Annotated in this window: 42 protein-coding genes (1 of these 42 running past the window's edge); 20 read left to right on the plus strand and 22 right to left on the minus strand. The window is 62.0% G+C overall.

Going from position 1 to position 57,671, the window contains the following annotated elements; genetic code table 11:
* Positions 1 to 266: 266 nt before the first annotated feature.
* Positions 267 to 860: a hypothetical protein gene (locus J5N58_RS24030; protein ID WP_244713654.1), complete on the plus strand. Its 594-nt coding sequence runs from the start codon at positions 267 to 269 to the stop codon at positions 858 to 860.
* Positions 861 to 884: 24 nt separating this feature from the next.
* Here J5N58_RS24030 and J5N58_RS24035 read toward each other — a convergent pair whose 3' ends face one another.
* Positions 885 to 1,949: a quinoprotein relay system zinc metallohydrolase 2 gene (locus J5N58_RS24035; RefSeq protein WP_244713656.1), complete on the minus strand. Its 1,065-nt coding sequence runs from the start codon at positions 1,947 to 1,949 to the stop codon at positions 885 to 887.
* Between the two features lie 166 nt (positions 1,950 to 2,115).
* On the opposite strand from J5N58_RS24035, the gene J5N58_RS24040 reads away from it, so the two are divergent.
* Positions 2,116 to 2,928: a quinoprotein dehydrogenase-associated SoxYZ-like carrier gene (locus J5N58_RS24040; protein WP_244713659.1), complete on the plus strand. Its 813-nt coding sequence runs from the start codon at positions 2,116 to 2,118 to the stop codon at positions 2,926 to 2,928.
* Between the two features lie 27 nt (positions 2,929 to 2,955).
* On the opposite strand, the gene J5N58_RS24045 is transcribed toward J5N58_RS24040, so the two are convergent.
* The 5 genes from J5N58_RS24045 to J5N58_RS24065 all read right to left on the minus strand — a co-directional run bounded on the left by J5N58_RS24045 (position 2,956) and on the right by J5N58_RS24065 (position 8,237).
* Positions 2,956 to 3,309: a hypothetical protein gene (locus J5N58_RS24045; RefSeq protein WP_244713662.1), complete on the minus strand. Its 354-nt coding sequence runs from the start codon at positions 3,307 to 3,309 to the stop codon at positions 2,956 to 2,958.
* Positions 3,306 to 3,983 carry a hypothetical protein gene (locus tag J5N58_RS24050; RefSeq protein WP_244713665.1) on the minus strand — a complete coding sequence of 226 codons (678 nt, stop codon included), beginning with the start codon at positions 3,981 to 3,983 and terminating at the stop codon, positions 3,306 to 3,308. The genes J5N58_RS24045 and J5N58_RS24050 overlap by 4 nt, the downstream gene beginning before the upstream one ends.
* A 96-nt stretch (positions 3,984 to 4,079) precedes the next feature.
* On the minus strand, positions 4,080 to 6,329 hold the full coding sequence (locus tag J5N58_RS24055; RefSeq protein WP_244713668.1) for a hybrid sensor histidine kinase/response regulator: 2,250 nt from the start codon (positions 6,327 to 6,329) through the stop codon (positions 4,080 to 4,082).
* On the minus strand, positions 6,326 to 7,498 hold the full coding sequence (locus J5N58_RS24060) for an FIST N-terminal domain-containing protein (RefSeq protein WP_113426586.1): 1,173 nt from the start codon (positions 7,496 to 7,498) through the stop codon (positions 6,326 to 6,328). The genes J5N58_RS24055 and J5N58_RS24060 overlap by 4 nt, the downstream gene beginning before the upstream one ends.
* A gap of 49 nt (positions 7,499 to 7,547) precedes the next feature.
* Complete coding sequence (locus J5N58_RS24065) at positions 7,548 to 8,237, minus strand: response regulator (RefSeq protein WP_244713671.1); 690 nt, start codon at positions 8,235 to 8,237, stop codon at positions 7,548 to 7,550.
* Between the two features lie 369 nt (positions 8,238 to 8,606).
* Here J5N58_RS24065 and J5N58_RS24070 point away from each other — a divergent pair, with 369 nt between their 5' ends.
* The 7 genes from J5N58_RS24070 (at position 8,607) to J5N58_RS24100 (ending at position 16,297) form a co-directional block, all read left to right on the plus strand.
* Positions 8,607 to 9,329 carry a GntR family transcriptional regulator gene (locus tag J5N58_RS24070; RefSeq protein ID WP_113340984.1) on the plus strand — a complete coding sequence of 241 codons (723 nt, stop codon included), beginning with the start codon at positions 8,607 to 8,609 and terminating at the stop codon, positions 9,327 to 9,329.
* Between the two features lie 50 nt (positions 9,330 to 9,379).
* Entirely contained in the window at positions 9,380 to 10,633 is a 1,254-nt protein-coding gene (locus J5N58_RS24075; protein WP_244713674.1) for an NAD(P)/FAD-dependent oxidoreductase, read from the plus strand.
* Positions 10,634 to 10,722: 89 nt separating this feature from the next.
* A complete protein-coding gene (locus J5N58_RS24080; protein ID WP_244713677.1) occupies positions 10,723 to 11,865 on the plus strand; it encodes a M24 family metallopeptidase in 1,143 nt (380 codons plus the stop codon).
* A 133-nt stretch (positions 11,866 to 11,998) separates the two neighbouring features.
* Positions 11,999 to 12,901, plus strand: a complete 903-nt coding sequence (locus J5N58_RS24085; RefSeq protein WP_112828469.1) for a dihydrodipicolinate synthase family protein — start codon at positions 11,999 to 12,001, stop codon at positions 12,899 to 12,901.
* 142 nt (positions 12,902 to 13,043) lie between these two features.
* Entirely contained in the window at positions 13,044 to 14,072 is a 1,029-nt protein-coding gene (locus tag J5N58_RS24090) for an Ldh family oxidoreductase (protein WP_280520093.1), read from the plus strand.
* Between the two features lie 310 nt (positions 14,073 to 14,382).
* Positions 14,383 to 15,573, plus strand: coding sequence for a DegT/DnrJ/EryC1/StrS family aminotransferase (locus J5N58_RS24095; protein ID WP_113340987.1), 1,191 nt, complete (start codon positions 14,383 to 14,385; stop codon positions 15,571 to 15,573).
* A gap of 1 nt (position 15,574) precedes the next feature.
* On the plus strand, positions 15,575 to 16,297 hold the full coding sequence (locus tag J5N58_RS24100) for a 4'-phosphopantetheinyl transferase family protein (protein WP_244713680.1): 723 nt from the start codon (positions 15,575 to 15,577) through the stop codon (positions 16,295 to 16,297).
* Between the two features lie 41 nt (positions 16,298 to 16,338).
* Here the strand turns inward: J5N58_RS24100 and J5N58_RS24105 are convergent, their stop codons facing one another.
* From J5N58_RS24105 to J5N58_RS24125, 5 genes are all read right to left on the minus strand, one after another.
* Positions 16,339 to 17,976: a glucosamine inositolphosphorylceramide transferase family protein gene (locus tag J5N58_RS24105; protein WP_244713683.1), complete on the minus strand. Its 1,638-nt coding sequence runs from the start codon at positions 17,974 to 17,976 to the stop codon at positions 16,339 to 16,341.
* A gap of 1 nt (position 17,977) precedes the next feature.
* The gene (locus J5N58_RS24110) at positions 17,978 to 20,518 is read right to left on the minus strand and encodes a condensation domain-containing protein (protein ID WP_244713687.1); all 2,541 of its coding nucleotides are present in this window, start codon (positions 20,516 to 20,518) and stop codon (positions 17,978 to 17,980) included.
* A complete protein-coding gene (locus J5N58_RS24115) occupies positions 20,515 to 28,623 on the minus strand; it encodes a hybrid non-ribosomal peptide synthetase/type I polyketide synthase (RefSeq protein ID WP_244713690.1) in 8,109 nt (2,702 codons plus the stop codon). Before J5N58_RS24115 ends, J5N58_RS24110 begins: the two co-directional genes overlap by 4 nt.
* A complete protein-coding gene (locus tag J5N58_RS24120) occupies positions 28,620 to 30,545 on the minus strand; it encodes a non-ribosomal peptide synthetase (protein ID WP_244713693.1) in 1,926 nt (641 codons plus the stop codon). The genes J5N58_RS24115 and J5N58_RS24120 overlap by 4 nt, the downstream gene beginning before the upstream one ends.
* Positions 30,546 to 30,937: 392 nt before the next feature.
* Positions 30,938 to 31,744 (minus strand): glycoside hydrolase family 16 protein, encoded by an 807-nt coding sequence (locus J5N58_RS24125; protein ID WP_244713697.1) that lies wholly within the window; start codon positions 31,742 to 31,744, stop codon positions 30,938 to 30,940.
* 314 nt (positions 31,745 to 32,058) lie between these two features.
* On the opposite strand from J5N58_RS24125, the gene J5N58_RS24130 reads away from it, so the two are divergent.
* The 4 genes from J5N58_RS24130 to J5N58_RS24145 all read left to right on the plus strand — a co-directional run bounded on the left by J5N58_RS24130 (position 32,059) and on the right by J5N58_RS24145 (position 36,748).
* Entirely contained in the window at positions 32,059 to 33,507 is a 1,449-nt protein-coding gene (locus J5N58_RS24130) for a hypothetical protein (RefSeq protein WP_244713700.1), read from the plus strand.
* Positions 33,504 to 34,730 (plus strand): polysaccharide pyruvyl transferase family protein, encoded by a 1,227-nt coding sequence (locus tag J5N58_RS24135; protein ID WP_244713703.1) that lies wholly within the window; start codon positions 33,504 to 33,506, stop codon positions 34,728 to 34,730. Before J5N58_RS24130 ends, J5N58_RS24135 begins: the two co-directional genes overlap by 4 nt.
* 211 nt (positions 34,731 to 34,941) lie before the next feature.
* Positions 34,942 to 35,646, plus strand: coding sequence for a Crp/Fnr family transcriptional regulator (locus J5N58_RS24140; RefSeq protein WP_112828479.1), 705 nt, complete (start codon positions 34,942 to 34,944; stop codon positions 35,644 to 35,646).
* A 370-nt stretch (positions 35,647 to 36,016) separates the two neighbouring features.
* On the plus strand, positions 36,017 to 36,748 hold the full coding sequence (locus tag J5N58_RS24145) for a response regulator transcription factor (RefSeq protein ID WP_113340996.1): 732 nt from the start codon (positions 36,017 to 36,019) through the stop codon (positions 36,746 to 36,748).
* A gap of 226 nt (positions 36,749 to 36,974) precedes the next feature.
* Here the strand turns inward: J5N58_RS24145 and J5N58_RS24150 are convergent, their stop codons facing one another.
* Both J5N58_RS24150 and J5N58_RS24155 read right to left on the minus strand, forming a co-directional pair.
* The gene (locus J5N58_RS24150) at positions 36,975 to 37,172 is read right to left on the minus strand and encodes a hypothetical protein (RefSeq protein ID WP_113340997.1); all 198 of its coding nucleotides are present in this window, start codon (positions 37,170 to 37,172) and stop codon (positions 36,975 to 36,977) included.
* Positions 37,173 to 37,204: 32 nt separating this feature from the next.
* The gene (locus tag J5N58_RS24155) at positions 37,205 to 38,380 is read right to left on the minus strand and encodes a glycosyltransferase (RefSeq protein WP_113426574.1); all 1,176 of its coding nucleotides are present in this window, start codon (positions 38,378 to 38,380) and stop codon (positions 37,205 to 37,207) included.
* A gap of 407 nt (positions 38,381 to 38,787) precedes the next feature.
* Here J5N58_RS24155 and J5N58_RS24160 point away from each other — a divergent pair, with 407 nt between their 5' ends.
* From J5N58_RS24160 to J5N58_RS24175, 4 genes are all read left to right on the plus strand, one after another.
* Positions 38,788 to 40,041 carry a polysaccharide biosynthesis/export family protein gene (locus J5N58_RS24160; protein WP_244713706.1) on the plus strand — a complete coding sequence of 418 codons (1,254 nt, stop codon included), beginning with the start codon at positions 38,788 to 38,790 and terminating at the stop codon, positions 40,039 to 40,041.
* A gap of 42 nt (positions 40,042 to 40,083) precedes the next feature.
* Positions 40,084 to 42,390, plus strand: a complete 2,307-nt coding sequence (locus J5N58_RS24165) for a GumC family protein (protein ID WP_113439276.1) — start codon at positions 40,084 to 40,086, stop codon at positions 42,388 to 42,390.
* A gap of 114 nt (positions 42,391 to 42,504) precedes the next feature.
* Positions 42,505 to 43,449, plus strand: a complete 945-nt coding sequence (locus tag J5N58_RS24170) for a glycosyltransferase family 2 protein (RefSeq protein ID WP_113439277.1) — start codon at positions 42,505 to 42,507, stop codon at positions 43,447 to 43,449.
* Between the two features lie 5 nt (positions 43,450 to 43,454).
* Complete coding sequence (locus J5N58_RS24175) at positions 43,455 to 44,753, plus strand: glycosyltransferase family 4 protein (RefSeq protein WP_244713710.1); 1,299 nt, start codon at positions 43,455 to 43,457, stop codon at positions 44,751 to 44,753.
* On the opposite strand, the gene J5N58_RS24180 is transcribed toward J5N58_RS24175, so the two are convergent.
* The 5 genes from J5N58_RS24180 to J5N58_RS24200 form a co-directional block, all read right to left on the minus strand.
* Entirely contained in the window at positions 44,739 to 45,590 is an 852-nt protein-coding gene (locus tag J5N58_RS24180) for a methyltransferase, TIGR04325 family (protein ID WP_244713713.1), read from the minus strand. The two genes, J5N58_RS24175 and J5N58_RS24180, sit on opposite strands and share 15 nt — an antisense overlap.
* Positions 45,591 to 45,626: 36 nt before the next feature.
* Positions 45,627 to 47,129, minus strand: coding sequence for an oligosaccharide flippase family protein (locus J5N58_RS24185; RefSeq protein WP_244713717.1), 1,503 nt, complete (start codon positions 47,127 to 47,129; stop codon positions 45,627 to 45,629).
* A gap of 340 nt (positions 47,130 to 47,469) precedes the next feature.
* Positions 47,470 to 48,144 (minus strand): sugar transferase, encoded by a 675-nt coding sequence (locus J5N58_RS24190; protein ID WP_112828488.1) that lies wholly within the window; start codon positions 48,142 to 48,144, stop codon positions 47,470 to 47,472.
* Between the two features lie 255 nt (positions 48,145 to 48,399).
* Complete coding sequence (locus J5N58_RS24195) at positions 48,400 to 48,588, minus strand: hypothetical protein (protein WP_113426570.1); 189 nt, start codon at positions 48,586 to 48,588, stop codon at positions 48,400 to 48,402.
* A 216-nt stretch (positions 48,589 to 48,804) separates the two neighbouring features.
* On the minus strand, positions 48,805 to 49,704 hold the full coding sequence (locus J5N58_RS24200) for a LysR family transcriptional regulator (protein WP_112828490.1): 900 nt from the start codon (positions 49,702 to 49,704) through the stop codon (positions 48,805 to 48,807).
* Between the two features lie 126 nt (positions 49,705 to 49,830).
* Here J5N58_RS24200 and J5N58_RS24205 point away from each other — a divergent pair, with 126 nt between their 5' ends.
* The 3 genes from J5N58_RS24205 to J5N58_RS24215 all read left to right on the plus strand — a co-directional run bounded on the left by J5N58_RS24205 (position 49,831) and on the right by J5N58_RS24215 (position 52,213).
* Positions 49,831 to 50,763, plus strand: coding sequence for a VOC family protein (locus J5N58_RS24205; protein WP_113426591.1), 933 nt, complete (start codon positions 49,831 to 49,833; stop codon positions 50,761 to 50,763).
* A 62-nt stretch (positions 50,764 to 50,825) separates the two neighbouring features.
* On the plus strand, positions 50,826 to 51,437 hold the full coding sequence (locus J5N58_RS24210) for an alpha/beta hydrolase (protein WP_244713720.1): 612 nt from the start codon (positions 50,826 to 50,828) through the stop codon (positions 51,435 to 51,437).
* A gap of 74 nt (positions 51,438 to 51,511) precedes the next feature.
* The gene (locus J5N58_RS24215) at positions 51,512 to 52,213 is read left to right on the plus strand and encodes a pirin family protein (protein ID WP_112828492.1); all 702 of its coding nucleotides are present in this window, start codon (positions 51,512 to 51,514) and stop codon (positions 52,211 to 52,213) included.
* Between the two features lie 274 nt (positions 52,214 to 52,487).
* Here J5N58_RS24215 and J5N58_RS24220 read toward each other — a convergent pair whose 3' ends face one another.
* From J5N58_RS24220 to J5N58_RS24235, 4 genes are all read right to left on the minus strand, one after another.
* The gene (locus J5N58_RS24220; RefSeq protein ID WP_162708208.1) at positions 52,488 to 53,693 is read right to left on the minus strand and encodes an adenylate/guanylate cyclase domain-containing protein; all 1,206 of its coding nucleotides are present in this window, start codon (positions 53,691 to 53,693) and stop codon (positions 52,488 to 52,490) included.
* A 363-nt stretch (positions 53,694 to 54,056) separates the two neighbouring features.
* Entirely contained in the window at positions 54,057 to 54,962 is a 906-nt protein-coding gene (locus J5N58_RS24225) for a dihydrodipicolinate synthase family protein (protein WP_112828494.1), read from the minus strand.
* Positions 54,963 to 55,125: 163 nt separating this feature from the next.
* Positions 55,126 to 56,352, minus strand: a complete 1,227-nt coding sequence (locus tag J5N58_RS24230) for an amidohydrolase family protein (RefSeq protein ID WP_112828495.1) — start codon at positions 56,350 to 56,352, stop codon at positions 55,126 to 55,128.
* Positions 56,353 to 56,376: 24 nt separating this feature from the next.
* Positions 56,377 to 57,671: the 3' portion of a gamma-glutamyltransferase family protein gene (locus J5N58_RS24235; RefSeq protein ID WP_244713723.1), read on the minus strand. Its footprint extends 274 nt past the window's final position; only the last 1,295 of its 1,569 coding nucleotides appear in the window; its start codon lies off the right edge, out of view — the gene reads right to left on this strand; the stop codon is at positions 56,377 to 56,379.

A 57,671-nucleotide genomic window follows, 5' to 3' on the forward strand; every position in this document is an offset into this window, starting at 1 on the left:
CACCTCGATCAAAACTTCGCCGGCACGCGGGCCGTCGAGCTCAACTTCAGTCACGACAAGGGGTTTTCCGGCCTCAACGGCCAGAGCAGCGCGTGTGCGCATGGATCGCCTCCCGAATGCTTGTATGATACCGGCCTTCTCCGGCCTTGGGTGCAGATTACAAACGGGCAAAGCGCAGTGACAATTGCGACCTTAGTGTGTGTATCGGCCCTTTTGGCATTCCGGTCGGTAGGCCTATACTGACGCTTGTCAGGGAGGACATCGTCATGAAAATCGCAAGCTTTGCGCTGTTTCTAGCGCTTATTCCGGCTGTTGCCGGAGCCGCCGATTTTTCCGATCCGGACTGGCCCTGCATCCAGCGCAAGGTCGAAAACCTGTCGCCGGGACTGATGTGGCCGAAGCCCGTGACGAGGACGGCCCTGCCTCCGGAAGCCGCCGACCTCGCCGCCAGGCTTGCATTGCGCCGGGTGAGCCTCGAAGAGGCCGAAACGCAAGTCGGAGACTTCCTCAAAAAGACCGCGGGAGCCGATGCGCAACTTCTGGGCAACATCTTCTACGACGTCTTCGACAAGCTCGCCGAAGACCGCCATCGTCTCATCAGCGGCATAGCGCGCTATTCCCGCAACCAGATCGCCCTGTCGAAGAAGATCGAAGACAGCCGCAACGAGATGGCAAGGCTGACCGCCGAGAAGAGCCAGGATTTCGATCGGATCGACAAACTGGAAGAGCAGATCGACTGGGATGAACGCATCTACAAGGATCGCACGCAGGCGCTGACCTATGTCTGCGAGACGCCGGTGATTATCGAGAAACGCGCCTATGCGATCGCCCAGCTCCTGTTGAAGCACGTTCCCGATTGACATTTCCGGCTTGCCGGATCGGGTTCATTCCCATTCGAGTTCGGTATAGGCCGCCGTCGCGTTGCGCGGATTGTAGAGGTCGAACAGGGCCCAGTTGCGCGCCTCGCCGGCGCCGATGCTGCGGGAGGCCTCGGCAAGTGGCACCCCCGCCTTCACGGCCGACCGCGTGTCGGTTTCCAGCACCTCCAGATAATGCGCCAGGGCCGACATGCCGGATGGCCAGTCGAGCGCCGGGCGGCCATGCCCCGGCACGGCGCGGGCAGCCTTCATCCCCGAAAGGTCATCCAGCACCGAACGCCAGCCCTTCAACGAACCGTCGAGCGCCGGCGCATGCTCGTCGAAAAGCAGGTCGCCCGCGATCAGTGTCGCGGTCTGCCTGTCGAAGACGGTGAGATCAGAGAATGTGTGCGCTGTCGGCCATGCCTTGAGGTCGATCGGCCTGTCGCCGAGATCGATCGTCTCCGTACCGGCAACCACGCGATCCGGCGCGACGATGCGGCTCCCGAGAAAGGCCTTTTCGCCGATCAGACGACCGAAACTGGCCTGATAGCTTTCCGCCCGATCGGCAAGAGCCCTTGGCAGGTTCTGCTGGCCTACGATCGCCGCCCCGGCCTCGCGTAGGGGTTCGGCGCCGAACACATGGTCGGGATGCATATGGGTCAGAACGAGATGGGAGATCGGCAGCGCGGTCCGCTCGCGAACGGCGAGATAGACCTCCTCGCCAATCTGGCGGGAACCGCCGGCATCGACAACCGCAACGCTTTCCTTTCCCACCACGAGGACAATGTTGGAGACGTCGCCGGCATTCCCGGCATCCGGCTCCGCCACTTCTCCGCGATGCACGAACAATCCCGGCGCTATCTCCGTAAACGCGAGCCTCGATAACGGACGTGTCCGGCAGAACGGTTCAGCCGGGGCAAAGCCGGAAAGCCAGGAGGGCGGGCGATGCCGCACGCGCCCCTCGCATTCCGCTTTTGTGACAGCCCCATAGCCCGGCAGCAGCGCCAGCCGGCACGGCCCGCCGGCGGGCGAAGCATCCGACGCTTCGACGGCCGAAAGCAGGCACAGGGACACGAAAGCCTCGAACATCGGCCCATTCCTGTTGAGTGACACATGCGGGCCAGCCTGCGTCCGTGACGGCGACGCCTCAACACATCCGAAAGGCTCGGTTCTGTGTGCGTCCGACATGGCGTATGATGTTCGGCATGAGCGCCCCGGAACTTGCAACTTCAACGGCAAAGGGGACATGGCCCCCATGAGATACCTACTTGCAGCACTGTCGGTCCTGCTTTCGGCAGGTTTTGCCTTGAGTGGCGAGCCGCGCCTCGATAATCCGATGGTCGAGAGCCCGACATGGAACGACATCAGGGGCGACATCTCGGGCGACGCCACGCTGCTGGATGGCTCGAACCTTCTCACCCTGACTGCCCCCTATCGCGCCGATGACGCCGCCACCGTGCCGATCACCATCGAGCAGACGGATAAAACAGCGGGGCCCATCTCGTCGATCAAGCTGGTGATCGATGAAAACCCCTCGCCGCTCGCCGCCGAGATCCGGTTCGGTCCGGCCATGATGCCCCTGAAATTCGAGACGCGGGTAAGGGTGAACCAGTATTCCAACGTCCGGGTGATCGCGAACACGCCCAAGGGCAGCTACATGATCGGCCGTTTCGTCAAAGCGTCCGGCGGCTGCTCCGCGCCGGCGACGAAAGATCCGGCCGCCGCGCTGAAAGGCATGGGCGAGATGCGTCTGCGAAGCTTCGACACGGCAACGGCTGCACAGAACGTCCGGCGGGAGGCGCAGATCATGATAAGGCATCCGAATTATTCGGGGCTGCAGCGCGATCAGGTCACACAGCTCTTCATCGGCGCCCATTTCATCAACGAGCTGGAGGTGCGTCAGGGCAATGAGCTGCTCTTCGCGCTGGAGGGCGGCATATCGATCAGCGAAAACCCGACCTTCCGCTTTGCCTACATCGACGATGGTTCGCCGGAACTTACCGTGCATGCGGTCGATACCGAGGGCAACGTCTTCGATCAGGCCTTGCCCAAACGCCCGCCCGCCTGACGGTTAAACAGCAGACGGTTCAATGGTTCAAAAGCAAAGCATCTCCGCCTCGGCCTGAGCCCGTCTGAGTTCTGTCACCATGGCGCGCGGCATGACTGCGCTCTTGAACATCGAAAGCTGCTCGCCGGTGCCCTGCTGCAATGTCAGCACGGTCTCCGCCTCGACATATTTCTCATAAGGGAGGATGGAGGCGATCACATCTATCGAACAGGCGCACTGCCGCAGAACCGTACGGTTCTCGCCATTTGCCGCCATGCAGCCGAAGACATAATCGGCGCGCGCTTCCGTCGGATAGTCGTTCAACCGTTCCGGCAAGCTTTGCCCGATGGCGGGCGCACCGAAAGCCGAAGCCAGCAGAAGGCAGACGACCAGCCGTTTCATGGCTTTGCCTCGGCCTTGTCCGTCAGCGTGATGACATTGCGATAACCGGCATCCTCCGTCCCCTGCCCTTCCGGCACGGTGGCTTCCAGAGAGTAGAGCCAGCCGGGCACCTCCTCCGACACGGTGACGGACAACGCAAGCTCGGCAAATCGCCCCATCTTGTCGCGCGCCTTGTCCTTTTCCAGCGGCCGCAGCGTTACTTTCCGGGCGGCAATGTCGCGATCACCGAGATGCACGGAAACCGGCACCACTTCGGCATCCTTCAGCAGCGCCTCCTTGATCCGGTTGCGGATGTAGAACGGGCTGCCGCCGGATTGCGCGGCGACATCCGTCAGCGTGCTTTCAAGAAAGTACATGATGAGCGGATTGCCGACCGAAGCCGGGAAATTGCCGAGAGACCGCATCCGGGGGCCCTGCCGCAGGATCAGCGCGACATTGTCGTCTCCGGTCAGTTGCAGACCGATATTGTCGCTATCCGGAGCCTCCCCTTTTTTCCCGGCGGAAAGCACCCGATCGTAAAGCAGGGTATCCGGCGGTTCCTTTCCGGCCTTTGCCGGCGGCGAGGCCTCGAGTCCGGAAAGGGAACCCTTGTGGAAAAGAAGATCGTAGGTTCCGGCAGCCGATGCGATCCCGGCAGAGCCGAGAATCGCGAGAAGAAGCACGAACAGACGCATTGCCAACCTCCCTTTTTACCTGAAGCCTAACGCCGTCTTCATCGGCCCGTCACCGCAGACATTGGTCTGTGTTTGGACCGTACTCGACGCTCCGCCTCAGGCGACCCGCGCCCGGGTTTTCCAGTCGATCAGCGCCCTGAGACGCACGAGCTGGACCGGCTTGGTCAGGACGGCAAAGGACATCTCGTTCGCCTGCGCCTGGAAATCGCGGTGCCGGTTGGCGGAAATGATGATGGCGGGAATGTCGGAACCGGCAAGCGCGCGCAGCGTGCGGATCGTCTCGATGCCGTTGTCCTCGTCGTCAAGCTGGTAATCCGCAAGCACGATGTCGGGCGCGGTTCCGATCTCCTGCATCAAGGAGATGGCCTCGCGCGTCGAACCGGCCGCCAGCACGCTCGCACCCCATCCCTCCAATTTCTGCGTCATCGCATGCAGTTCGTCCGCATCGTTCTCGACCACCATGACGATCAGGTCGAGATCGCCCTCCGGCGCCGCCTCGACCACCGGGTTTTCGTAGAGGGCGACGGCACCCGGCGCCGTCAGCGGCACTTCGATCGAGAACATCGACCCCACGCCCGGCCGGGAAACGAGGCGCACGGGATGGTCGAGATGGCGGCAGGCCCTCTCGACGATCGAAAGCCCCAGCCCCATGCCCGTCCCCCGGCCTCCGCCACCGCGGGTGAACTCCTTGAACACCCGCGCCTGGTCGGCCTCCGATATGCCGATCCCCGTATCCCAGACCTCGATGCGCAGCCGCGAGCCGGCGAGCCGGCAACCGACCAGCACCCGGCCGCTTTCGGTATACTGGATCGCATTGACGACGAGATTCTGCACGGAACGCAGGAGATAACGCTGATCGCTCGTCACCCATCGGCTCGACGGCACGATCCTGAGTTCGATCCCCTTTTCAGCGGCAAAGGGAGCGAGGTCTTCGCTGAGCCCCTGCAACATATTGCCGACAGAGAAGGAGGTGATGCTGAATTCGGCGCCGGAACTGTCAAGCCTCGAGATGTCGAGGAGCGCCTGGAGAAGGGTCTCGATCGAGGTGAAGGAACGGTTGAGGCGGCTCACCACTTCCTTTGCACCGGCCTCTCCGACCGTCTCCGTCAGCATCGAAAGGTAGAGCTTGGCGGCGTTGATCGGTTGCAAAAGGTCATGGCTCGCGGCTGCGAGAAAACGGGTCTTGGAAATATGCGCCGCCTCCGCCGCCTCCTTGGCGAGACGCAACGCCCCCTCGATCTTGGTCTGCTCCGCGGCATGGACCTGCAATTGCCGATTGGCTTCAGTCAGTTCCGCGGTGCGCTCCGTGACCCTCTGCTCAAGCAGGGCGGCCGCTTCCGTTTCCGCCGTCACATCCATGAGCGAGACGATGAAACCATCGTCGGGCAGGCCATGCAGGCGCATATCGAGGCGCATGCCGTCTCGCCGGCGAAAATGCTGCTGCACGGTTTCCCCCCGCCGCAACGCCTTGAACCAGCGCGCAAGCTCCGGCCGGCGGGATTTCCGGTCGACGATTTCGTGACGCTCGACATGTTCTATGATCCGCTGAAACGGCGTGCCCTTCTTCAACAGCGACAAAGGCACGCCGAGCAATGCGCCGAAGCGCTCGTTATGCACGAGCAGCGCGCCTTCGGAGGAAAACGTGCAGACACCGAGCGACATGTGATCGAAGGCCGCCTGCAGAAGATGGGCCTGCTGGTCGATCAGCCGGTCCTTTTCCCGCCGGTTCTCCCGCACGAGATCGGTGATTTCCGTCTGCAGCACCGCGATATTGCCGGAACTGGTCTGGCGGCAGGAGATCTGGAACCAGCGGTCGTTGCGCAAGGCGATGACGAAAGAAGAAAAGCCGTGGCCGGATGTCTCCGGCAAACCGTTCCCCGGCGGCCGGCGAACGACCTTCACGCCATCGGTCTCCTCGCTTGCGAGATATTTGCTGGCCTCGACGGCCCGCAGATAATCATCGAAGGCGAGCCCCGGTTTGATGATCGGCTCGACATCGGGAAGGAGCCGCCGGAACTGCGTGTTGCAGACCTGTAGCCGGTCCTCGGAGAAAAGGGCAAAGCCGCCCTCCATGGCAACCATGGCGTCGGCGAGATTGCGCTGCATGCGCTCCTGGGTCTGGTAGGCGATTTCAAGCTCGCTCGAAGCCCTTCCCAGCGTGTCGAGCGCCTTTTCCAGATCCTTTGTCTTTTCCCAGACCTTGGCCTGGAGCGTGATGGCGGACTGGAACAGCGAATAAGCCGTGCCGCCCACCTCATGCCCGCGTTCCGCGCGGTTAATCAGCGCCTCGATGATTTTCGCCTGCTTGGCGATCTGGACTTCGGCAGGATCGCTCGGATCGATCATAAAGCCGCCTCCCTCTTCGGCCGGAAGAAGGCGACACCCACGAAGGTCTGGTTCACATGAACGCCGAGATGCTGCTCGCCATAGGTGCTGAAGCCCACAACACGATGCTGGCGAAAGCGTTCCGATGCCTCGTCTGCCAGCCCCTTCCGCTCGATTTCCAGCTTGCGCAGATAGCAGTCGAAACCGAGGATGAAATCGGGATCGGCGCCATTCTCGTCGGTCACGGTCAGCCCGCTGTCCAGCGTGCGGATGATCTCCTTGCCTCGCCCCAGCGTCAGAAGCAGGCCGTCGTCGATCGCCGACAGGAAGGTCAGCCCGTGTTCTCCATGGATCTGCTGGATGGCGCGCACATGATAGAGATCGCGGTTGCGCACCAGCACCGGATTTTCGGCAAAGATGGTCGGTGAAAGTTCGTCGGTAGGAACGCCGACGAGACGGGCATATTCCTCCGCGGCGGGCGAGCCGTTGATCTCCAGCACCAGCCGCTCCTCGGGAACCGCACGGGTGACGACCATGCGGCGCTCCGTCGGCTGGAAATGGTCGAAACCCAGGCCCTGGAAATCCAGATCCGTTTCCAGCAACAGGAGGAGCGCGGCGTTGCTGTGGAACTGACCGTCGCGCAGAACCTGCGTCTGCTGAAAGCGCAGGCCGTCACCGGCGGAGCCGCCAAATACCGGTATGTCGCCGAGCCCCGCTTCCAGCGCCGCGACAAGGATATCCTCCTGCTTGGACAGCCCATCGGCAAAAATCAGCGCCAGACGGCGGCGTCCCGGCGTGCTGCCGAACTGGACGGAAAGCCGCTCCGCCTGTGACACCACGTCGGCGATGGAAAGCGGCGAGATCGGCGAAAACAGGGCCGAGGCGACCCGGAAATGGCTGCGCTCGAAAGCGAGCGCGACCAGTCCGTCATTGTCGTAGCCGAGCGGCGTAATCTGGCCCGCCGTCGTGCAGCCGAACACGACGGTATGCGGCATGGCATCGGCGAGCGCGGCCGGCAGCGCTTCGCTCGCCAGCCGACAGGGCACGAACAGCAGGATGAAGCTCGCTCGGGCATTTGCCAGCTGGCGGCGGATATCGGCGATGGCTTCCCTCGTGTCGCCTGCATGAGACACGGCGATCCGCACCGCTTTCGCGGGCTTCCTGTCAAGAGCTTCCCTTTGCGCCGTCACCCTCCTGCCATCCTCCCGTGAAGGCAAGCCACCGCGGCCATCGTCCCTTCTATTGAAGGTTGTGGCGGATGGAGACCTCCCTCACCAGCATCGCCGCCTGCGTGCGATTGTGCACGCCCAGCCGCCGCAGAAGCGCTGTGATATGCGCCTTCACGGTCGCTTCCGCGAGCTGCATCTCGTAGGCGATCAGCTTGTTTGGCATGCCCTCGCAGATCAGGCTCAGGATGCGCGTTTGCTGCTGCGAAAGATGAGCGATCTTGCGCGAAATCGTCTCGACGGACCGCTCGTTCTCCTTGGCCCGGGCCGGCATGGCATAACCCGGCGGGACATAGGTCTTGCCGTTCCAGATGTCCGTCATCGCCTCCTGGAACACCTGACGGCCCGTTTCCTTGGGGATGAAACCCGCCGCGCCGGCGGAAATGACGGATTGCACCACACCTTCCGTCGTGATCGCCGAAATGACGATCACCGGAACATCGGGCATCTTTTCCTTTATCTTCAAGAAACCGCTCAGCCCCGACGCATCGGGCAGGTTGAGGTCGAGAATGACGAGATCCGGCGAAAACCGCATGCGCAACTGATGCAGTGCCTCGCCTAGCGTAGTCGCTGTTCGAATCCGGCGGGTATTGAAGATGCTCTCCATCGTCGTCGCAAGAGCATCGCAATAAAGCGGATGATCGTCGATCACCAGCGCCGACTTGATCGAAAGCGACGATACGGACAGTTCTGCCCGCGACATGGCTTTCCTCCCAAAAATATCCCTTGTCTGGATCACGGAGTGTCTTCACCCCGGTCCGCCTATCACTGGATTATTTCTGCTCCCAATTGTGGCCGGCTCTCCCCAGCGCAACCACTCCCATTTTGTTACACAGTTTTGCCATGCATGCAATTGCTGAATTCCCAGGCAGAAGCTGGCGTCAAATAAGGCAAATTTTCGAATTTGCTTATAATTCATCGCCCCCGGTGGCTATCGTCCCGGCAACTCCGCACAGCCCGCGGGCAATGCGGTGTATCGCAGAAAGGTGAAAGCGCCAGAAACGCCTTGCGCCTTTGGCCTGTCGACAGTATGTCTACAAATTATCCCGCTCCAACGAACCGGTGCGTCACGATGCTTGAACCCACTCCCACGGACGACACCGCCGAAGCGCCACGCTCCCGCGGTTCCGGCACGCAGACCGTATATGCGACCCTGCGCCAGGAAATCCTGGCCATGACCCTGCCGCCGGGAAGCCCGCTCGACGAAGTCCGGCTTTCCGACCGCTTCGGCATGTCGCGCACGCCCATCCGCGAAGCCCTGTTGCGGCTTGCTTCCGACGGCCTCGTGACGACACTGCCGAACCGCAACACCATCGTCGCGACCATCGATTTCGCCACGCTGCCGACCTATTTCGACGCGCTGTCCCTGATGTACCGCGTGACGACCCGCGCAGCGGCCGCTCGCAAGAACCCGGCGATCATGGCAACCGTCCGCAAGCGCCAGAACGAATTCGAGGCCGCCGTGAGGGCACAGGACGCCTATGCGATGATCGAGGCGAACCGCGAATTCCACGTCGCCATCGCCGAACTGGGAGGCAACCCCTATTACACGACCTTCTTCGGCCGTCTGCTGGATGAAGGCCGACGTATTCTGAGGCTTTATTACTCGACCTTCGACGACCGCCTGCCACTGCAATATGTGCAGGAACACGAGGACATGATCGCCGCCATCGAGGCCGGAGACGTCGAGCATGCCGATCGTCTGGCCATCGCCCATGCGGAACAGATCGTGCGTCAGATCCAGGAATACATCGCGCGCGACATGAACAGCGCCCTGTCGATCAACAATCTCTGACACCCTCCCCCGCCGCCGATCGGATCAACATGTCCAGCGAGAACTCTTCCATGCCTGCTCAAAAGAAAGCCGATGTCGTCGTCATCGGCGCCGGAATCGTTGGCGCCATGTCGGCCTACCATCTTCAACAGCAGGGCCGGAGCGTCCTGCTCCTCGACCGCACCGGACCTGCGGCGGGAGCAAGCGCGGGAAACGCCGGTATTCTCGCCTATCCGGAGATCATCCCGATCCCCTCGCCCGGCATCATGTTCAAGGCTCCGAAGTGGCTCCTCGACCCGCTCGGGCCGCTCAGCATCCGGCCGGCCTATGCATTGAAGATCGCCCCCTGGCTCTGGCATTTCTGGCGCGCCAGTTCCCGCAAGGCTTTCGAACAGGGCATTGCGGCCCAGACCGCAATGATGGAACTCGCCGCCACCGAAATGGCGCGCATCAGGGCCATTCCCGGGCTTTCGTCCTTCATCGACAATACCGGTACGCTCGATCTCTATGACAGCGAGGCGAGTTTCAACGCCGCCGCGCACGACTGGCTGGTGAAGGAAAAGGCCGGCTTCGAATTCAAGCGGGTCGGCCGCGCGGAAATCGAGGAACTGCAGCCGGGACTGGCTCCCCAGTTCCGTCACGCCATGTATTCGGTCTCCGGCCTCCAGGTCAACGATCCCAAGGAGTTCACGCGGGCAGTCTGCGCCGAGGCGGAAGCGGTCGGCGCAGTTTTGAAAACGGCCGAAGTCGTCGATATCGCCGCGACTGGAGAGGGCGCCGTCGTAACGCTTGCAAACGGCGAGCGTTTGGATGCCGGCACAATCGTACTTGCCGGCGGCGCATGGTCCAGGAAACTCGCGGCGCGTCTGGGCGACAAGGTGCCGCTTGAAACCGAACGCGGGTACAACACCACCTTGCCCGCCCAGTCCTTCGCCCTGAAGCGGCAGCTTTATTTCAACGATCACGCCTTCGTCGTGACGCCGCTCGCCAATGGCATCCGTGTCGGCGGTGCCGTGGAACTCGGCGGCCTCGACCTGCCTCCGAATTACGCCCGCTCCAAGAACCTGCTGGCCAAGGCCGCCCGCTTCCTGCCTGAACTCGACACGCGCGGCGGCACGGAATGGATGGGCTTCCGTCCGTCGCTGCCCGATTGCCTTCCGGTGATCGGTTATTCGACGGCCAGCCGTTCGGTCATCTACGCCTTTGGCCATGGCCATCTGGGGCTGACGCAATCGGCAGCCACCGGCAAACTCGTCTCCGATCTCGCCGCCGGACGGGCGACCGGCATATCGCTCGCCGCTTTCCGTCCGGACCGCTTCCGCTGAGGCATCGCCTTCCGGCGCGCTGCCTTGCGGTCCGACCGGCCCGGTCCCGCTTGTCCCGGCATCGCCACCATGCTGCAAAGGAATACAAGATGACGTCGATCACCCCCACGCTCAGGATTTCCGACGAGGAAAGGCAGGCAAGGCTCATCCGCCTCCGGTCGGCCATCGAAGAGGCCGGTCTCGGCGGCATGCTGCTCGGCCCGACCGAAAGCCTGCGTTATTTCACCGGCCTCGTCTGGCATGCAAGCGAGCGTCTTCTCGGCGCGCTGGTGACGCCGAAGGGGCTCTACTACATCGTCCCGGGCTTCGAGCAGAGCCGGGTGGAAAGCCTGCCGCACCTGCCGGGCGAAATCTGCGTCTGGCAGGAAGAGGAAAGCAGCGCGGCTCTCGTCGCCTCCCTGCTCGGCGCCGGCGAAACCCTTGCCGTGGACGATGCCGTCGCGCTTTTCGTCTATCATGCGCTCGCCCGCACCCTCGGTGCCGGCCGGCTGGTCGATGGCGGCCCGATGATCCGTAGCCAGCGCCTTCGAAAGTCGCCCGCCGAAATCGCGATCATCCAGTACGCGATGAACCTCACCCTCGACGTGCACAAGCGCGCCCACAGCATCCTGAAACCGGGCATTCGCGCTTCCGAAGTCGTCCGCTTCATCGATGACGAACATCGCGCGCGCGGCGCAGAGGGCGGCTCCACCTTCTGCATCGTCTCCTTCGGCCAAGCGACCTCCCTGCCGCACGGCGCCGATGGCGATCAGGTGTTGAAATCGGGCGACGTCGTTCTGGTCGATACCGGCTGCCGCATCGACGGCTATCATTCCGATCTCACCCGCACCTACATGCTCGATGAGCCGACGGAGGAATTCACCCGGATCTGGACGATGGAACGGGAGGCGCAGCAGGCGGTCTTCGATGCCGCAAAGATCGGCGCGCCCTGCGAGAGCCTGGATGACGCGGCACGCGCGGTCCTCACCCGCCACGGCCTCGGGCCAGACTATCGCCTGCCCGGACTGCCGCATCGCGCAGGTCACGGCCTCGGCCTCGAAATCCACGAGGAGCCCTTCATCGTGCGCGGCAACCGTACCCTTCTCGCCGAAGGCATGTGCTTTTCCAACGAGCCGATGATCGTCGTTCCCGACAGGTTCGGCGTGCGGCTGGAAGATCACATCCACATGACCGCCTCCGGGCCAGAATGGTTCACCCTCCCGGCCAGGGGGCCGGCCGAGCCCTTTGCCTGACGGCGGCAAAGGCCTGTGCCTCCGGCTCCTTTGAACCCCGCATCCAGGACCCTTGAAAGAGATGCAGCCACACCTCTTGTCTTCTGTCGACAAATTGTATACTGATATATCAGACAAACCCAAGGAGTTTCCAATGACCACTGGCTGGCGCGGCGTCATCCCTGCCGTAACGACCCAATTCAACGAAGATCTCTCGATCGATTTCGAGAGCACCCGTCGCGTGCAGGACGCGCTCGTCAATGACGGCGTGCACGGCCTGATCGTCATGGGCACCTGCGGCGAGAACAACTCGCTCGATCCGGAAGAAAAGCGCGCCATCCTGAAGGGTGCCGTCGAAGTGGTGAACGGCCGCGTGCCGGTTATCACAGGCGTTTCGGAATTCGACACCCGTCGCGCCGTCGCCTATGCGCAGGACGCGGAAAAGATCGGTGCCACCGGCCTCATGGTCCTGCCGGCCATGGTCTATGTACCGAAGCCGGAAGAGCTGGTCGCCCATTTCAAGGCCGTCGCCGCAGCCACCTCGCTGCCGATCATGCTCTACAACAACCCGCCGGCCTATCGCGTCAACATCGGCATCGAAGTGCTGAAGCAGCTTGAAGACGTTCCGAACATCAAGGCCGTCAAGGAAAGTGCGCCCGACACCCGCCGCTTCACCGACCTCCTGAACGCCTTTGGCGATCGCTTCGACATCTTCGCCGGCCTCGACGACGTGGCGCTCGAAGGCATGATGCTCGGCGCCAAGGGCTGGGTCTCCGGCCTCACCAGCGCCTTCCCGCAGGAATCCGTTGCCCTCGTCGCCGCTATCGACCGTGGCGATTGGGAAGAGGCCCGCCGCATCTATCGCTGGTTCATGCCGCTTCTGCATCTCGACGCCGAGCACGACCTCGTCCAGACGATCAAGCTCGCCGAACAGATCATGGGCCGCGGTTCCGAGCGCGTTCGCATGCCGCGCATGATCCTGCAGGGCGCCCGCCGCGCCGAAATCACCGCAATGGTCGAAAAGGCCGCAGCGACCCGCCCGACCAGGAAGGTCTGAGGCAGGGAACCGACAACACCGTTAAGGGGCCGCCGTGTGTTTTGCACCGGCGGCCCGTTCTCGTTTTCACCATCGCCCGACATCGGGCCAATCCGCCCCGGTCATGGGGCAAAGCACAGACTGACCGACAGGAATGCCAGCAATGTCCGCAGATATCGAATATATTCCCGTTGAAGACGCAATGAAGCTCGCGACCGGGATTCTTCTCGGTCTTGGCCTCTCCGCCGGTCATGCCGAGGCGAACGCCAGATCGGTGGTCACAGCCCAGCGGGACGAATGTTATTCACACGGCCTCTGGCGCCTGCTCGGCTTCGTTTCGACCATCCGCAAAGGAAAGGTCAATCCGGATGCCACACCGGCAGTGGACGCCTCCGCCCCCGGCATCGTCAAGGTCGACGCCCGCTACGGCTTTTCCCTGCTCGCCTTTCGCGAAGGCCTGCCGCATCTTATCGAAAAGGCGGGCAAGCTCGGCATCGCCGCCATGGCCATCAACAACTGCTATCACTTCTCCGCGCTCTGGCCGGAGGTGGAGGACATCGCCAGCGCCGGGCTGGTGTCGCTGGCCATGACCCCGAGCCATAGCTGGGTCGCCCCCGCAGGCGGCAGAAAGCCGGTCTTCGGCACCAATCCGCTTGCCTTCGGCTGGCCGCGCCCGGCCGGCAATCCTTTCGTGTTCGATTTCGCCACCAGTGCTGCAGCCCGCGGCGAGATCGAACTGCACCGTCGCGCCGGCAAGACCATTCCGCGTGGCTGGGGCATCGACGGCGAGGGCAAGGACACCACCGACCCGGCTGACGTCCTGAAAGGTGCCATGCTCACCTTCGGCGGCCACAAGGGCTCCGCCCTCTCGGCCATGATCGAACTGATGGCGGGGCCGCTGATCGCCGATATGACCAGTGCTGAATCCATGGCCTTCGACGATGGCGCCGGCGTCACGCCATGCCATGGCGAGCTGATTATCGCCCTCGACCCGAAAATGTTCCTCGGCGGAGCAATGAACGAGCAGATGCAGCGGGCGGAAAAGATGTTCGACGCCATCACCGGCCAGGGCGCCCGACTGCCGTCCCAGCGCCGCTACGAGGCGCGCGCCCGCAACAACGGCCTCGGCGTTCCCGTGCAAAAAAGCCTGCTCACCGAACTGCGGGAAACGCTGGCTTCGCTACGCCCGTAACGATCTCCGGCCACGCCTCCGAGGACGGCGGCACCGCTCAGGTGCCACCTCCCTTTGCACCGTCATGCCGATTTGCCACTGTGTCCCCTCGCGAATGTCGAGATGATCGGCAACCGATCCGGAGACGGGCCTGCCGACGGCAAATGAAACCTGACCAATGTGCTTAGCCACGGTCCCGAGCATACCCATTCCGTTGGAACCGGGGCGTAACCAGCCGCACGATCCTAAGCCGGATGTCCGTTTTGAAACCCCGTGGAAGAATGCTTAGGCTTGACGGTCTGGGATGGTCGGGACGGCAACGGAGGGGGTTATGGCACGTGTTGGCTTGCGGGAATGGCTGGCGATCGCACCGGTCATCGCTTCCGGACGCCTCTCCCGTTACGGCAACGGCGATGGCGGCCCTCTGACACGCTTCGAAACGGCCTTTTCCGAAAGCTTCGGCGTCAGACATGTGCTGACGACGAGCAGCGGAACCGGCGCGCTGATCGCTGCACTCGTTGCCGCCGGCATCGGTCCGGGCGACGAGGTGCTGGTACCGGCCTATACCTGGATCGCCACCGCCGCCGCCGCCCTTGCCGTCGGCGCGGTGCCCGTTCTTGTCGAGATCGACCAGACGCTCACCATCGACCCCTCCGATATCCTGCGCAAGATCACGCCCAACACACGCGCCATCATCCCGGTTCACATGGCCAACATGGTCTGCGACATGGACAGCATCATGCGCATTGCCCGCGAACACGGCCTTCTGGTGATCGAGGATGCCTGCCAGGCGGTCGGCCTCAGCTACAAGGGCAGGCGCGCCGGCACCATCGGCGATATCGGCGCCTTCAGCTTCAACCAGTTCAAGAACATCAGCATTGGCGAAGGCGGCGCGATCGTCACCAATGACGACCACTTCTTCGCCCGTGCCCGCATGTATCACGACATCGGCTCGGTCTTTCGCGGCCATCTCGACAACGCCAACGAACCGCTCCTTCCGGGCATCAACCTCAAGGCCAGCCAGATCCAGGGCGCCATGCTCAATGTCCAGCTCAAGAAACTCGACCCAATGGTGCGTCGGATGCGCAGGCGTTACGATGCCCTGTCCCGGATATTGGAAGAAGGCGGCGAACTGCATGTCGGCCCGCATAACGACCGGCCCAATGCCGCCGGCCTGCACGTCATCTTCGACAGCGAAGATCAGGCGAAAGCCTTCGCCGCCCGCAACAAGCGCGGCGTCTACCGCCTGCACGACTCCAGCCGCCACGTCTACACCTTCTGGCAACCGATCCTCGAACAACGGCCCGTCCACCCCAGGATGAACCCGTTTGCCTGGGCGGAAAGAAAGATCGACTATTCGCCGAACGCCTGCCCCCGCTCCCTCGATATCCTGAAGCGCACCTGCCGCATCGGTCTTGGGGAGAATTATCCTCTCCCGCTCATGCAGTATTTCGCCCGCAAGATGGCACGCCAGAGTGCGGCGCCGGACCGCAACCTTGTCGCCTCACCGGGAATTTCGTGACATGTCCGCACAGACAGCATCGCCTGAACCCGACCCGAACCTCGCGACGGTCGATATCTGGAGCTGGTCGCTCGACCAGCCGGAAGACAAGATCGACCAGCTCACGGCTCTTCTCTCGACGGACGAGGCTATGCGTGCCGCCCGTTTCGTGAAGGAGCAAGACGCCATGCGCTACGTCGCCGGCAGGGGGCGGCTGCGCCTTATCCTCGGGGAATATCTCGGCATCGCACCGCAGCGCCTGACCTTTGCGTATAACGACTTCGGCAAACCCTATCTCACCTCGGCCGGCCGTGGAGACCTGCACTTCAATCTCAGCCACAGCGCCGACCGCGCGGTGCTGGCGATCTCGGACCGCTTCCCGCTCGGCATCGACATCGAGCAGGCAAAGCCGATGAAGGAAGACATTGCCGGGCATTTCTTCTCGCCGAAGGAATGTGCGATCCTGCGCGCCATGCCGGCCCACCTTTACCTGCCGGCCTTCTATCGTTGCTGGACACGCAAGGAGGCCTTCGTGAAGGCCCATGGCGCCGGCCTGTCGCTGGCCCTCGATGCCTTTGACGTACCCCTCGGAAACGAGCCGACACTCCGGCTGGAACGCCTCGACGATACGATCGGTGCGCCCGATGACTGGAGCCTGCTCGATCTCGATGTCCCCGAAGGTTTCTTCGGAGCACTCGCGGCCCTGACCGCTGGCACACCCGTCGGACTGCGCTACCGGTCGTGAACCGACAAGCCCAACGCAGGCAACCTCGACAAAAGATACGGTTAGAGCGTCAACCGTGCGTCGATGACATATCGCCCGCCGCCGGCATCGAAATGATGGCATCCCATCAGGCCCGGCTTGAAATCCGGGGTTATCGTGCGGATACACCGCTCCCGGTAGGTCTCGAGATCCAATTGCTCGATTTCCATGATGTTGAGCCCGTAGCCGTAAATGCCGTTCTCGTTGCGCTGGGAGGGTCGATAGAGCGTGCCGCCGCGCTCGAACATGCGACCGGCATTGCGGGCGAGCGTGCTGTCGATGACGACCGGATTCCGCTTGTGCGGCACGATCCGCGAGAGCGCCGGCCCATCCACCTCGAAGACATGCAATTCGCTGCAATGGTCCTCATAGGCATGGAAATCGGAGAGGTTGGTGAAAAGCCACCATCTGCCCTGGAAGAAGGTCAATGTGCTGTCGGCCGCCGACAGGCCCTCCAGCGCGGTCGAATACAGCTCCCATCGGAGCGGAAAGTCGATGCAGCGCCAGACCTCCAGCCGCCGAGCCTGATTGGTTTCCGGCATCATGAAAAGATCACCGCCATGCCGGAAGATGAAGGGGTAGGAAAGATGATGGTCGCATTCGAGCGCCACCCCCAGGCGCTCCAGTCGATCGCCGACAAAACGGCTGACCGCGATATGGGCCTTGTGCTGGCCTTGCGCATAGGCCTCGTAGAAGAGATAGCATTCCCCCTCATGCTCCAGAATGAAGGGGTCCGCACGGATCTCGTCATCCTCGGGGACGATCTCGACGGCCTGGCGGGGATCGAAATCGTCGATCGCGCCGCGACCGGTGTAAAGCGTCCAGACGGCGGAACCACCCCCCACTCTCGACATCAACGCCTTGCCGGCCCGACCGAGCAACGCGCTCGACAATGAATAGCCGTAGCGCAGCAGGTCGACGTCGGACGGCACCGTTTCCGGATAATCCTCGACATCCCCCGCCACCGCATCCCCAAGACGCCCGGTATCGACGATACGGCCGAGTTCCCGCATGACCAGCGTCACCGCCCGCTCCTTGACGAAATCGCCGTTTCGGACAGCACTGAACTTCGTGTTGAAGGCGGAAGACGCAATACACAACGTCCCGGCAGGATCTCCGCGCCGGACGAGTAGCCGCAGCCCCGTGGATGGCTGTTTCTCGATGACGCTTTGATAACCGGACCAATCGACATCTCCCGAACTCTGTGTGGAGAAGGAAAGATGCCATTCGCCGAAAGGTAACAGATGCAGCGCTTCGGCAGGCAACCCCTCGGCACAGAGGCAGAGAACCAGATCGGTATCCTTAAGAAGGGCAGTCAAACGTTCCGTACCTCCCCGAACGGCCCCGCCTCCGAAATGCTCGAAGCGCTGGGCTCCAGGGTCGAAGTGCTGAGGGACGAAGACCGGCTGGCGGCCTAACGCTGCCCGTTCCAGCCGCGACGCCAGGCTGAGCAGCGATGACACCTTCCGTTCCGCCGGCTGCTCCGGAGTGAGCAGGAAAACATCGAGCCTAAAACGGTAATCGGCGGCAATGCGGTCCAGCACCCGCAATTGCCAGTTTTCAAAACCGTCCGTCCTGTCCGTCACCACGCCGATCCTCACCGGCTGTGCGACGGGTTGGGGCGAAACCTCCTCCAGTTGGACGGCGACGGTGTCGGGCATGTCAGGCTCGCTCCGCCAGCAGCTTGTTTTCGACGGAGGACGCGAGCGTTCGAATACCGTCCATGGTCAGGGAATCCTCGTGCCACCCGTCGAGATCGACGACCTCGGCATTCTCACCGACGGCCTCGCCCCATCCGAACCGCAGCCGGCCGGCGCGCGGATGATTGGCCTGGCTGCGGAAGAGCAGCGTCGCTCCGCCCTTCTCGGGCCGGTAATCGCGCGCAGCCTGCACCAGAAGATCGGTCACCACCGCGTTGGAGGTCTCCTCGGGCGTATAACTTGCGCCACCGATCCCGAGCTTCTGCATCAGGTTCAGGGTGAGGTTGAATTCCTTCAGATAGACCATGAGGCGCATGCGGCCGGACAGGAGCTTGCCGGTAAAGTAACCGAGGCGTTTGATACGTCGTTCGGTATTCCACCAGCGCTGGCTCGATTTCGGCAGAGACCGGAAATAGCCCGGCGCCCAGGAATCGATAATGGCGGAGAAGGCGACGTCAGCCCCGGCTTCCCGCAACTGACGGGCAACCTCGATCGCCAGCACGCCGTTCACGCACAGTCCGACAATGACGATCGGTCCGCGCCGCTCGCCGATCTGCATAACCTCGATTGCCTGCCCCGCAATATCCTTGAGCGAAGCCCCGGCCGACGATTGATCCTGCGCCGCGCTGAACATGTTCACGTTATAGACCGAGATCGAGTCGTCCAGTTCGTTCGCGAGCCGATAGTAGAGGAAGGGATGATTGAGCGTATAGACCGAACACGGTCCCGTTCCGGTCTTGTAGACGCTCATCTCCCAGGGCGACCGCCTCGGGCTCTCACCCTTCTCGTCTTCGTCCTCGCCGAAAAGCGCCTGCGCAAACCCCTTGAGCTTCGGCTCCTTGAAGAGCAGGGCGAGATCCGCCTTGACCCCGAAGCGCTCGCGAACCGCCGAAAGCATCCTGAGTGCGAGCAGGGAATGCCCGCCAAGCGCGAAGAAATCGCTTTCCGGCTCAACCGTCTTGAGGTTGAGCACCTCAGCCCAGATCCCGGAAAGCGCCTTCATGCGCTGCGCCGCCGACATGGTCGAGCTGTCTCCGGGCAAAGACACATCCCCGAGATCCCCCTCGTCCGGACGGAACCGCGACAGTTCGATGACCGGGGTGTCATCCGCGCTTCCGGCGGTTTCCGCGTTGCGCCCCGACACCCGCAAGGCAGAAAGAGGCGCCTCCGGATGTGCAAGCGCCAGTTCGTAGATGTCCTGCCAGAGCTGCAGCAGGCTCTCGATGGTGCTGCGATCGAAGAGATCGGTGTTGTATTCGATCGACATGCGCCAGCCGGAGGGCCGCCCGATCATGATGAAGCTCAGGTCGTAGATGACCCCAGGCGATTGCGACGGGGCGCTGATGAGCTCGAAATCTCCGTAACGTCTGTCCTCCAGAAACGCCTTCTGCAGATTGAAATTGACGGAGATCAACGGGTTTCGCGAGGGATCGCGGACCGGGTTGAGCGCTTCGACCAGCTTGTTGAACGGCATCCGCTGATGATTGAGGGCAGCGGTGACGGTTCCGCTCGTCGCCTGAATATGTTCGGAAAAGGAGGCCTCGGGCGCAACAGGAAAACGCAGCACCAGATTGTTGATGAAGACGCCGATCATGTCCTCCAGGTCGGAATGGTCCCGGCCGGCAATCTGCGTCCCGAACAGGACGTCCCGCTCTCCCGTGAAGCGATGCAGCATCGCGCTCATGAGGGCGGCGCCATAGCTGTAAAGCGAAACGCGATGCTCGCGCGCCGCCTTCTCGATCCGCTCGCTGAATTCCGGCGGCATCACCACGGACAGGATATTGCCGTTATTGGTCTTGATCGCCTGGCGGGGATGATCCGTCGGCACTTCGAAATAGGGAGCGCCGCCCAATTGCTCCTTCCAGAAGGTCTTTTCCGTCTCGAAGCCGTAACTCCCCAGATACTCGTCTTGCCAAAGGGCAAAATCGCCGTATTGCAGCGGAAGTTCCGGCAATACGGGCTGGCGGCCCGCATCGATCGCAGCGGCGATTTCCCCGACCTCGCGCCCCAGGACGCGGATCGACCAGCCATCGAAGCAGCTCTGGTGCGCCGTGATAAGGATGAAGGCGCGGTCGTTTTCCACCATCAGCAGGGTGACCCGGAACAGGCAGGGTTTTCCGAGGTCGAAGGGCGCCGAAGCCGTCTCCTCCCCGATCGAGAGGATGCGCTGCTCCCGCTGCGCCGCCGGCATGTTCCTGAGGTCGATGACCGACATGCGGAAATCGACCGCTTCCACCACCTGCTGGTAAGGCTGGCCGGCCCGCTCGACGAAACGGGTCCGCAGCACTTCGTGGCGCTGGATGATCCTGCGGAACGCCGCCTCGATGGTGGAAGCCTTGAACGTACCCCTGATTTCCCAACGGACGGCGACATTCAGCGCCGGGTTGCCCGGCTTGAGCTGGTCCAAGACCCAGCAGCGCAATTGCGTCTGCGTGCAGGGGAATTCACCGATAAGGCCGGGCTCGGAACCCGATGCGACTGTCGTATTTTCCATCTGACTCATGACACACTCTCAACTCGGCGACGCGCACCGTTGCGGAAATCCTTCAGCGACGGGATGTGATAGGTGATGCCGGCGGGCTCCGCTTCCTTCTGCTCCTCGGCATAGGCCGCAAGTTCCGCGATCGAAGGATGGCGAAGCAGATGCTTGGCCTCGAGCGGCAGGCCGGCATCCAGCATGCGGGCGGCTATGCGAAAGATGGTGAGCGAGTCGGCGCCGAGTGCATAGAGATTGTCCTCGACGCCGATATTCTCGACATCCAGCACGCTCTTCCAGATGGTCCAGAGCTTGGTCTCCATCTCGGTCCGCGGTTTGACCTTGGTTGCGGCAGCCGCAGCCTCCTGCTGGCGGATATCCCGCTTTTCCAGCGCCTTGCGGTCGAGCTTGCCGTTGGCGGTCTGCGGCAATGCGGTTTCGAGCACCCATGCCGACGGCACCATATAGGCCGGCAGGTTGGCGCGCGCCAAAGCCGCGAGCCCCGCGGCATCCGGAAGCGATGTGCCCGGTTCGGTGACATAGTAGCAGGCCAGCGAGACATCGCCCTTGCTGTTGCGGACGCCGACGACCGCGCATTGGCGTACGCCCTCGACCTTGGAGATTACCGCTTCGATATCGCCCAGTTCGATGCGGAAGCCGCGCAGCTTGATCTGGTTGTCCCGACGGCCGAGCAATTGCAGGGAACCGTCGGTGAGACGCCGTCCCACGTCGCCGGTCTTGTAGAGACGCTGCATTTCACCCGTGCCGATATCACGCTGGACAAAAGCGGCGTCGGTCAGGTCCGGCCGGTCGAAATAGCCCTGGGCCAGGCCATCGCCGCCGATATGCAGCTCGCCCGTCACACCGACCGGCGCAATACGGCCGTCCTGATCGAGAATGTAAAGCTGCGTGTTGGCGATCGGATGCCCGATGGTGATGGGAGTGTCATTGTCGAGAACCCGCTCCACGGAAGACCAGATGGTCGTTTCCGTCGGGCCGTACATGTTCCAGAGCTCACCCTCCATCCGGACGAGCGTGCGGGCGAGATCCTTCGGCAGCGGTTCGCCGCCGCAGAGCTTCTTCAGCCGCATCGTCTTGCCCATACCGGCCTCGACCAGCATCTGCCAGAGCGTCGGCGTGGCCTGCAGCACCGTGGCATTGCTTTCCTCGACCAGCCGGACCAGGGCGAACCCGTCCTGAACCTGCGTGCGATCGGCGATCACCACCTTGGCGCCGGCGATCAAAGGCAGGTAAAGCTCCAGCCCCGCGATATCGAAGGAGATCGTGGTTACCGCAACGAGCGTGTCGTCGGCGGCAAGCCCCGGTTCCTTCTCCATCGACAGCATGAAGTTGGTCAGCGCGCGATGGGAAATGGCGACACCCTTCGGCGTGCCGGTCGATCCCGAGGTGAAGATGACATAGGCCGTCGTTTCGGTATCGCTCGGCAAGGTCTCCAGCGCATCGCCAGAAAGGCTGGCGAACGCCTGCGCATCCCTGTCCGTCCGGATGATGGCGACGCCATCGCCGGCCAGTGCCGCCCCGGCTTCGCTGTCGCAGATCATCGCAACGGGACGGGCTGCTTCCAGCGTCTGGCGCAGGCGCGGCTCGGGATGTCCCGGATCGAGCGGAATATAGGCATGACCCGACTTCATGATGGCGAGCAGGGCCACCAGCATGTCGAGCGACCGGTCGACCAGAAGCGCGATGCGCTGCCCTTCGCCGGAAACCACCGAGCGGATGTGACGGGCAAGCCTGTTCGAGCGCGCATCGAGGTCGCCATAGGTGATCGTCTTGCCGCGATGAACGGCCGCCACCTTGTCCGGATGCTCCGCAGCCTTGCGGGAAAACAGCGAGAACACGAAGGCATCCCGGTCATAATCGACCGTGCTCTGGTTCAGCCCGTGAACCAGCCATTCGGTTTCCTGGGGAGACAAGAGCGACAGCGCGGCGATGGGCTGTTCCATATCCTTCGCCAGCGCGGTGACCAGCGACACGAAATGGCCGACCCAGCGTTCGACGGTCTCGCGATCGAGCACGTCGGCATTGTAGTCGACATCGATGCGGATGCCGTCAGTTCCCTCGATCATGTTGAGGAACATGTCGAAGTTGGAGAATGCCTTCGGATTGGGCTCCATCCTCGCCGTCAGCCCGGAGAATTCCGCATTGCCGGCGACCCGTTCGAGATTGAACTGGATGCCCGTCAGCGGCAGGCGGCGCGGATCGCGCTTGACGCCAAGCGTCTTCACCAGCGTGCCGTAGGTATAATCCTGGTGCTCGAACGCCTTCAGCACGAGCTGCTGGGTCGCCTTCAGATGGGTTTCGAAGGACTTGGAGGCTTCCACCATCTGGCGAAGCGGCAGGAGGTTGACGCAGTGACCGACAAGCGTCTGGCCGTCGAGCAGGCTCTGGCCGGCGGACGGCACGGCGATCACCACGTCGGGCTGTCCCGACAGCCGGGCGACCATCACCTGCAAAGCTGCAAGCAGGGTGGAAAACAGCGTGGCGCCGCTGCGCGCACCGCGCTTTTTCAGGTCCTTGTATACATCGGCCCCGATCTTCACCGTGCAGGTTCCGCCGGCAAAGGTCCTCTGTTCCGGGTAGGCCCGGTCGAACGGCATCTCCGCCGGTTCCGGGATGTCCCTGAACTGGTCGAGCCAGAACTTCTGGGTGTCGGGGTTGACCTCTGCATCCGGCGCGAGATCTGTCGCATAGGTTGCGAAGGAAAGGGCCGGATCGAACTGCAGGTTCTCGCCGCGCACCAGGGCGGAATAGGCCGCTGACAACTCTTCCACCAGCACATTCATCGACCATCCGTCGCAGACTATGTGATGGGCGGTGAAGACGAAAGCATGGCGATCCGTACCAAGCTTGACGAGCTTTGCCCGCGCCAGCGGCCCCTTAACCAGGTCGAAGGGCATATGCGCTTCATCGTCGATGATCGCCCGAAGCTCTTCCTCGCCATCGCCTTCCTGCGCAAGATCGACGATATCGACGCCAAGATCGAAGTCGGGAATGAAGCTGAAGCGCTCGCCGTTGCGGTCGAAGCGAATGTGGAGGGCATCATGCCGGTCGATGACCGACTTCAGCGCCTGGAGAAAGGCCGCCTGGTCGAGAGAACCGTCAAGCGTCAACGTGAAGGACTCATTGAAGGAGCAGGACGCTTCCTCACCGAGCTGGGCGGCAAGCCAGATCTCCGACTGGGCCTCCGTCAGCGGCGCCGACTGTGGGCGTTCGGTAGCGATGGCGATCTGCCGGACCGGCGCCTCAACCACGGTCGCAGGCGCACTGACGCCCTTCGGTGCCAGAATGCCCACGGATTGCAGCGCGTCGACCGCATCGCGATAGGCCTGGGCAATCGCCTGGAAATCCGCTTCGCTATGCTCCGTCGTCAGGAAGCAGGGATAGCCATCCTGTGTGTGGATGCCATTCATCCTCATGAGAGGATAGATCAGCCCGCCAAGCGGATCGAGACTGCTGAAATCCGTATAGAACCAGCTCTTGTAGCCATTGACGACCGGCCCGATGCCACGCTTTTCGAGATCGGAGTTGATCTCCGCGACGAGCGCTTCCGTGCGGTTTGCGACACGGTCGTAAAGTGCAGCGCCCTCGCCCTTGATATGTTCGAGCACGGCCTTGACGGCCGAAAGCACCACCGGATGACGAACGAAGGTGCCGGCAAAGAAGGTCGGCGCAACCATCGGAACGGAATCGTCGCCATAGTTCCAGTAGCCGCCGTCGAGCGCATCCATGAAGCGGCTGTCGCCCGTCAGGACACCGATCGGCATGCCGCCGCCGACCACCTTGCCATAGGTGGCCATGTCGCCCCTGATACCCCACACGGCCTGCATGCCACCCGAGTGAACGCGGAAGCCGGTCACGACCTCGTCGAATACCAGGGCGAATTCCGATGCTGTCGCGATATCCCTGAGGCTGCGGACGAATTCCTGCGGCCGAAGCTCGGGATGACGGCTCTGCACCGGCTCGATGATGACGGCAGCGACGTCGTCGGCGTTTGCACGGATCCAGTCGAGGCTTTCCGGCGCGCCGTAGCGCAGAACCACCATGTTGGAGACGGAACCGTTAGGGATGCCGGCGGCAATCGGCAGCGCGACGGGATTGCCGCCGCGATTGCGGCCCTTCACCAGAACCTCGTCGAACTGGCCGTGATAGTCGTTGGCGAAGATCACGATCCGCTCGCGACCGGTGACGGCGCGCGCCACACGCATCGCCGCCATGACGGCTTCAGAGCCGGTATTGCAGAAGGTCACACGCTCATGGCCAGTGAGTTCGCAGATCAGTTCGGCAGCCTCACCCGCAAGCGGCGTTTGCGGACCGATGGCAAAACCGGCATCCATCTGCTTCTTCATGGCTTCGACCACGAAATCCGGCGCATGCCCGAAGGCCGTCTGGCCGAACCCGTTGACCAGATCGATATATTCGTGGCCATCGACGTCCCAGATGCGTGACCCTTTGGAGCGGTTGGAGACGATCGGGAAAATCATCTCCTTCCAGTCCGCACGGAAACCGGAGGCAGTCCGCGGATCGGCGAGACGCGCGCGGTTCTTCTCGGTGAACGCCTTCGATCCTTTGTTTCGCTCGGCGTAGGTCGCGACGATGTCGTCGACGAAGGCCTTCTTTTCCGGCGTCAGTTCTGGACCGGCTTTCTTTGCATCCGGACGATAGAGCCGGATGCGTTCAGAACCGATTTCGCCCTGATCTTCGCTCAGGGCCGCCGGCACCGGTGCGGGGGCCGATACGGCCACAGTCGGCGGCGGCGCGGACTGGGAAAAGGCCGGCTGGACGGCAGGCAGTGCGGCAGGAACGCTCGAAGCGGCCCCTGCCGCCTGCAGAACCTGGAACTGCTGCGCAAACAGCGTCTGCGCCAAGCTGAGCTGCGACTGAAGAACCGCTTCGAGGCTGGCGTCGAGACCGCTGCCGCGCTGCCCCGAGATGGCCGGGACAGAAGTGGCGGGCATGACCATCGTTGCCGGCATTGCCGAAGCCGCAGCGACAGGCTGGGGTGCGGGAGCGGAAGCAGCGACCGGTGCGGGTTGCGGCGCGGGTTCCGGCGGCAGCGCGCCATCCAGGTAGCGCGCGAGATCGGCCACCGTCGGAATGTTGCTCAGGAGCTCGCGGAAGGAAATCTTGATGCCGTACTGCTTGTCGATCTTCTGGGCGAATTGCCCGATGAAGAGGGAATCGAAACCCAGCTCGAGGAAACTGCTGGCCCTGCATTCGCCGTCGAGCGTTTCTCCGGACATGTCGCTGAGCAGGGCAAGGAGCGACGTTTCCAGTTCGGGAATACGGGCTGCGACTGCAGCCGGAGAAGAGCTGATAGTACTCATGATTTCTATCTCGCCGTTGGGTTCTACTAGAAGCATCGAAGGTTGAGGTGCGCTGGCCGCCCGACGGGCCGAAGGCGGCGCATCGATCCAGTGGCGCTGGCGCTGGAACGGATAGGTGGGCAGCGGCAGCGCACGCTCGCCGGTGTCGGGCAGGGCCGGCCATGCAAGGCTCCGACCGGCCATCCAGAGCTTGCCCTGCGCTTCCGCCAGCACCTCTGCCCCCGCATGGGCGCGGTCATGTTCGGGCATCGATTGAATGATCGCGGCGACACCGTCACGACTGATGGTCTGTGACGCGAAGACCGAGAGCGTCCGGCCGGGGCCGACCTCGATGAGGATCGGCTTCCGGTCCCGGCAGAGCGAGAGCAGACCGTCGGAAAAACGCACGGCCTCCCTGCAATGCCGCGCCCAGTAGTCGGGAGACCGGCCGAGTTCGTCCGTCTGCCAGTCCCCGGTCACGCAGGAGATATAGGGAATTGTCGCGGTTCCGTAGGTCACCCGAGCCGCCTGCTCGCGCAGATCGTCGATGCAAGGCTCCATCATGGCGGAATGGAAGGCGTGAGACGTATGCAACCGGCTGAACGCGATGCCGGCCTTTTCGAGTTCGGCGCAGACGGCATCGATATCCTTGAAAGGACCGGATGCCACACAGAGCTTCGGCGCATTGATGGCGGCGATCTCGGCACCGCCACGCAGATACTGTTCCAGCACGTCGGGCGCCGCGCGCACCGAAAGCATCGCCCCCTGCGGCTGCTTCTGCATGAGCTTTCCGCGCGTCGCGACAAGCGTCAGGGCATCCTCGAAGGAAATGGCATTGGCCAGTGTGGCTGCAACGAACTCGCCGACGCTGTGACCGATCATCGCGTCGGGCTTCAGGCCCCGGCTCATCCATAGCCGCGCCAGCGCATGTTCCACCAAATAGAGGCACGGTTGGGCGATCCGGGTATCGCGTTGCTCCTCCGCCATCGCATCGGTCACGGGACCCATGTGGCAGAGGTAGTCACGGACATCGACATTGAACGTCATCTTCAGGACTTCGGCGCCGCGGTCGATCCAGCGGGTGAATTCCGGCTCGCGATTATAAAGCCCGGCCCCCATCCCGACATATTGCGAACCCTGGCCGGGGAACATGAAGACCACCGGCGGCGCGACATCGGCGGCCACATTCGAACCGGCTTTCCCGGACCTGAGCTGTTCGACCGCTGAGGACACCGTACTGGCCGCAATAGCGGTCCGGTGAGCGAAATGGTGCCGCCCCTCCTGCAGAGTGCGGGCAACCTGCGACAGCGGCGCATCGGCATTCTTTTCCAGGTGATCGGCAAGATTGCCGCGCATGGCGGAAAGGGCCGCCTCCGTGCGGGCGGAGAGCGGCAGGATATATGGTCCCTCGTCGTCCTCCACATGAACTTGCGGGCGTGCCGGGGCCTCCTCCAGCACGACGTGAATATTGGTGCCCCCCACCCCGAACGAACTCACGCCGGCACGCCTTGGCGTTTCACTCTCCGGCCAGTCCGTCGTGGCAGTCGGGATATAGAAAGGGCTGCGTTCCAGGTCGATCCGCGGATTGGGCACCCTGTAGTTCGGCATGGCGGGGATCTTGCCGTAATGCAGCGCAAGGGCGGCCTTGATAAGGCCGGCAACGCCGGCCGCCGCATCCATATGGCCGACATTGCCTTTGACCGAACCGAGTGCACATGTCCCCCCGTCCTGGGGAGCGCCAGAAAACGCCCCCTTCAAACCGGAAAACTCGATCGGATCACCAAGCGGTGTGGCCGTACCGTGACATTCGACATAACCGATCGTCGCCGGATCGATGCCGGCATGGGCGATCGCCGCGGAAATCGCCTCCGCCTGCCCCTCGGCACTCGGAGCGGTGAAGCCGATCTTGTCGGAACCGTCATTGTTGACGCCGTAGCCGCGGATGACGGCATAAACACGATCACCGTCGCGAAGCGCATCTTCGAGCCGCTTCAGCAACACCACACCTGCGCCGCTCGCAAACACCGTGCCGGAGGCGTCCGCATCGAAGGGGCGGCAGATGCCGTCCCGCGAGACCATGCCGCCTTCCTGATAGAGATAGCCGCGCTTCTGCGGCAGGGTGATCGAGACTCCGCCTGCGAGAGCCATGTCGCAGCCATAGGTCAGCAGATTCTGGCAGGCCTGGGAAACCGCGAGCAGGGACGTGGAGCAGGCCGAATGCAGCGTGAAGGCCGGGCCGCGCAGATTGAATTTGTAGGCGACGCGCGTGGAGAGCGCATCGGTGATCGATCCGACGATCTGGTTAAAACATCCGATCTGGTAGTTGGACGTGAATTCCTCGACCTTCGCGCGATCGCCCAGCACGTTGTTGATGAGATAGGTCGGCATCGAGCATCCGGCGAAAACGCCAACCAGACCCGGGTTCCGATAGGGATCGTACCCCGCCCGTTCCAGCGCTTCCCAGCAGATCTCCAGGAAAACGCGATGCTGCGGGTCCGTGACCGCCGCCTCGCGCGGAAACATGCCGAAAAACTCCGCGTCGAACTGCTCGACATCGGCCAGAAAAGGACGGGCGGCCACATAATCCGCACCGGCACGCTCCTCATCGGTAAAGGCATCCTCGATCTCATCGGGGGAAAAGCTGACAAAGGCGTTGCGTCCCTCCTCCACCAGTTGCCAGAGGGCTTCGACGCTTGGAGCGCCGGGAAAGCGTCCCGACATGCCGATGATGGCAATGCCATCAGGCGCATAGGCGTCTTCCGGGTGTCCGGTCGATTCGTCGAGGATGATGGTTTCGCTATCGCTCATGGAGCGCTCCTGCGGAATTGGGATACCGTCCGTCTCTGCAATGCCGCCCGCTGATCCGGGCTCATGGATTTCTGCGGCTGCTCCGTCTTGCCGTCGAGGAACCGCGCAAGTTCGCGAATGGTCGGGTGCTTGAACAGCGTCATCACGTCGACATTGCGCCTGAGCTCGGCTTCCAGCCCTGCATGCACCCTCAGGAGTTGGAGGGAGGTGCCGCCGAGGTCGAAGAAGTTCCGGTCCACCGCAATGTCCCGAGCGCCGAGCGCCTCCTGCCAGAGGCGCGTGAGAATTTCCTCGCTCCGGCTTTCCGGGGCGGCGGGTTTGCTGTTTTCGACCGGCGGCAGCGGCAGCCTGGCGCGGTCGGTCTTGCCCGCCGGCGTCAGAGGAAAGGCCTTCAGGACCATCGCGGCGCTCGGAATCATGTAGGCCGGCAGGGCGCTGCGCAGCTTTTCCATGATCGCCGGAACGAAGTTGGAATTGCCGATATCAGCCTCGTTGCGCGGTCGCAGATAGGCAATGATCCGTTTGACGGTCGCCCCCTGTTCATGACAGGCGACCACGGCATCCAGAAGCCTCTGGTCCCGCCGTAACGCCGCTTCGATTTCGTCGAGTTCGATGCGCTTGCCGTTGATCTTGATCTGGCGGTCGCGACGCCCCTTGAAGAAGAGCATGCCGTCGGCGTCCATGGTTGCGAGATCGCCTGTGAGGTAACAGCGGACAGCGCCTCCGTCGGTCTCAACCATGACGAATTTTTCCGAGGTCAGGTCGGGGCGGTTGATATAGCCGATCGCAAGTCCGTCCCCGGCCAGCGCAAGCTGCCCCTCCGCATTGGCCGGCAGCGGACGCATGTTCTCGTCCAGGATGAGCAGGCTCGTGTTGGAAATCGCGCTGCCGATCGGCAGTTCCCTGGCATCGAACCCTGCGGGAATGGTGAAGGTGGTCGCAATGACGGTTGCTTCCGTGGGGCCATAGGCGTTGGTCAGCCGGCAACCGGGGTGGGCGCCATGGAAACGGCGCGCATGCTCGACCGATCCCGCCTCCCCGCCGAAAAGAACATGGCGCAGGCTCGGCAGATCACCGCCCGCGTGGTCCGCGAACAGGTTGAACAGACCAGTCGTCAGCAACATCACGGTCACGCCGTTGTCGCGGACCACGTCGCAGAGCTCCGCAAGGGAAAAGCTCGCCTTCGGCATGCCGGCGAGAAGGCAGCCATTCAGCAATGCGCCCCAGATTTCGAAGGTGGCGGCATCGAAGGAAATCGTCGCGGTGTGAAGAACCACGTCATTGCGGTCGAATGCGACATAGTTCTGGTCGAGCACCAGCCGGGTTATTCCGCGATGCGCGATCGCGACGCCCTTCGGACGCCCCGTCGAACCGGACGTGTACATGACATAGGCCGCGTCGGACCCGTCCACATCGGGAAAAACACAGGAGCCTTCAACGGGAAGCGAGGTGAGCAAAGCGGCAAGATCGACGATCTCTCCGCCACCGGTAAAACCACGGACATCCGCGTTAGACGCCGCATCCGTGAAGATGATCTTCGGCGCGCATTCGCCGATGACATAGGCAAGGTGCTCGGAAGGAAAGGCAGGGTCGACGGGAAGATATGCGGCGCCCGCCTTCAGAATGGCAAGCTTCGCGACCACGGTCGAAAGCGCGCGCGGGACCAACAGTGCGACGATGTCGCCCTTGCCGACGCCGCGCGCAAGCAGATAGGCCGCAAGCCCGTCCGAAAGAAGATCGAGTTCACGATAGGTGAGGGACGCCTCACCGAAAACCAGCGCCCGCGCATCGGGATAGAGACGGGCCTGTTGCCTGAAAATATCGTGGACGCTCCGCCGCCGGTCATAGTGGGCCCGTTCCTGGTGCCCCTTGTCCGGCAGGATGCCGGCTCCGTTCACTTCCTGGCCTGTGACATAACTCATCGGCGTCCCCTGTATCTGGATGGCCCGAAATACGCGTCGGCGGAAGAAACTGTGTCACCTGCCTACGACGGGATCTCGCAGGCACCCTTCCCCCGTAGCCAGAATTTCACGACGGGAAGAAATGGAAAGCTGGTCATTGGGCTGAAACAAACGCCCGATGGGCATCTTGCGACTAAGTCATTTGGCCAGTCGCGGGAGGACGGCCCCGCTATCAGGCGAAAACGCGATCACCGCATGAAAGACCGGCGCGTCGAAACCGCATGCGGACCGGCATATCGTCACCGCAATGGCATCGAAGGGAGATAAAATCGAGTTACACGGGGCGAAAACGTCATCGCACCCGGCGAGCGACGCGCCGCGGCAGGATTGGTGAAGTCGGGAGCCGCCGCCCGTCACTCGAAGGTATAGGCACGGACGTAATCGACGTACATGAAAGAGGGATCGGGCGTTTCCTGCGTCGAGCCCTCCTCGACAAGCGCCAGGTTGAGCAGCACGTACATCGGCTGACGATGTTCCGGCTGGGTCTCCGTTTTCCAGACGAGCTTGCCGTCGAAATACATCCGGATGAAGGCCGGATCGATCTTTACGCCGTAGGAATGAAACTCGCCGGGATCGGAGTCCGTGAAGGCATCGATCCGCTTGCCCTGGGAATAGTGCCGCCCGTCCTTGTGCCAGACATGGACGACCGACGAATAGGCTTCGGGCTTGTCGCCGTAGAATTCAAGCACGTCGATTTCCGCCGTCGCCTTCGAACGGTCGAGGCCGATGAGCCAGAAGGCTGGCCAAAGCCCGGGTCCAAGGGGTAGCCGGGCGCGCATTTCGAAATAGCCGTATTGCTGGGCAAAGCCCTTGCCCGCCGGATCGACCGAGGCCAACAGGCCCGAGCGCCAGTTGCCATCCTTGTCACGGCTCGCCTCTATCCGCAGAACCTCATCGACAATCGCGAAGGGGAAGTCGTCCTTCGGAGCCACAAAGCGTGCGCCGCCGAAATCTCCCGACCAGGGCGTATGCGCAATCCAGCGTGTGCCCGGCCCCCATTCCGACACATCGAGGTCCGTGAATTCGTCGGAGAAGGCGAGCTTCATACCGGCCGGGTTGATGGCATCGCCGGTGTCGCCCGCCAACGGCGTCTGCGCATGCGCGACGGGAGCGGTCAGCAACATCAGCGCGAGGCCCCCGGCAGCCAGCACGATATCCATGCCGCGGACCCACCCGGAATCGCCGTATCTTTGCCCATGGTTCGACATGATGCATGCATATCGCGTTCGCCACAGAAGCGAATAGAACCGAATTCGGCTCACGCGCTACCGAAAAAGGCTTAGGCCCGGATGTAAATACAGCCGCCTTGGTTCCGTGCTAATTTATCCAGCAGTCACAAAGAGTTGCAGGATATTCCGAGCGACCGCGCCCAAAGCCGGCGAAACCCGGACGCGCGGCACGAGGTTCCGGGAAGGCGGGCTTCGCCGATCCGGCAGGCATTCGATCGATCGGAACCGGACGGGGCGGCATGTAAATGAGTCTTGAGTTCATGGGGTTGGTCACGATCATCGTCGGTTGCGTCATCCTTGCCGCACCGGTGACTTGGGCGTTTCCCGTCATGGTTCTGTCGACCGTCTTCGGAGCGGCGGCGGCCATCAGCCTTCCGGCGCTCGGCGGCCCTTCCGTCCTGGTGCCGAGCCTGTTTCTGGTTTTTTTCGCAACAAGGCTGTTCATGGCTGCCGGAGAAGGCCCTCTTCTGGCGTCCCTGCAGCCGTTTCGCCCCGGTTTCTGGCTCCTGCTGCTGACCGGCTTCGGTCTGCTGAGCGCAATCTACTTCCCGAAACTCTTTGAAGGCGTGACCGAAACGATGACGGTGGAGCGCGTGACCAGCACGCGAAGCTTCATTTCGCTCTCGCCCCTGCGCTTTTCGTCCAACAACATCACCCAGTCTGTCTATGCGGTCGGGGGCCTTGTCTGCTTCGCGGCGGTCTTCGCCTATTTTCGTCATGCGGGAAAAGCCGGACATCTGATAAGCGCCATTCTCCTCCTCGCAGTCGTGGATATCGGCTTCGCGGTGGCAGACGTCATCACCTATTTCAGTGGAACGGAATATCTGCTCGGCTTCGTCAGAACGGCGAACTACGCCCTGCTGACGGCGGCCGAAAAAGGCGGTCTCAAGCGGATCTCCGGCACATTCCCCGAAGCATCCGCCTTCTCAGAATATACGCTTGTCCTTTTCGCCGTCATGGCGAGCCTCTGGCTTGATCGGGTCCGCTCGCGCGAAACGGGAATTCTGACCGCGCTGCTGTTGCTCGCGCTGCTGTTATCGACATCGGCCACGGCGCTCATTGGCGTCGCAGTTGTGGTGCCGTTCCTCTGGACGCGGGCGCTGCTCGGCGCAATGAAGGGCTCCGCCAAAGCCCGTCCGGTTTTTCTCGCCGCCTGCGTCGCCTTCATTCCTGCAGCAATCCTGACGGCATTTGTGCTTTTCCCTGGATTGGTCGATCAGCTGCACCAATTCGTCGAGGAAATGCTGCTTTCCAAGGCCGAGAGCCAGTCCGGCAGGGAGCGCTTCATGTGGAATGCCGTGGCCTTCCAGACCTTTCTCGATACCCATGGTTTCGGCGCAGGGCTCGGCAGCGCCCGCGCATCCAGCTATATCCTCGTCCTGCTCTCCAATGTGGGTGTCATCGGCTTCGTGCTGTTTGCCACATTCGTCTCCGCGGTTCTCGCCGCACGCCCATTGCGCAACGGCGGCGCGCTCGATATCGGCAATGCGACCGTTCGCGCGGCCAAGACGGGCCTGATCGCCTCGCTCACCGCCGCTTGTGTTTCCGGCACGGTCTACGATCTCGGGCTGATGTTTTATATCCTCGCCGGCAGCGCTGCCGCTCTTGCCAGCGAACGAGCGCCCGTGGGAAGCCCGCTTTCCGCTTCCGGCAACCTTCATTCCTTTCCGGTCGCTCCGGTGAGGCGGCGATGAAAATCCTGATCTTCAATGTGAAATACAGCGAGAATCTCGGAGACGGGATACTCGCACAATGCATCGAGCGCGCTTTGACCGCCGATCCGGACGTAAGGGTCGAGACGATCGACTTGGCCGGACGCGCCGATTTCGGCACCACCCATCAGCATCGGCAATACGCAATTCGAGTGCTTCACGCGCTGCCCGCATTCGCCCGGCGGGCGGCGGTCGAACGGATACTCGGGCCGAAACTCGAAAAACTCCGGGAGGACTGGGACCGGAAACTCGCCTCCGCCGATGCGGTGATACTGGGCGGCGGCAATCTCTTCCAGGACGACGACCTGAATTTTCCGCTGAAGATCGGCAGCCTTCTGGATTGCGTCAGCCGCAGCGGCAAGCCACTGGCAGTTTACGCCGTCGGTGTGGGAAGTCACTGGTCTGCCCGCGCCGCGGAATTGTTCGGACGTTTAAGGGCGACGGAGCTAACCTGCCTTTCGGTGCGCGACGGCAACGCCTATGACAACTGGATGAGCCATTTCCCCGAGGGGCCGGCTCCCGCGGTCGTTCCGGACCCGGGCCTGCTGGCCGGGCGTTTCTTCCCCGCTTCCGAGGAGCCGGCTTCCGTTCATGGCAAGGTCGGCATCTGTGTTACCGATCCGGTGATCCTCATGCGCCATGCCGGTCGGCATTCGCCGGACATATGCTTCAAAACCGTAAGCGACTATCGCGAACTGATCCGCGAGTTGGCAAAGCGGGGATATGCCATCCGGCTCTTTTCCAACGGAGCCCGTGAGGACCAGGCATTCGCCGAACGCATCCTGGATGAGAATGAGATGGCGCGGTACCGCACCACCGGCGTCGTCGACCTGGTCGAGCGTCCCCGCCTGCCTGAAGACGTCGTTCAGTTCCTCCGGTCCCTGTCCGTTGTCATCGCCCATCGCCTGCATGCCTGTATCGCCGCCTATTCGCTCGGCATTCCGCATGTCGGTCTGGGCTGGGATTCCAAGGTCGCGGGCTTCTTCCGGTCCGTCGGTCGCGAAAGCTATTTCGCCTCCGGTAAAGCCGCGACACCGGCCCATGCGGCCACTTTGGCGGCCGCTGCGGAGGCAGAAGGAATCGACCCGGATCGGCACAACGCCACCCTCGCCGCCGCCCTGGAGGGCATACAGCACATGCAGACATGTCTGCGGCGACCGGAGGCCGATACCCTGGTTTCAGCAGGGTATCCCTCGCCTCTCTGACGCGGTTTTTCATCAATACGCGAAATAACATTTTAATTCAGGACAATCTAATATTTGTTTCCTGAAATGTTATTGCCGTTCTGCTCACAAAAAATCCCTAGATTTTTATTAAAATTGCGAACAATTTGAGTGCACACAAGTGACTTTCTTATCTTAATATTTGCTGATACAATTTTTTCCGTCAAAAGGGGTAGTTTGGGTGGGCGTTTGAATGAGTACCGGCGATCTGTCGAATGACAGACAGACAGTAACGTTTCAGTACAGTAAGCACGGTCCGAAACTGAGTGGCGCCTATCTGCGCACCTATCCCGCCGGCGCCACCATCTTTGAACCCGACAACGACAGTTCACGCATCCTGTTCATCAAGAGCGGCTGGGTTGTCTCCAGCAAGAACCTGTCCAACGGCACGAGGATCGTCACGGAATTCGCGCTCCGCGGAGACATGCTGTCGTCGGTATCGGCCGCGCTGGCGCAGGAAAATGTCCAGGCGGTCTCGGCGGTCACCGGATATGAATTCGTCGGCCAGCTGCCCGGCAAGGGTTCCGACACCTCTTCGCAGCTCGCCCTGATTATCATCATCGAAATGATGAAGCGGCAGGCCCGCATGGCCGAGCGGCTCGCCAATATCGGCCGGCGCGATGCCCTGGAACGAACCGGTCATCTCCTGCTCGAACTCGCGACCCGTTCCGGCGCAAGCGACAGGCCGGGCTTCGACGGTTTCGAATGCCCCCTCAAGCAGTCGGATATCGGAGACGCGGTCGGCCTCTCGACGGTTCATATCAACCGCGTCCTCAAGGACATGCGACTGAACGGTCTACTCTCCTTCCGGAACGGGATCGTCGAGTTCCTGAACCGGAAGAAGCTCGAGGATCTCATCGAGTTCGACCCAGCCTATCTGGCAAGCCATATAGGCTGACGCGACGGACGGCCGACCCTGCTTAAAAAGCCGACCGACCTCGTGTGCCCTCGTCCATTCGTCGGACGTGCCGGGTGCTACCTCCACTTGCCGTTTATTTAGTCCTATGGCCTAACCCATCCGGGTAATACTGTAATCATATTTTATTTTTATCCAAGAATACGCAGTAATTCTTACCCTATTACGATTACAAATTAACTCACGTTAATGCGTTCAATATTATTTTATGAAAACCTGTCATTATACGTTGGTCGAGGATGCGAAGGATATCGCGATACGCCTATCGGCGGTGTTTCAAATCGAAACAAATATAGGAATCCCGACCTGCGTAAAGAAGAATGCAAAAAACAACAGGGGCAGGAGAAAGTAAATGAACACGCATACTGCACTTCCCGATAAAATCGCATCTCTTCAACCGACCGACTTCAAGTACCTCTCGAAAATCACGGACAAGGGGACAGATCTCGACGCAGAAGAATATATCCTGATTATCGATCCGCGGGCTCTCGACCGCGAATGCCTGTCGCGGAGCCTTTCAATCTACAATCCGGCCATGAACATCGTCACCGCCGGGTCGATAGAAGAGTGGCGCAAACGGCATATGACCGATCATCCCTCCGCCATTCTCCTGGTCTTCAGCAGCAGGAAGCCGACGGAGGCCGATGCCTGTGACAAAATCAAGGCCGCAGCGGAAACCTTCAGGCAGAGCCCCGTCATCGTCATCGCCGATTCCGACGATCTCGGAGATATCCTGAAAGCCGTGGAATGCGGTGCTCGCGGCTATATTCCGACAAGTGTCAACATCAGCGTCGCCGCGGAAGCGATCGCTCTCGCGCGGGCCGGCGGGGTCTTCATTCCGGCGAGCAGCATTCTCGCCAAGAAGGATGTCCTGAGTTCCGTCGTAACCGGCTCAACCTACTCCAACGAAGCGTTCACGCCGCGCGAGATCGAAGTGGCCGAGGCATTGCGCCGGGGAAAGGCCAACAAGATCATCGCCTATGAAATGAACCTGTGCGAAAGCACGGTCAAAGTTCATATCCGCAACATCATGAAGAAACTGAACGCCACCAATCGCACCGAAGTCGCCTTCAAACTGAAGTGACCGACAATCCGCCGAAGCCGAACACGAAGGCTCCGGCCAAAATCGCTGGCGGCTGAAGACACCGAACCCAAACGAGCAGCAGAAAATCCCTTCCGTGCATCGCCTCAAGGCGGCACGGCAGGGCGCTCCGCCCGTTGGCCGTGTTTGGATGCAACCCGATGCACTCGACGCATCCTCTTGCTGTTCCGGTAGCGAACCGGCATGCGCGGCCTTCATCCCGGTCATCCTATTCCATCTTCATCAATCGCCGGGCAATCAGCAAAGAGAGGACCAACGTCAACACGGCAAGACCGACCGCATAGAAGACGACATATTCAAGCGGATGCAGGAAGAGGGCGAAAAAACGGGATGTGCTTCCCGAGGTCCTTGGGCCACCCATCCCGTGCCGGTCGAGCGCGAGGTAACGTCTGGTGATGAGGTTCATGTCGGCACTCTCCTCCTGCCCCGCCAGGTTCCTCAATGCAGGGGAACCGGTCTGCCATCGCTGTAGAAGGACGCGGGAGCGAGAACGTCCGTCCCTTTCGCTCCGGGCGCCTTCTTCGCCGCAAGTTCGTCATCGATGATCTTCTGCATGCTGGCGCGAAACCTCGCGGCACTGAACTGGGCCGCGTGCATGCGGATGGCATCGGGGTGAAAGCTTCGCTCCCGTTGCTCGAAGGCATGGACCGCCTCGATCAGCGCGTCCACCGATTGCTCGTCGAAGAGGATGCCTGTCTGCCCCGGCACGACGGTCTCCAGGGCGCCGCCGCGACCATAGGCAATCACCGGCCGGCCGCTGGCCATGGCTTCAACCGGCACGATGCCGAAATCCTCCTCCCCGGGGAAGATAAGGGCCCGGCAATGAGCGAGATTGGCTTTCAGCACAGGAAACGCCGCCCGGCCCATGAAGCGGACGCTCGGCCCGGCGATGCGTTTCAGCGCGTCCACGTCAGCCTTGGCGCCGTCGCCGATGATAACCAGTTGGCGTCCCATTTCGGAAAAGGCGCGCACCGCCAGATCGATCCGCTTGTAGGGAACGATCTGGCCAGCGCAGAGATAGAAGTCACCGAGATCGGCAGCCGGGGCGAAATCCTCGACCGCGACAGGGGGCGGAACGACCGTCGCCGAGCGGCGGTAATATTTGCGGATACGCCCGGCAACGTGGTGGGAATTGGCGACGAAGCGATCAACGCGCAGGCTGGAATTTGCATCCCACGATCGCAGCATCGGTGCCAGAACCGGCATCATCAGCCTGGCCAGCAGGCCGGCATTCTCACGATAGGCATGGTAGTGATCCCAGATATACCGCATCGGCGAGTGGCAGTAGCAGACATGCGTCGCATGCGGCGGAGGAATGATGCCTTTCGCCGGCCCGGATTCGCTCGAAATAATGAGATCGTAGCCTCGCAGGTCGAAACTCTCGAGCGCGAAAGGCATCAGCGGCAGCAACGACTGGTAATAGCGCGTGGCGCCGGGAATTTTCTGCAGGCCGGATGTGATGATCCTGTGACGGCGGATCTTCTCCGATATGCGTGCCTCGTCGCAGACGAGCGTGAAGATATCGGCGTCCGGATACATGTCGCAGAGCGCTTCGACGACTTTTTCGCCGCCGCGCATCGACACAAGCCAGTAGTGGATAATCGCCACCCGCATTTCGCCCCTCGCATGAAGTTGTGCAGGCATCCTAGAGGCAGCCAGAGCGCCCGGCACAGGACCACCTTAGGGCTGCCAGCCTAGTCAAAGGGGCGGATCGACCGTGGAGAAGGCCGGGCGGCTGGCCGATCGGTCAGGATCGTGGCGCAAACCTCGATCACGGCTCATCCATTCGAGGTGAAGGCTTAGAAAAACCTGCCCGAAGGGCGTATCCCCGTGACGACACGCAGGGGATTTACTCGCATCGCTTTGGGCCGACAATCGATTTGATCCGGCCCGTTCAATCGCTGGAACCGACATTTTCATTGTTGCCGGAATTGCGAGGCGCGTTCATGCCGATAGTATGTTTTGAAAAACGGCCTACCTCTACAAGCAGGCGCATTGGTATCGTCTGCGCACTGGCGGGAATGCTGCAACTGGTTGCCGTTCCCAATGCGATCGCCGCGAGCGATGACGGCTTCCGCCTCCGTCCCCAGACCCGGGTCAAGGTCTCGATTGTCGAATGGGTCGCCTCCACCGGCGAGTACAAGGAGTGGACGGCCCTCAACGGCGAATATTCCGTCTCGCCGCTGGGCACGATCTCGGTTCCCCTCATCGGTGAACTTGTGGTGGCAAACGAAACCACCAGCGAAGTGGCGGATCGCATCGCCCGCAGCCTGAGAGAGAAGACCGGACTGTCGTCGCCGCCGACAGCAACGGTCGAAGTCATCCGTTATCCGATGATCTATGTCTCCGGCGCGGTGGACCGCCCCGGAGAAATGGAATACCGCCCCGGGCTGACTGTCATGCAGGCGGTGGCGATGGCCGGCGGACGGGAGCGTCGCTCCAACCCCAATGGCTATTCGGACCTGGAACAGATCCGTTATGCCGGCGAATTGAACCGCTACGACCTTTCCCTGCAGCAGCTTCTGGCTCGCCGCGCACGGCTCGTCGCCGAACTCAAGGAAAGTCCCAAGATCGACTTCCCGCCGGAACTTGCCAATGCGAGGGACCAGAGCACCGGCCGATTGATCGTCGAGAGCGAAAACACGCTGTTTGTCGCGCGCGCCGAAGCGTTGAAGCGACAGCTGGATTCGCTCAGTGAGCTGCAGAGGCTGCTCGAGAACGAAATCAAGGTGCTGGAGGAAAAATCCGCCGTTCAGGAGCGCCAGGTCAAGATCGCGCAGCAGGAACTCGCCAACATTTCGTCGCTCGTCGAGACCGGCACCCTGGCAAAATCGCGGGAAACCTCGCTCGAGCGCGTCGTCGCCGACTTGAACAGCGGCAAGCTCGATCTCGTCGTCGCCCAGATGCGCGCCAGGCAGAAGGTCAGCGAGACCCAGCGCGATGCAATCGCACTCAAGGGACAATTCCGCACGGAAGCGGGACGCAGCCTGCAGGAGGTCGAGGGGGAAATCGACGACACCAGGTTGAAGCGCGCCACGACCCTTCAGCTCCTTCAGGCAAGCGGCGCCTCACTGTCCCGCTATAACGCCATGAAGGCCCTGGAGATCCAGCCGATGGAATACTGGATCACGCGCCGCAACAACGTCCGTTCCCAGGAAAAGGTGCAGGAGACGGCAATACTCGAGCCCGGGGATGTTCTCGACGTCCGCTACGATGTTTCCGCAGGTCTTGGGGGAGCGGTGCAGTTGTCCAGCGCTCCAGAGCAATCGCAATAGTCAGGTTGGTGCGGTCAAACAATGTGCAACAGGGTGGCGTAAATGGGATTCCATGAGTTCGGAAACGTCGAGACGATGTCCAGCCTCGACAAGAAGGATACCGCGAAAAAGGAATATGTTTCGTTCCGCGACGTCTTCAACTTCCTGAAGAAGAACCTGCTCATCCTCGGCATATGTTCCGCTTCCGGAGCGGTGCTCGGGGGCCTCTACATCCTCAACTCCGAGTCCACCTACATGGCGACGACACGCCTGGTGATGGACCCGGAGCAGGGCCGGATCGTCTCGCAGGACGCAGCCACCGGCACCGTCATCATTGAGGCCGCGGAGATCGCGAGCCAGGTCGAAATCGTCAAGTCGGAAGCGATCGCCCAGGCAGTAATACGTAAACTTGGGCTTACGGAAGATCCTGAAATCCTCAACACCCGTTCGTGGCAATCGATCGTCAAGGGCTCCTTGAAGGCGGTGGCCGACCTGTTTACTGGCGGAAGCGGCGAAGAGACGGAAGCGACCAGCGAAGAGGAAGTGATGAGACGCACGATGGGCGGCTTCCTGTCCCGCGTTTCGGTGCGCCGCGTTGGGCAATCCTACGTGCTGGAGATCGGCTATGCCTCCAGCGATCCGCAAAAGGCTGCAAGGACCGCGAATGCCCTGGCCGAAGCCTATATCCGTAACGGCATGAACGACCGCGCGGACGCCGCCAAGCGGGGCGCGATATGGCTGGAGAGCCGGCTGATCGAGGTCGGGCGCAAGGCACGCGAGGCAGCGCTGGCCGCTGAGGAATATCGCAACGAGCATGACATCACGGCGATGGCCAACTCCTCCACGCTCGACCAGCAGCAACTGGCCGAGGTCAGCAGCCAGATGCTTGCGGCAAGGGCAGCGACAGCCGCCGAATCCGCCAAGCTCACCACGCTGGTAAAGCTGATCGAGGGACGAGCAGCCGATGGCAACATGGAAGAGATCGCCAACAATCCGCAGATCCAGAAGCTGCGGGACGATATCCGGGCAGCCGAGACGCGGCTCGAAAGTCTCAGGAGCCGCTATAACGAAGGAAATCCGGCGATCACCGCCGCACACGACGAAATTGCCCGGCTGAAGGCGGCGATCAACGGCGAACTTCGCCAGATAGAGGCCGTCTACCGTTCCAACCTCGAAACGGCGCGGACGCGCGAACAACTGGCCGAGGCGCAATTCCTCAATGCCACCAAGAAGGGCGCGGACAAGAATATCGCCCGCGTCGAACTCTCGGAGATGGAAAGCCGGGCCAACACTTATCGGCGCCTTTATGAAAGCATCCTGCAGCAATATGTGGGCACCATGCAGACCCAGTCCTTCCCGTTGGGCAAGGCCCGCATCGTCACCGCGGCCACGGCACCGTTCGGCAGGATCTGGCCCAAGCCTTCCATCATCCTGCCGTTTTCGACCGTTCTCGGTTTTGCCGGCGGCTTGATGGCTGCGATCCTGCGCAACGGTCTCGACCGCCGCGCCGGCTCCGGCGAAAGACTGCAGCGTGAACTCGGCATCACCTCGCTCGGAAGCATTCCCGTATACCGGCCGCAACTCGACAGCGGCAATGGCAGCAAGCCCCTGCCCACAACCATGCTGCCGCTAAGATCCGTGCTGGACATGCCGTATTCACGTTTCTCGGAAGCGCTGCGCAGCGTAAAGAACTCGCTCGACTCGATCATTCCGGCCAATGGCTCGATGGTGATCGGCGTCACCTCGATCGGCCCCGGCGAAGGCAAGACGACGGTCGCAACGAACCTCGCCCAGCTCTACCAGAACGAAGGGCAGTCCGTGCTTCTCGTGGATGCCGATTTCATCGGCTCCCGCCTTTCGCGGCTCGCCGCAAGCGCCGCGCAGGACGTCGGCATGAAACCCGTCGACCTTTCCTATATCGGCGAACAGCCCCTCGTTCTGCAGAACAGCCGCGCCTCCGCGGGCAAGGCGGCCCGGGGCGCAGCGGTCTCCGAACTCGAAAGGGAAAACCTCCACGTGGAAGAAGCGGATGAGGCGAACCCGGTCCCCCTCGTCACGGTCGAACAGATGAAGCAGGCTTCCGTGTCCAGCCAGCGCTACGGCCATCTGACCACGCTGAAGGAAGCCATCGCGAAGATGCGCCGGCGTTACAAGGTGGTGGTCGTCGACATGTCGGGTTTCGAGGACTCAGCCGACACCCGGACGATCTGCACCTATGTCGACGGAATCATTCTCGTCCTCGGCAACTCCAACAAGATGACGATCGAACGCCTGGCGGACGCGCTGTCCGCCTTCGGCAAGTCGCGTATCTCCTTGCTTGGGGTGATTGCCAACCGAAGTGATGCGCGACGGCGCCAGGCGACAGTCTAGAACCTGCAAAAGCGGAAGACGATTTTGCGCCGGGCGCCGCGAGAAACAAAGAGGCAGGGCATCGAAACCGTTGACCGGAAGCGCCCTGCCGGTATGCCAGGAAGGCGGAAGCCCATGACATATGCCACGATCCACATCGGCAAGCATCGCGATGAAGCTGCCAGTCCTCGTCAGTTCAGGCTTGTCGTTGGAATACCGAGCGCCGGAAGACGGGACATCCTCGCCGCGGTTCTCCCGCATATAGCCCGCCAGATCCGCCTGCCCGATGAGGTCGTCATCTGTGTGCCCTCTGTCGAGGACGTGGATCAAGCCGAACTGGCAAAGCTGCCCTGTCCGGTCAGGGTGCTCGTCTCCCGGCGCGGCAGCTGCCGTCAACGCAACCACATCCTCGAATCCATCCCCGAAGCGGATATCGTCGTGTTTCTGGACGACGACTTTCTCATGGCGCCGCCCTACCTCGAGCAGACCGAGGAGATCTTCGCCGCCAATCCAGATGTCGACATCTGCACCGGCAGGGTCATTGCAGACGGCATCACCGGACCCGGCATTTCCGTCGCCGACGGCTGGCGCATGCTGAAGGACCATGTGCGTCGGGACAACAGGAGCCCGCCTGTCGAGACGACCTATACCGGCTATGGCTGCAACATGGCCGTGCGCATGTCCGCCGTCAGGATCGGCGGCCTGCGCTTCGATGAGAACCTTCCGCTCTACGGATGGCTGGAGGACGTCGATTTCAGCCGGATCGCCGCCCGGCATGGCCGGATCGTTTCGTCGGCCGGCCTCGTCGGCGTCCATCTCGGGACCAAGGTCGGCCGCACCTCCGGCTTGCGGTTCGGCTATTCCCAGATCGCAAATCCCATATACCTCATGCGCAAGGAGACTATGAGCGTCCGCCATGCCGGCATCCAGATGGCGCGTAACCTGCTCGCCAACGTGGTGAAGATCTGGCGGCCGGAGCCCTGGATCGACCGGAAAGGACGATTGCGAGGCAATCTTCTGGCCTTTTCGGATCTCCTCGCCGGACGCCTTGCTCCGCGCAATATCGAGAGGCTGGAGTGATATCCGTGAACCAGAGACAACCCGACCGTGTCGTGGTCATCAACGACCGCTCCGCCATGGTCGGCGGCGCATCGAACCTCGCGATCCTCTCGGCCGGCCTTCTCGAACGGCGTGGCATCGGCGTGACCTATCTTGCCGGCGATACGGCGGAACATGAAAAACCAGCGGGCGACACCATCAATATCGCGGGAAAGCCGCTCGTGCAGCAGGGCAGGCTGTCTGCTTTCGCGGGTGGCCTCTATAATTCCAAGGCTTTCGAAACGCTTCAGGACCTGATCTCGATGCGCGATACTCCTTCGACCATCTATCACGTGCATGGATGGTCGAAGATCCTGTCGCCTTCCATTTTCCGGGCACTGGCCGCTGTACGCGATCGAACAGTCCTGCATGCGCACGATTATTTTCTCACATGCCCGAACGGTGGCCTCGCGAACTACCGCAAGCAACAGGTCTGCCATCTCCGGCCGATGTCGGCCTCCTGCCTTGTTACCCAATGCGACAAGCGAGGTTACCATGAGAAGCTCTGGCGCACGGCACGCCACCTGCTGCGGGAACACTTCTATCCCACCGGCGACCTGCCGGCGAACATCGTGGTCGTGCACGAGCGGATGCGGCAGATATTCGAGCGCGCCGGCCTGAATGTCGAACACGTCGAAACGATCCGCAACCCGGTGGAGCCTTTCCTTGCCGAAGGCGCGGAGCCGGCGGCGCATCGAACCTTCTATTTCATCGGCAGGCTGGAGCCGGAAAAAGGCTTCGAGGAAGCCGCCCAGGCGGCCAGGATCGCCGGCGTCGGACTGCATGTCATTGGCGACGGCGCCGGGCGAAGCATCCTGGAGCGGGATTATCCGGAGGTCGTCATTCATGGATGGCAGTCCCGGCAGGGTATGCGCGAAATCCTTCGAGATGCCCGTGCCATCGTGATTTCGTCCCGCGTACCCGAACCCTTCAGCCTTGCCGCCCTTGAAGCAGTGTCGAGCGGCATACCGGTCATCATGCCGGATTCGGCTCTGCTCGGTGCCGAAATTACTGCGCTGGAATGTGGCTTGGTCTTTCGGAGCGGCGACACCGTGGCTCTCGCCGAAGGGTTGCGCCACCTGGCGATTGACGACGGGCTTATTGGGAAGATGGCCCAAAATTGCCGGCGGGAGGCGCCTCGCCTTGCCCACACCGCCACGTCATGGATCGAGGCGCTGATGGCGCTCTACGGTCGAGTGCTGGAACGCTCGGAGACGTCCCGCTCCGCCGAGATTCGCCCTGTGCGTCAGTTCACAGCTTTTGGCTCACGCTTATTGAACCGTTGAAGCGAACCGAGGTCCATCGTCGAGCCTGAAGTAGAAACCGGCATTCTCGCTCGCCCCAAGCTCGGGATGGGTTTCGATGACATGGGAAAGCGAGGGGATAGCCCAGCGGTCGACCTTGCGATAGCCAAGCTTCTCGATATCCCTCAGGAAAGCGATCTCGTCGCGCATCTGGTAGGGCACATGGGCCTTGCCGATCCGCTCCAGGGTCACCACCGGACCGCCCTGCCGAAAGGCAACCTTGTTCAGCAGCAGATGCCGGGGGCGCGATGGAAGGCCTTCCAGCAGCGTTGAAAGGGGGATGTCGAGATATTGCAGGAGCCCTGACCCCAGAAAAAGCGGCGTCGCCGGAGCGTCTTCGATACGGTCGACGAAACGGAGCTGGGTCAGTCCTTCGCGCTCGGCCATGCGCCGCCCCGCCGAAACAATCGCCGGCAGGTCGTAAACCACCCAGTCGAGCCCTTCGGGCAGGGACAAAAGATCGCGAAAGGCTCGATACTTCGTCCCCATGTGCCCGCCGGCATCGAGCAATCCGCCGACTTCGTCACGCAGGTTGCGGAGCCAGAACAGCACTGGATAGTCCCAGGGCATGACCCTGCACATCTGCTCGAAGGCAACGTGAGCGATCTCGTCATGGTCGTAACCGGCGAGGGACTTGGTCTTGGCCGCGGCGATGGCCTCCTCGAAGGAACCATAGGCACCGGAGAACCGGCGCGGAAAAGGCGACAGATAGCGAAGCCGCCCGCCGATCGCGCGAAACGGCACAAGAGAATGCCCAAAGCCGCTCATCGTGCTCTGCAGAATGTTATGAACGCTTTTCCTCACAATCGCGGTATTCATTCCGGACCTTCCTCCGCTCCGTTCGACAAACCACACTCAGGTCTTTTGCGCCTTTCGCACAATGGCGAAGATAGGCACGGAACCGCCGTCGAGCCGCTGCAGGCCAGCCAGCGTACCGAGATAGATGATCGCTCCGGCGAGCATCTGCAGGAGATTGGTCGACAGTCCGCTCATGGCCGATCCCGCCGCAACGCTGCCGAGCAGAACGACCACGACGATCATCGCAAGAAGCGCGATCGCCGGATGAGCACAGCCGCGCAGGACCCGCGTCCAGCTTACCTCCCCGTAACGGCTTTGCAGGTGCGCCGAAATGGCGAAGGAGAAGACCGCTGCCGCGCATTGTCCGGCGGCGGCAGCCACCATGCCGAAGGGGGAAAGCGCGAACATGAAGGCGAGGGAAACGAGGCTGTTGACGAGGATCGCCGGCGGCATCTTCCGGATCGTGCCTGAAAGCGAGAGGATTGGCTCCGTGACGTAGCCGGGGATCAGCAGCACCTGCTTGATGGAGAGAAGCGTCACCAGAAAAGCAGCAGGCGCCCACGCATCGCCCAGTGCGATTTGGACCAGACTACCCGACATCAGCGCGAGACCGATGTAGACGGGCGCGGAAACCGCCATGAGGAGAACGACGAATTTGGTCGCGGCCGTGCCGATCCGCCTCGTCGCCTCGCCGTCGTCCGCACCGCGCACCGCAACTCTTCTCAGAACCACCCAGGCCAGCATGCGCGCAGGTTCGCCGACCACTTCCGAAAAGGCTGCGACCACCCTTTCGGCAGCCCGGTAGTAACCGGCCTCCGTCAGCCCCAGGACACTGCCAACGACGAGCGTGCCTGAATAGGACCGGACATAGATAATCAGCCGGTTGGCAACGATGTGGCGGGAAAACTCCAGAAGCTCCCGGAGAAAGACGGTATGAAGATGTATTTTCGGCACCCAGCGGAGAATCGCCGTGAAGAGCACGACGCTCACGATCTGGGTGGTCAGCCGCCCTGCCACGAGCGCAAGGATATTCCAGCCGAAAAGGAGGCCGGCAACGGCGACTCCCATGCCGCAGGCTTCCGCAACGATCCTGACGATTGCCTGCTGCCTCAGGCGGCCTGTGGCGACGAATACGCCGTCGCAGACAGCCGAGAACGGCGTCAGCAGCAGCCAGAGGCTGAACAGCACCACAAGCGCGGCGACCCCGGAGAGATGAAAAACGAGGCCGAGCACGATGGCGAAGCAGAGCCCCAGGGCCGTCGCGCACAGCCCGGCGAAAACGGCGACGCTGGCGATCTGGTCAAGCCGGTCGGCATCTTCCCGCATCTTCATCACGAATTCGCACCAGCCGCCTTCCGCAAAGATGACGAGCAGCGCCACTACCGCCGCGACATAGGCGAACAGCCCGAATTCCGCGGACTCAAGCACGCGGGCTGCGATGATGAACGTCGCCAGCTGACTGATCTGGATGAATATCTTCGCGCTCATCGTCCACATCGCATCGGTGACGAGAGACGGCCACCGAACGAGCGCGCCCAGACGATTCTTCCACCGCTTCATTCGGCCGGTAGCTGCTGAAAGCAACAATTGCATAAGGGCTCCTGCCTTGACGGCTGTGTTTGCAGCCTCTTTTGTGAATGCCGGAAGGCCGTTTCCCCGGCCCTCCCGAGGATCGGCCACAGGCGCGATTGCTCCAGCCGCTTCCTTTGCATGCTGGCCGCCCCGAGGGGCCGAGGCTTATGGGGCAACCGAATCGTGATATCTTCTGAGAGGGACAGAACCGGCAAGGAAGGCTTCATGCGCAACTGGGCCACTAAATTCGGGCTGCGATGGCTTGTCATTGTCGTCTGCCTTGCCTTCTGGATTGCCCTGCTCATGCTGTTCCTCCGCTGAAGCGCTTTCAGCGTTCGTTCTGCGCGAAGAGCACGACACCGACGGTCCGCAGGATGATTCCGACATCCCGGGAAAGCGAAACGCTATGATAGTAGTCGACGTCGAACCGGACCCGTTCTTCGTAGGACGTGTCCTCCCGGCGGGAGACCTGCCAGAGACCGGTGATGCCGGGGCTCATGGCCAGGTAGCAGTGAACCTGCGATCCGTAACGCTCCAGTTCCTCTGCAATGACCGGCCTCGGGCCGACGATGCTCATTTCGCCGCGCAGCACGTTGAACAATTGCGGAAGCTCGTCGAGGCTCGTGATGCGCAGGTATTTGCCGAGCCAGTGCACCCGCGGGTCACTTTTCAGTTTCTGAGTCTCGTTCCATTCCCGAAGCCTCGCCGGATTGCTGGCGAGAAGATCCTGAAGCGCCTTTTCAGCGTCCTTGCGCATGGTGCGGAATTTGAGGCAATCGAAGGTCTTGCCGTTTCGGCCGACGCGCTTGTGGCGGAAAATTATCGGCCGGCCATCGATGACCAGGAGTGCGAGCCCGATCAGGATCAGAGCCGGAAGCAGGAAGACGATCGAGAAGACGGCGAAAAACAGGTCGAAAACCCGCTTGCCTCCGCGGCTCCTGACACTCCTCGCCGCGGAGGCAGCGGCGTGCCGCTGCCCTATATTATCCGAAAAAAAAGACATCTCGCAGACCTCCAGCCATCGACAAGGCTGCCGCTGAAAGAGCAAGGATGCAATTGATACTGATAGGCAGCGCATCCTCTGTTGGAGGTAGACCATGCTCCCTTTTTTGGCTGGATAGCCGCAATAGCCAGCTAGACGCCTCCGCCTTCGCAAGGAAATCCCCTCTCCGCAAAGTCCGGGAGAAAGGACGAGGCGAGGAAGGCCGTGATATCGAGACCCACTGTCCTGCGGCCCGCTTTTCGATGAATTTAAGGATTATTCGAAGCGGCCGGTGGCAATCGCATCGCTTGCGGGGAACGTTTCCTGCAACGCCTCGTCCAGATTGTCGTCGTCGTGACGCTTCTTGCCCTCGGCAAGCCAGCACTGTTCCAGATCCATCGGCTCCGGCAGGCTTTCCTTACCGTCCCGTGACCATTGGGTATCATCACTGCTCTTCTGTTTCATGACGATCTCCTCGGAATGAACATCGATCGCAAGCGTCGTATTACGCGACAGGCATCCTATCACACGGCCGCCGGTTTATCGCCCCTGAGGTGCACGCCCAGGCAAAATGGCTGGCACCGCCGACCGGACTCTGGCGCAGGCAAAGCGGAAATGAAAAACCTGAACGCCCGCCGCGACGCGGAGATCAGCGGGCGTCTCGCCGACGACAGGACCCGTTCAGACGGGGCGAACCGTCGTGACGAAATTTTCGAAAAAATCCGAGAACTTCGCGACCCGCATCGGCAGCTTCTCATAAGGCGGATAATAGAGGGTCAGCCAGAGTTCGGGCGCCTGCCAGTCGTGAAGGATCTGGACGAGACGACCTTCGGCAATCGCCTTCTCGACGATGAAGGATGGCAGGAGCGCAATTCCCTCGCCGTTTTCCGCAAGCCGCGCCGTCAACTCGCCGTTGTTTCCCGCGAGTATCCGCCCCGCCCTGACCTTGCGTGTCCGGCCGGCAAAAGCAAGCTCCCATGTTTCGGAAAGCGCTTCCTCGTCATAGGCGATGCAGGCGGCTTCATTGAGATCGTCAGGCGATTTCGGCGTTCCATTGGCCGCCAGGTAGCCCGGAGAGGCAACAAGCATCCGTCGCACCGGGCAGATCTTCCGCCAGATCGTAGACTTGTCCCGTGGCGGTTCGGAAATGCGGATGGCAAGGTCGAAACTGTCTGAGACGATATCGATGAACCGGTCCGTCAACGTCATCGACACCGCGATGCCGGGATTTTCGACGCGAAAGCCCGAGACGACATCCGGCAGAATTCGCTGCCCGAGCGATAACGGCACATTGAGCCGGATGAGACCCGCCGCATGGCCCGTTTCCGCTCGAACCTCATCGGCCACAGCCTCGAAGGCCTCCATCAGCGGTTCGATGCGCGCGGCATAGACCGCGCCCGCCGAAGTCAGGGACACATGCCGCGTGGTCCTCAAGAGAAGCTGCACGCCGAGGGCTTCTTCCAGCGCACTCACAGCCCGCGTGACTGTCGGCGCCGTCATCGAAAGATGCCGGGCGGCCGCGATGAAGCTGCGCTCTTTCGCAACAGCCAGGAAAATACGGATATCGTTGAGATCGCTCATGCGAGATAATTTCACTTTTTGAAATTATATTGTCAATATTATTTCTATTCACTTCGCCGCCCTTTGGCCCCATCTTCTGCCTCGGAACAAGGGATGCAATGGCATCCGAACAGAAGGATGGCAAAAATGCTTACTCAGATCAAAGGCTTGCACCATATCACCTCGATGGCTGCAGATGCCCAGCAAAACAGCGACTTTTTCACCAAGACGCTCGGCCTGCGCCGCGTGAAGAAGACCGTCAACTTCGATGCTCCTGATGTTTACCACCTCTACTATGGCGACGAGGCAGGCACGCCCGGCTCCGTCATGACCTACTTTCCCTTCCCGCATATTGCGGCAGGGCGCCCGGGTGCCGGTGAAGTCGGAGAATCCTATTTCGCCGTTCCGAAGGGTTCGCTGGGTTACTGGACGGAGCGCCTGACCAAGCTCGGCGTGAAGAACCTCTCGGCAACGGAAGTGTTCGGCGAAAAGCGTCTGCGCTTCGCCGGTCCGGACAGTGACGGCTTCTCGTTGGTGGAAGTCGACGATGACAAGCGCGAGGGCTGGCTGCACGACGAGATCGGCGCTGCCGAAGCCATCAAGGGTTTCCATGGTGCGAGCATGAGGCTCAAGGATACCGGCGCAACCCGGGAACTGCTCGGCTTCATGGGCTACGAGAAGGTCGACGAAAAGGACGAATGGGCTCGCTTTGCCATCGCCGGCGGCAACGGTGCGGATTTCATCGATCTCGAAACCGTCCCGCAGGCAGATTTTGCCCGCCTTGGCGCCGGTTCGGTCCACCACATCGCATTCGCGGTGGAAGACAGGGCGGCACAGCTCGAAGTCCGCAAGGCGCTTCTTGACACCGGCTACCAGGTAACCCCGGTCATCGATCGCGACTACTTCTGGGCGATTTATTTCCGCACACCGGGCGGCGTCCTGTTCGAGATTGCAACCAACGAGCCTGGCTTCGACCGTGACGAGGACAGCGCTCACCTCGGCGAAGCCCTGAAGCTGCCGACCCGCTACGAGCCCTATCGCGGCCAGATCGAAAAACAGCTTCAGCCGATCAAGGACTGAGGTTCGACAGGAAATGATGGAACGACGGGTCCGCATGGTCCCGTCATCAGGAGAAAGATATCATGAACACGAGCACCACTGCCTATCATGCCTTCATCAAGCCTGGTTCCGACGGCGCTCCCCTCGTCTTCGCGTTCCACGGCACCGGCGGCAACGAATTCCAGTTCACCGAACTGGTCGAGCAGATCCTGCCCGATGCAGGGATCGTCTCGCCGAGAGGCGATGTCTCCGAACATGGCGCCCTGCGTTTCTTCCGCCGCACTGGCGAGGGCGTCTACGACATGGACGACCTTGCCCGGCGCACGGACAGGATGATCGACTTTCTCGCTCAGAAAAAAGCGGAGAACCGAGGCCGTCCCGTCTATGCGCTCGGCTATTCCAATGGCGCAAACATTCTCGCCGCCGTGGCGTTCAGGAGGCCGGATCTCTTCGACCGCATAGCTCTCCTGCATCCGCTGGTCCCGTGGAAGCGGGAGAACAACAGCGCACTGAAAGACCGGCAGGTGCTCATAACCGCCGGGCAGCATGATCCGATCTGCCCGCTGCCGCTGACCGAAGCGCTTGTCGATTACTTCGCACGGCAGGGCGCGAAGGTCGAAACCAGCATCCACGCCGGCGGGCACGAAATTCGCCAGGCGGAACTGCAGGCGCTGAACGCCTTCCTGACCCGATAAGGGTTCCGACCGAGACGAAACTGCGAAACCAACGATCGGAGGCTACCGCCCCGATACAGTCCAGGAGAAAGACCATGATCCTGATCCACGAAAACATGAGCCGCGGCAAAACCAGCAAGGGCTGGCTGAGCAGCTTCCATACCTTCTCCTTCGGCGGTTTCCAGGACCCGACGCGCATGGGCTTCGGCCCGCTGCGTGTCATCAACGAGGACTGGATCATCCCGGGTTCCGGTTTTTCCGAACATGCCCATGACAACATGGATATCCTGACCGTCCTTCTGGAAGGCAGGCTGCGCCATCAGGACACCATGGGAAACGTCTCGACGATCGAAGCCGGCGAGATACAGCTGATGTCTGCCGGCACCGGGGTCCGTCATTCGGAGATGAATGCCTCGGAAGACGAGATCGCCCATCTGCTGCAGATCTGGATGATTCCGGACATCAGGGGAACCGAACCGCGCTACCAGCAGGCCCGCCTGCCGGCAATGGAAGATGCCCGCGACTGGACACCGATCGCATCCGGCACCGAAGGCGAGGCTCCCCTGCACCTCCTGTCCGACAGCAGACTGCTGATCGCCAACCCGAAGGAGGGTGACGTCAGCACCATCCCAGCCCGGCCCGGACGCCTCGTCTTCGTCCATATCGTGAACGGTCTGGCGAGGATCGAGGGAGAGGATCTGCGGCCGGGTGATGGCCTCCAGATCTCGGAACCCGAAACGCTTGAACTCGATTGGCTGACGAACGGAACGGCTCTCCTGTTCGACATGCCCCGTTGAAAACGGAAATCGTCAACGAAACGGCGGGAGACCCTCCCGCCGTCGCCCGGCAGAAGGGCGATCGTTCGGGCGAATGTCCGAAAGCCGTGAGGTCGTCCCGGCATTCCTCGTCCGCAGGCCGAACCGAGACAGGCCGCCAGGAACGCCTCGGCCGAAACAAAGGTCCTGGTCACGAAACCGGGCGACCGGACATGGCCTAGAGCCCCGCCTATGCGGCGCTTCCGGTCGATCTTGAGCGGCCGCAACCTTCTGACCCGAGCGACGTTTTCCACGGTCAGCCGCGAAGCGCAAAAAGCGCCTTCTGGTCCTGCACGCCCTTCAGATGAAACGAACCGAGATCGTGAAATGCCGGACGCTGCTCCTTGGGCATCAGAGCGATGAATTCGCGGGAAGCGAGCGCGGTCTCCTTGATGGAACTGCACATCGCCGCCATGCGGCACACCTCGTTGACGGCGGGACCGATGACGGTGAAATCGAGGCGCTCGTCGCTACCGACATTTCCGTAAAACACCTCGCCCTCGTGAAGGGCAAGATAGACGGAAGTCGTCGCGAGGTTCTCCTCGCGACGCCGCCGATTCAATTCCTCGATCCTGAGCGCCGCATCGGCCCGCGCCTGCAGCGCCGCCTGTGCCGCCGCACGCGGGTCGTCATGATTGAAGATCGCCAGAATGCCGTCGCCGACAAGTTTCAGAATATCGCCGCCGGCAGCATGTACGGCCGAAATGACCGCATCGGCATAGTCGTTGAGAAAGGCGATGAGCTGTCCGCTCTCCATGGTCTCAGACAGCGAAGTATAGTTTTCCATGTCGGAGTACCAGAGCACCGTCCGGATGGTCTCCACCCTGCCCCGTTCGATACTGCCCTCGAGCACCCGGCGGCCGGGATCGCGCCCGAGATAGACCTCGACGAGCGACTTGGCGATCTGGTTGAGAGAGGCCGCTTTGACCGCCAACGCCAGAGATGCGACAAGTATGCGCAGTGCGTTGAGATCGTCAGGCGTAAACCCGCCGGGCTTGGCTGACGACCAGCGGGAGCACATGTTTTCGATTTCGCCAATTCTGCTCTCGCCACCAAGCTTGTGGATCAGCGCGAAATAGTCGGTATGCCCTTCGGCGATGAGATCAGGGATGATCCCGAACCGGGATTCGACCGAACCTTCCAGCGGAATGTGAAGCTCGCAAAGGTCGCGTTCAGTCATATAGTAGAAAGGACTACCTCGCCACAACTCAGCATTGCGCATCGCCTCATGCCGCCAAAACTCCCGGACCTCCGAGCGCCCCTGGCTCGCCACATTCCAGAAAACGCCTTCTGATTCCTGCACGGGATGCAGCGTGTCGAAAAACAGCACCGCCTGGGCGATTTCCAGCCCGGTGTCGCGTAGGCGACTGCAGAATCCATCGACAAGCGCCGTCTCGCTCGCCCCGAGCAGTCCCTGTTCGATAAGCCAGCCATTGATCGAATCCAGCTGTTCCCGGTTCATGGAATGCCCTTCCGCCGCCATAGCGCTCTCTCTTTTACCGGGCATTATCTGAAAACGGCGAGGCCGAATTTCAACCGGCGTTTCCAAAGATATATGAAGCAAGGCAAGCGGAAGGATGGATCGGGACGCGCTGTCTCGACGGAAATCGCCGCGCTTAGAGAGCGGCGAGAAAGGTAATGGCGTACGACACCGCAACCAAGCCAAGCAGCACGGCCAGCAATCTTCGCATGATACCAGGTGGATTGACGTTTCGAGCCGTAAAGATGCGGCGCCTCGGATAGATGCACTCGCGGACAGAGCGAAGCATGACAGGCTCCTGTGTTTGCCGCCGACGGAGGTCCCGGACCGGCGTCGATGCGAAGATCAGGCTGCGACGGTGGCTTCGCCTTCACAGCGTGCGAACGGCGCGAAGGCGTGCCGGATTCCGATGATCGTTTCCGGTTCCGCCGCCACCAGCGGTAAGCGGACATCGGCGGGATGCTGATGGATGAACGACGTCGCCTCCTTCAGGGCCGCGATGTCATCGGGTCCACAGGACGCAAGCGCAGACACGATCTCCTGATGAAGCGCCGTCATCCTCCCGAGCTCCGCCGAGGCATCGAGGATAGACCTGACGTGCGATGGCAACACATTCGCAAGCGGGGAGATCGCGCCGTTGCCGCCGGAGGCGATGAAGGCCGGCAATGTCCTGCAGTCGCGGGAGAGGTGAAGATAACGTCGTCTCAGGTTCGCTGGCAGGCCCGCGAAAAAGCCGAGCCTGGCCTGGCCATGACAGACGGCGACGATGCCTTCCGTGCTTGCCAGTCCCGAGAGAAGTCCCATGCCGAAATCGATGGCGGTTCGGCCGGGATCGTCATCGACGATGATCGGAACCGGCACTGCATCGGCAATTGATCTGAAATGCTCGACCACGCCGGCAAGCCGGGGTTTCGAGTAGTACGGGATCGTTACCAGCAATGCATCCGCCCCAAGCCGCACCGCCCGGCGCGCCAGATCGATCGATGCCGTCGTGCAGTTCGTGCCGGTTGCGGCGATGACGGACAGGCGGCCTTGTGCCCGCTGGACGCAGGCGCTGATGATTGCATCCCGTTCCTGTGCGTCGAGCGCGTGTCCCTCGCCGAAGGCATCGAGGATGACGATCCCGTCCATGCCCGCCGCGACCTGCCGGTCTATCGCCGCATTCAGCGCGGCGATGTCGCACCGGTCCTCGCTGAAAGGGGTGAGCAGCGGGGTGAACCCTGCAGGGCATCGGTGTCGAAACGGCATCATGACGGAGCGCTCCTGTTATGTTGAACAGAAACTGGCCCCGATCGCATAGGATTTCGATAGGACTGCCGATGCGATCATATCAAGGTTTCATAGGCGCCCGATCCGCTGAACGAGCCGACGGTCGGCACTGCCGACCTTGCCACGACGAGACCGAAAGGCTTCATCAAGGCCGGAATACTTCCGGAAGGCCATTCCAGAAGCTTTGCCGCCCTCTTTTCCAGCCTCCGACGACACGGGAGACCTCGCGCACGGCATCGGCCGGACCGGCGCAATCGAGGAGTACGACGGTCGCGTCCCCTCCGACGGAGAGGCCATGGGGCTTGTCCATCAGCCTCGCCGCCAAATCCGAGACCATGGAAAAGACGAGCGTCATGTCGTCGTCTCGCGAAAGCTGGGCGACATTGGCGTAGAGGTTCGCCATTCTGACCAGCGAGGCGTCGCCATAGGGCGTGAACGGGTTGAGCACGTTGTTGGTGGCAATCGAGGTGACGACCCCGCATTCGGCAAGGAGATGTGCGGGCGCGACACCGCGCGGAACAAGCGTCTCATATGCACGGCCATTGAGGAAGAGGTCGGTCGCGGGCAGAGCGGTAAGCGCGATACCGGCTTCGGAGAGGCGCGCGGCAAGCGCCTTGACCGCATCCGCCGGAAGCGCCGAGAGGTTGGTGACATGCCCGACCGAGACCCGCCCGCCCCAGCCGTGCTGCACCGTCTCCTCGATGACGGCGGGAAGATTGGTGTTATCGGGATTGAGGTCGAAATCGAGATGAAAATCGACGGCGACATCATGTTTCAGGGCGAGTTCGAAGATCAGTTCCACATGCCGGCGCGGATCGGGATCGGTATAGGGGCAGCCGCCCACGAGGTCCGCCCCTTCCGACAGGGCCTTGTCCAGCATGGCAAGTGTCTCCGGCTCCTGCGTCAGCCCTTCCTGAGCGAAAGCGCAGATCTCGATGTCGATGGCGAAGGCATAATCCGCCTTCACCCTGAGGATCGCCTCGAAGGAGCGGTAGCCGGCGCGCGGATCGATCTCGACGAAGGTGCGCAACCGCGTCGTGCCGTTGATGATTGCCTTTTCCACCACGCCCGAGGCACGGGCATAGACATCCTCCACCTCGAAGCCCTTCTTGGCGCGGGCGGTTTCCCGGACTGCTTCGGCAAGCGTGCCTTCGCAGATCGTGCAGCGGCCGAGAATGCCGGCCTTGTCGAGATGAATATGGCTCTCGACGAAGCCGCTGAAGGCAAAGGCCCCCTTCGCGTCGGTCTCCGTCACCGCCTCGCAGCGGAATGCGGGCTCGATGGCCGCGATCACGCCGTCCTTCACGGCGATATCCACCGGTCCACCGTTCTGCTCGGTCAGCGCATTTCGTATCACCAGATCGAACACCATGCCGCCTTTCCTTTGCGAATCCCGTTAGATGGCAATGGCCCCGCCATCGCTGCGCGGATCGTGCGCGCCATGCATGGTGCCGTCGGCATCGATGCGGATCACACCCGCCTGCCCACCCAGCGGACTGAGCGCGCCGATGGGCGAGACGGTATGGCCGAGCGCCTGCAGGGCGGCGAACACGGCTTCCCCGGCATTTTCCTCGAGTTTCAGGCTGTCGCGGCTGTCGGAAAAGGTCTTGCCGAGCAGGAAGCGCGGCCGTGCCAGCGCTTCCGCCGGGTTAAGACCGTGGTCGATCAGCAGGCTGAGCAGCAGCGCAAGCGTCTGCGGTTGGCCGTCCGCCCCTTGCGTGCCATAGACGAGATGCGGCCGGCCGTCTTTCAGCGCGAGGCCGGGATTGAGCGTGTAGAAGGGCCGCTTTCCCGGTGCAAGACGATTGGGACTTTGCGGATCGAGGCTGAAGGCCGCCCCGCGGTTCTGCCAGAGAATGCCGGTGTCTCCTGCGACGACCCCGCTTCCCCAATCGAAATAGATGCTCTGCAAAACGCAGGCCGACCGCCCCTCGGCATCGACGGCGGCAAGAAAGGAGGTGTCACCGTGACGGTAGGCATGCGGCCAGTCCATCGCCCTGTCGGGATCGATGGCCGAGGCCTTTGCCGCGAGACGGGCAGGATCGAGCATCGCCGTCATCGGACCGATGTCGCTAAAATCCGGATCGCCGAGCCGATGACGATCGATGAAGGCCTGCTTCACCGCCTCGACGAGATAGTGGTAGTAGCCAGGGCTTGCCGATTCCATATCGGGTATCGGGTGATGGCCGAGCACACCCATGATGCCGAGCGTGGTGGTGCCCTGGGTCGGCGGCGGCGGAGCAAAGAGCGTCACATCCCGGTAATCGAGACGGGCGGGCTCTGCGAAACGGGCCTGCGTTACAGCGAGATCCGCGGATGTCAGCGGCGAACCGGCCTCGGTCAGCCCGCGGACTATGCGGGTGGCGAGTTCGCCTTCGTAGAAGGTTCTCGCACCCTCACGGGCGATGGCCTCCAATGTGCGGGCAAGCTCGGGCTGGCGTTGGATGCCCTGGCCGACGAAGAGCGTGGCAAAGCCCGGCCACATCTCGCGTTCGCCGGCGCGGAAGTCGAACCAGAAACGTTGCGAGGGGCTGACTTCGAAGCCCTCTTGGGCAAGGACAATGGACGGCTCGAGCAACCGGGCAAGTGTCTCACGACCTCCCCACCGGTCGGAGGAAAGGGAGAGCAGTTGCTGCCAGCTATCAACCATGCAGGCCGTGGTCAGCGTCGAACCCGGCCCGCGCACGGGTA

It is taken from the genome of Paenirhizobium cremeum (assembly GCF_022884085.1).
GTDB classification, from domain to species: domain Bacteria; phylum Pseudomonadota; class Alphaproteobacteria; order Rhizobiales; family Rhizobiaceae; genus Allorhizobium; species Allorhizobium cremeum.

Coding starts and splice junctions, on each gene's coding strand:
- J5N58_RS24030 (WP_244713654.1), top strand. CDS start 267: ATGAAAATCGCAAGCTTTGCGCTGTTTCTAGCGCTTATTCCGGCTGTT.
- J5N58_RS24035 (WP_244713656.1), bottom strand. CDS start 1,949: ATGTTCGAGGCTTTCGTGTCCCTGTGCCTGCTTTCGGCCGTCGAAGCG.
- J5N58_RS24040 (WP_244713659.1), top strand. CDS start 2,116: ATGAGATACCTACTTGCAGCACTGTCGGTCCTGCTTTCGGCAGGTTTT.
- J5N58_RS24045 (WP_244713662.1), bottom strand. CDS start 3,309: ATGAAACGGCTGGTCGTCTGCCTTCTGCTGGCTTCGGCTTTCGGTGCG.
- J5N58_RS24050 (WP_244713665.1), bottom strand. CDS start 3,983: ATGCGTCTGTTCGTGCTTCTTCTCGCGATTCTCGGCTCTGCCGGGATC.
- J5N58_RS24055 (WP_244713668.1), bottom strand. CDS start 6,329: ATGATCGATCCGAGCGATCCTGCCGAAGTCCAGATCGCCAAGCAGGCG.
- J5N58_RS24065 (WP_244713671.1), bottom strand. CDS start 8,237: ATGTCGCGGGCAGAACTGTCCGTATCGTCGCTTTCGATCAAGTCGGCG.
- J5N58_RS24070 (WP_113340984.1), top strand. CDS start 8,607: ATGCTTGAACCCACTCCCACGGACGACACCGCCGAAGCGCCACGCTCC.
- J5N58_RS24075 (WP_244713674.1), top strand. CDS start 9,380: ATGCCTGCTCAAAAGAAAGCCGATGTCGTCGTCATCGGCGCCGGAATC.
- J5N58_RS24080 (WP_244713677.1), top strand. CDS start 10,723: ATGACGTCGATCACCCCCACGCTCAGGATTTCCGACGAGGAAAGGCAG.
- J5N58_RS24085 (WP_112828469.1), top strand. CDS start 11,999: ATGACCACTGGCTGGCGCGGCGTCATCCCTGCCGTAACGACCCAATTC.
- J5N58_RS24090 (WP_280520093.1), top strand. CDS start 13,044: ATGTCCGCAGATATCGAATATATTCCCGTTGAAGACGCAATGAAGCTC.
- J5N58_RS24095 (WP_113340987.1), top strand. CDS start 14,383: ATGGCACGTGTTGGCTTGCGGGAATGGCTGGCGATCGCACCGGTCATC.
- J5N58_RS24100 (WP_244713680.1), top strand. CDS start 15,575: ATGTCCGCACAGACAGCATCGCCTGAACCCGACCCGAACCTCGCGACG.
- J5N58_RS24105 (WP_244713683.1), bottom strand. CDS start 17,976: ATGCCCGACACCGTCGCCGTCCAACTGGAGGAGGTTTCGCCCCAACCC.
- J5N58_RS24110 (WP_244713687.1), bottom strand. CDS start 20,518: ATGAGTCAGATGGAAAATACGACAGTCGCATCGGGTTCCGAGCCCGGC.
- J5N58_RS24115 (WP_244713690.1), bottom strand. CDS start 28,623: ATGAGCGATAGCGAAACCATCATCCTCGACGAATCGACCGGACACCCG.
- J5N58_RS24120 (WP_244713693.1), bottom strand. CDS start 30,545: ATGAGTTATGTCACAGGCCAGGAAGTGAACGGAGCCGGCATCCTGCCG.
- J5N58_RS24125 (WP_244713697.1), bottom strand. CDS start 31,744: ATGGATATCGTGCTGGCTGCCGGGGGCCTCGCGCTGATGTTGCTGACC.
- J5N58_RS24130 (WP_244713700.1), top strand. CDS start 32,059: ATGAGTCTTGAGTTCATGGGGTTGGTCACGATCATCGTCGGTTGCGTC.
- J5N58_RS24135 (WP_244713703.1), top strand. CDS start 33,504: ATGAAAATCCTGATCTTCAATGTGAAATACAGCGAGAATCTCGGAGAC.
- J5N58_RS24140 (WP_112828479.1), top strand. CDS start 34,942: ATGAGTACCGGCGATCTGTCGAATGACAGACAGACAGTAACGTTTCAG.
- J5N58_RS24145 (WP_113340996.1), top strand. CDS start 36,017: ATGAACACGCATACTGCACTTCCCGATAAAATCGCATCTCTTCAACCG.
- J5N58_RS24150 (WP_113340997.1), bottom strand. CDS start 37,172: ATGAACCTCATCACCAGACGTTACCTCGCGCTCGACCGGCACGGGATG.
- J5N58_RS24155 (WP_113426574.1), bottom strand. CDS start 38,380: ATGCGGGTGGCGATTATCCACTACTGGCTTGTGTCGATGCGCGGCGGC.
- J5N58_RS24160 (WP_244713706.1), top strand. CDS start 38,788: ATGCTGCAACTGGTTGCCGTTCCCAATGCGATCGCCGCGAGCGATGAC.
- J5N58_RS24165 (WP_113439276.1), top strand. CDS start 40,084: ATGGGATTCCATGAGTTCGGAAACGTCGAGACGATGTCCAGCCTCGAC.
- J5N58_RS24170 (WP_113439277.1), top strand. CDS start 42,505: ATGACATATGCCACGATCCACATCGGCAAGCATCGCGATGAAGCTGCC.
- J5N58_RS24180 (WP_244713713.1), bottom strand. CDS start 45,590: ATGAATACCGCGATTGTGAGGAAAAGCGTTCATAACATTCTGCAGAGC.
- J5N58_RS24185 (WP_244713717.1), bottom strand. CDS start 47,129: ATGAAGCGGTGGAAGAATCGTCTGGGCGCGCTCGTTCGGTGGCCGTCT.
- J5N58_RS24190 (WP_112828488.1), bottom strand. CDS start 48,144: ATGTCTTTTTTTTCGGATAATATAGGGCAGCGGCACGCCGCTGCCTCC.
- J5N58_RS24195 (WP_113426570.1), bottom strand. CDS start 48,588: ATGAAACAGAAGAGCAGTGATGATACCCAATGGTCACGGGACGGTAAG.
- J5N58_RS24200 (WP_112828490.1), bottom strand. CDS start 49,704: ATGAGCGATCTCAACGATATCCGTATTTTCCTGGCTGTTGCGAAAGAG.
- J5N58_RS24205 (WP_113426591.1), top strand. CDS start 49,831: ATGCTTACTCAGATCAAAGGCTTGCACCATATCACCTCGATGGCTGCA.
- J5N58_RS24210 (WP_244713720.1), top strand. CDS start 50,826: ATGAACACGAGCACCACTGCCTATCATGCCTTCATCAAGCCTGGTTCC.
- J5N58_RS24215 (WP_112828492.1), top strand. CDS start 51,512: ATGATCCTGATCCACGAAAACATGAGCCGCGGCAAAACCAGCAAGGGC.
- J5N58_RS24220 (WP_162708208.1), bottom strand. CDS start 53,693: ATGAACCGGGAACAGCTGGATTCGATCAATGGCTGGCTTATCGAACAG.
- J5N58_RS24225 (WP_112828494.1), bottom strand. CDS start 54,962: ATGATGCCGTTTCGACACCGATGCCCTGCAGGGTTCACCCCGCTGCTC.
- J5N58_RS24230 (WP_112828495.1), bottom strand. CDS start 56,352: ATGGTGTTCGATCTGGTGATACGAAATGCGCTGACCGAGCAGAACGGT.